Source organism: Lysinibacillus sp. NPDC093190, from assembly GCF_050280425.1.
In the GTDB taxonomy this organism is placed as follows: Bacteria; Bacillota; Bacilli; order Bacillales_A; family Planococcaceae; genus Lysinibacillus.
Map to the genome: position 1 here is coordinate 346,028 of NZ_JBNNVG010000001.1, position 57,671 is coordinate 403,698.

Here is a 57,671-nt window from a genome sequence, read left to right on the forward strand (position 1 = left end):
TTATCTAGCATGCCAGTTTCAATAATTTTTATCGTTTTTGGTACTTATCAAAAGATAGCATCTAGCATTAATATTCTTGCGTATGAATATTTAGAAATATGTTACAATTGAATTCGTTAAGGAGGGATTAGTATGTATCGAACGATTGCACCCCCAACAATGTCTTTACAGTAGAATCTACTGTTTAGGCATTCAATAAAAGCTTGCTAATTCTCAATAGATTCTACTGTATATCGAACACTATATACATGTAGAAAGTAGGAATTAGAAATGAGCGGAAAACTATCTTTTATTTTATCAATGATTATTTTTGGCGCTGTCGGTGTTTTTGCAAAATACATTAAGTTGCCTTCAAGTGAAATTGCCTTTTGGATGAGTCTCATTGGCTCTTGTTTTTTACTGTTGATTTTCCTTTGTAAAAAAGAAAGGTTTACGAGAACAACTATTTTGCAAAATAAAAGGCCCTTAATGCTTTCAAGCTTTGCCTTATGCGGCAATTGGATTTTCCTTTTCCAAGCGTATAAGGAAACAACCATCGCAAATGCAGCGCTAAGTTACTATTTTGCTCCAGTATTAGTGATTTGTTTATCACCTATAGTTTTGAAAGAGAAAATAGTTGTAAGAAAAATTTTTTATGTTTGTGTGGCTCTAGTAGGGCTGTATTTTATCGTTCAAAGTCAAACTACCGAAACGAGCGAACATTATATCGGTATTGTATATGGGCTTATTGCAGCTTGTTTCTATACAATAGTTACATTCACCAATAAGTATATTCATGGATTAAAAGAGCCTGATAATACAATTATTCAACTTACTTTAGCAGCGTTATTCCTTGCTCTGTATCTTATTGGGACAAATGGGTTCCAAGTCATGCAAATCGATATAAAATCAATTAGTTTACTCATAGCACTGGGCATTGTCCATGCTGGAATCGGCTTCTACCTATTCTTTTTCGGAATGCGTCATCTAAAAGGGCAAAGTATAGCTATTTTAAGCTATATTGATCCACTGACATCATTAGTGATTTCGACGATGATTATAGGAGAGAAAATGGCGACCCTACAAATAATAGGAGCTATTCTATTACTCGGCGCAACATGTCTGAGTGAAATAGATAAAACAAAGCGTATATCACAGTAGTAACGAATAAGAAGTTCCTGAAAGCATTTGTGCATAGCAGAAGTTGCACTTTGCCTTTCTACTCTTAATTGACTTCGCTGTGGCAAAAATTGTAGCAGCAACTTAAATCGGAGCTTGTGGAACTGGTATAGTACTACTTTGTACAGCTTGTATTGATGGAGTTTTTATATTAGGTTCATCTAATATTGATAAAAACAAGAAGCCTTCGAATAAAAGGCTTCTTATTTTTTTCTTACTTTTTTAGGGGGCAGTCATGCTATAAAAATAATTTAAGAGACAAGGAACCAAATAAATTAAAATAGTACCTATAGCAAAAACAGATATCACTTTTATCAGTTCTTTTTTAATTTCTTTTTTCAAGATAACACCACCTATAACACTCAATTGTAGTTAACTTAAAAAGTACTTTACATGATATGTTCTACAAATTTATACTAACATCTATTTCTGAATATTCATTCTATTGCGTAAGTGTGAGTGCTTTTTTACTAGTGTAAACGTTATTACTAGTGAATTATTAGCAGTGTGAATTAGCCTTTCATAAGATGAAAAAATATAGTTAATTTGTTTATATTAATCCACTTAATTATATTATTGAAGCTATTAGAAAAACACTTATCTTCAAGACTCAAAATTTTCATACGTATCTGACTGAACTTTCAGTAATAACTGCTATAGCAGTTACTACTTTAGTATTTTGTGTTAAAGTTTTTAAATATGAATAGTTAAGCATATTTAAAAACTTTAAAATTCAACAAAGCTCGAAAATTTTAAATGTTGACACAAAAAACACTTTATCGTACATTTAAAATAATTGCATAAAAGCATTAGGTGCCCATTGCGGGAGAATAGGGAATAAAGTGAAAAGCTTTAGCGGTCCCACCACTGTAAAAGGGAGTTTCATAGAGAATGCCACTAGCATCGCTGGGAAGGTTCTATGAAATGTTGAAATTGAGCCAGGAGACCTGCCTATCTGCTTCGGTTATATAGACGATGGAAAAGTCTGTAGTTTATTTGTTATGGAATAAACTACAGGCTTTTTATTTTTTCTCTAAATCATTCTTCGAGTAACAAGGGCAAAAAAGAAAGGGGAAATTTTCATGCAATTATTACAACAGACGATTCAAAACATTCAAAGTGTTGACCACAAAATGATGGAGCAGGCAAGAGAACGCATAGATGCACTTTGCAAGCCTCCTGGAAGCTTGGGAAGACTAGAGACTCTTGCTGTGCAACTATCCGGAATTACAGGAGAACTATTTCCTGAGATTGATAATAAAGCGATTATTGTCTGTGCCGCAGATCATGGTGTTTGTGATGAAGGGGTGACATCTAATCCACAAAATGTGACGGTCTTTCAAACATTAAATTTTCCTAGAGGAGGGACTGGTGTCTGTGCTATCGCAAAAATCACAGATGCTAAAATTGTCACAGTGGATGTTGGCGTAAAAGAAGATATTCCACATGATGCTGGTGTCATCCTAAAAAAAATTAAATATGGAACGGACAATATGGCAAAAGGTCCTGCTATGTCAAGGGAAGAAGCCATTCAATCTATTGAAGTAGGGATTGAGGTAGCTACGGAAGAAATAAACAAGGGGATAAATGTACTCGGGACAGGTGAAATGGGTAACTAATCTGTTACGATAAATTTAAACAAAACTATACAAATCTGTATAGAAGCATAGATTTATAACAGAATACCCTTCGTATCAAGAGATTGGTGCGAACTCCACGTTAATTGCTTTTAACTCCTAAAGCCTTGTGACCAACGCGGAGCTGGAAACGGCAGACGTAACGGTGCGAAAGCAGAAAAAACAACAAGGATGGCATAAGCTGAAAAAAATTACTCAGTGTCCGTAAAGGATTATCGTGACAACGGAAAACGGTGGCGCTAAGTGCTTTGGCAATGGATGTTTAGCAGCGAACTCCTAAATCTCTAATGAGACAAGGAAGACGTTCAACGACTATCTCCTTGAGGGAGAGTAAAACCGCAAGCGAATGGCGGAAGAAAAATGTGGCTCTTATTTAGAAGATAAGATGAAGATATAGTCTGCGCTTATGTGAAAGCATAAGAGGTCTACTCATGAGAGAAAGACTGCATGAAGGGTTGCGCCTTCGTGTGAACAAGAAAAATATATACAAATATAAAAATGTTAACAACCTCTCTAAATAGGGTAATGTGATTTTACCATAGTGAAAGAGAGGTGGTACGCATGGAATTAATGTCCATTGGGAAATTTGCTAAACGTGTTGGTGTAAATGTTGTAACGCTAAGAAGAATGGAAACAAAGGGCGAGCTTATGCCTGCCCATGTATCTTCTAGTGGTACGAGATATTACTCGAAAACAAAACGCTGAAATCCGTAATTTATATAAGCGACTTAACGACATCCGAACAAATCATTTACATCAGTGTTCTAATGAGATTGTGAAAACCAAGCCATCTCGTATTGTAATGGAACATTTAAATGTAAAAGGTATGATGAAAAATAAACATCTGTCGAAGGCGGTAGCCGGGCAAAAGCTATATGAATTCAAACGGCAAATTCAATACAAATGTGAAAAATACGGAATTGAATTTGTTGAAGCCGACAGATGGTTTCCATCATCAAAAACTTGTTCTTGTTGTGGACAAATCAAATCCGATATGAAACTGAAAGACAGATTATATATCTGCTCCTGTATTAAAGTTGGATAGAGATTTGAACGCAAACATTAACTTAGCAAATTACTCAATCTAAGGAATTTAACTGACACTAAACCTTAGATGTGTACGCAACGATACTGCGGAATTTAAGCCTTTGGAGAGTCATACTAAATGGTAGTAGCTTCGGCGAAACCAGACTCGGGAAATAAGGAAGACACAAATACGAAAGTCGAAAGATATAAGTTGTGTCACAGTAGAGATGTCTACATTTTTTTAAGCAATGTATATGTTTTTCGTATCGGAATTGGTAATACAACACCGAGTGCTGCCATATTATCGGTTCTTCGCGAATGTCATCCGAATGAAGTGACAGGCTTCGGTGCAGGTGTTGGACCAGGGGGAATAGCACATAAAGTAGAAGTCATTCACAATGCTATTGCATTAAACAAACCAAATTGTCATGATGCTATTGATATTCTTGCAAAGGTAGGTGGGTTAGAAATAGGTGCTATGGCTGGAGTGATACTTGCTGCCGCTGCACATCGTAAACCTGTTGTTATTGATGGCTTTATTTCTACTATTGCTGCTCTTATTGCATACAAACTCGAACCAAAGGTAAAAGACTATGTCGTTCCTTCACATGCCTCTGAAGAACCAGGTGCAAAAATTGCCGCTGAAATGCTCGGAGTTGAACCGATGTTGCAGATGAATATGCGATTGGGCGAGGGCTCTGGTGCAGCTTTAGCCTTTCCTATTTTGGACGCAGCTTGCTCTATGATGAAAAACATGGCTACATTAGAGGAATCTATGTTGCTATTGAAAAAATAACTTTATTAATCTTCAGGTGCTTTTTGTCGCTGCCATGGATGCACGGTGTTTGTGATAAATAAGAAATTAAATTGAAAAAATTCAAAACAAGCCCAAATATCAGATTTGGGCTTGTTAAAATGCAGCGGTATAAGGAAACAAGCTATGCTCGATTCAACTTCCGCAACGGTAAACGCCATTTCTTCATATATGAAAGTACTCTAAGTACTATGATCACACCAAATAATACATATAAAAAGAGATCCCCTGAAAATAGTTGAAGTCCGATGATAAGCCCGGCTAGTGCTGCCCAAACACCATAGATTTCATCACGGAGGACTAATGGTTGTCGTCTAGCTAATAAATCGCGAATAATTCCACCACCTGACCCTGTTAAGACAGCAGCTACAATAACGGCACTAATAGGCATGTCGAGCTTCACAGCATAAAGGGCACCTTGAATGGCAAATGCCGATAATCCAATAGCATCAGTGAAATTGCCCCAGCGATGCCAATGCTGAATAAGCCGATGTGGAAATAAGAAAAAAATTGTGATGGCTGCAATGGCAATTTGGAACATCATATCCTGCCCCCACAGTGTAGTTACAGGTAAACCTATAAGTAGATTTCGTATAGCTCCACCACCAAAAGCAGTTACGATACCGAGTATATATACACCGAATAAATCGTATTCTTCCTCCATTGCAATTATTGCCCCGGAAATAGCAAAGGCGATTGTTCCGACGATACTAAAAACCTCCCAAGCCAACCCTTTCACCCCTTATGTGAATAAATCATTTCATGTTGTTGTAGATTACAACCTAGAAAACATTAAAGTTACCTTTTGTATCTAGAAGTTTTTGCCAAGAAAATCATCGACTTACGATTTGGAATTATCAAATATCTTATTATAGCAGAATTAAATAGATTAAGGTCGTCATTAAGTTTAGTGCCTAATGAAAATCAGAAACAAATGCAATTTTTGCAGGCAAGCTCACAAATTGTTAAGATAAGATTTGAACAAATGTGAAATGGAGAAGAACATAATGACTTTTACAATCAATTTATCAGAAGAAACACTAGCATTAGCTGCTAAAATAGAAGAAAAGGTACGCCCTTTTCATGCAAAGGTAGAAGACATGGCGTTCTTCAATCAACAAAAAGTGCTTGCTGCGTTCCGAAAGCATCAAGTAAGTGATTATCATCTGCACCCGTCTAATGGTTATGGTTATGATGATGAGGGGCGTGACAATCTAGAACGTGTTTATGCAGAGGTCTTTGGAGCGGAGGCTGCCATTGTACGTCCGCAAATTATTTCTGGTACACATGCAATCACACTTAGCTTATTCGGCGTGCTACGTCCTGGTGATGAATTACTTTATATTTCAGGTCAGCCGTATGATACATTGCAATCAATAGTCGATAGTGGCGACAAGGATACTGGTTCATTAAAAGATTATAAAATTGGTTATAGCCATGTGGATTTAATCGATAATCAAGAAATCGATTGGGAAGGTGTTGCAGCTGCAATTACACCAAACACAAAAATGATTGCTATCCAACGTTCGAAGGGCTATGCAACACGCCCATCCTTTACTATTTCACAAATTGCTGACATGTGTGCGAAAATCCGTGAATTAGCACCAAATGCAGTTATTTTCGTTGACAATTGCTACGGTGAATTTGTTGAGGCACAGGAACCGACAGAGGTTGGGGCTGATTTAATGGCAGGCTCACTCATTAAAAATCCTGGTGGAGGCTTAGCGAAAATTGGTGGTTATATTGCGGGGCGTGCAGATTTAGTGGAAAAATGTGCTTATCGTATGACATCGCCAGGTATTGGTGCTGAAGCAGGGGCAACATTAAATACGCTCGGTGATTTCTATCAAGGATTTTTCCTTGCACCACATGTTGTATCTCAAGCATTAAAAGGTGCCATTTTCACAGCTGCTATGCTAGGAGAAATTGGCATGAATACATCACCTAGCTATGATGCTAATCGTACAGATTTAATTCAATCGGTTTCTTTCCAAACTGCGGAACAAATGATTGCTTTTTGCCGTGAAATTCAAGCAAACTCACCAATTAATGCGCATTATGCACCAGAGCCGGCCTATATGCCTGGCTATGAGGATGATGTCATCATGGCAGCTGGAACATTCATTCAAGGTTCCAGTATTGAGCTTACAGCAGACGGTCCTATTCGTCCGCCATTTACAGCATTTATTCAAGGTGGGTTAACATACGAGCACGTAAAATTTGCAATTTGTAGTGCTGTTCAAAAAATCTAAAAATAGATAGCTAAAAAACTATTCAAAATTTCCAATTTGAATAGTTTTTTTATGGATGAAAAGTTGAAGATGACATTTGTTTAAATGTAGAAATGTATATAAGTTGATAGGACATCTGACGCCCCCAGGAAAGGGCCAAGTCAGAACGGAAATCAATCCCCGCGATAGGATGAAAATTTTATTTTTCTACAATTTTTCGTCAGTTCAAAAAAATATTTAAATGCATGTTAGGAAACCTTACATGAGTGGTTGACAGTGTGAATTTTTCGTTATATTATTAGCAGGTATTGGAGGGGACTTAAATGAGTCGTGAAATTAGACGAACTATGCCGTTATTATCTATGAATATCGTAATGCAATTGACCGAGCTTTCGGCACGTCAGATTCGTTATTATGAAGAACACCATTTAATAGAGCCGCACCGAACAGAAGGCAACCGTCGAATGTTTTCATTAAATGACGTCGATACACTGCTGGAAATTAAAGATTACTTGGAACATGGCATGAACATGGCAAAAATTAAAAAGCTGTTCGCTAAAAAGAGTGAACCTGTTTCAACAGATGAACCTAATTTAAGTGACTCAGAATTACGTCGCATCATGCGTGAGGAAATGCTTCAAGCGCAGCGCATGCAAAAATCATCCATCCGTCGTGGGGATTTATCTCGATTCTATTAATAAACGGCAACATCATTAATTACTTTATTAATAGGGTAGGGTAATGATAAAAAAGCTAGACAATTTATAGGAGTGTGGAAAACTGTGGGTAAATACACAAAAGAGGACATTAAACGTCTAATCGAGGAAAAAAACGTAAGCTTTATACGTCTACAATTTACGGATATTCTTGGCACAATCAAAAATGTTGAGATTCCTGTAAGCCAACTAGATAAAGCTCTAGAAAACAAAATGATGTTTGATGGCTCATCCATTGAAGGCTTCGTACGTATCGAAGAATCAGATATGTATTTATATCCTGACTTAGATACTTTCGTAGTGTTCCCTTGGACTTCTGAAAAAGGGAAAGTAGCACGTTTCATCTGTGATGTATACACTGCTAAAGGCGAGCCATTTGCTGGTGACCCACGAAATAACTTAAAACGTATCCTTAAAAAAATGGAAGAAATGGGCTTCACAAGCTTCAATTTAGGGCCTGAGCCAGAATTCTTCTTATTTAAGTTAGATGCAAAAGGTGAACCGACATTAGAAGTAAATGACCACGGTGGTTACTTCGACTTAGCACCAACTGATCTTGGCGAAAACTGCCGTCGTGATATCGTATTAGAGCTAGAAGAAATGGGCTTTGAAATTGAAGCATCTCACCATGAGGTAGCTCCTGGACAACACGAAATTGACTTTAAATATGCAGACGCAATCACAGCTTGTGACAATATTCAAACGTTCAAATTAGTTGTTAAAACAATTGCTCGTAAACACGGTCTACATGCTACATTTATGCCAAAACCATTATTCGGTGAAGCTGGCTCTGGTATGCACTTCAACGTGTCGTTATTTAAAGGTAAAGAGAATGCATTCTACGATGAATCTACTGAAATAGGTCTTTCTGACACAGCAATGCAATTCATGGCAGGTGTCCTTGCTCACGTTCAAGGCTTCACAGCTGTGACAAACCCAACAGTTAACTCTTATAAACGTCTTGTACCGGGTTATGAAGCGCCATGTTATGTAGCATGGTCAGCTCAAAATCGTTCACCACTTATCCGTATCCCATCAGCACGTGGTCTGTCAACTCGTGTAGAAGTACGTTCTGTGGATCCATCTGCTAATCCATATTTAGCAATGGCTGTTATTTTAGAAGCTGGTCTTGAAGGTATTCGCCGTAACTTAACACCTCCAGCTGCTATTAACCGTAACATCTACGTGATGTCTGATGAAGAGCGTAAAGCGAATGGTATCGCAAACTTACCACCAGCACTTGACGATGCTTTAGCATTACTTGCTCAAGACGAAGTAGCGCAAGCAGCTTTAGGTGAGCATATCTATGCTAACTTTAAAGAGGCAAAAGAAATAGAGTTTGACATGTATCGTACAACAGTACACCAATGGGAGCGCGACCAATATTTAAAAATGTACTAAAAATATGAACCGAGTACCTAGTAAAGGTGCTCGGTTTTTCTTGTGCAATTAAGCGTTTAATAGTAAATGATAGAAATTAGGCATTTTCATAAGAAAGTGCTTTTAAAATAAAAAATAGTAGCGATGAGGCATTTTTAACCTCATCGCATATTTTTTAATAGCCCATATGATGATGACCCATATGATGATCCATAGGATGGCACATATGATGGCCCATATGATGATGGCCCATGTGATGGTGATGGTGTCCCATATGGTGGTGCGGCATATGGCAAGGCTCAGGTGGCATCTCGCAAAGTGTATGAGTTTCGCAACAATCTTCCACTACACATTCAGTGCAAGGGAAATGATATTGATGATCAATCATATGTTTATTAACTGTTGTTACATGTGTTGGTTGTACATGAGGTACGACCGTATGGATGTAATTAGTGCGTACATATTCCTCAGGTGGACAAAAATGTGGTTGTTCAAATTGAGTTGGGCACATTTGTGGCGGACAACAATGTGGACCTCTTGCATGGTGATGATGATGCATACGTCTATGCATGGTAAAACCTCCTATTTTGATAAGTTGTGGTTCATAATTAACATATGAGATGAAAGACAGTATGGTCTATTTGTATGCCTATTAAGGGTTGGTTAAATCTCTTAGGCAATCAAAATAGGTATGATTAACATTTCAGCCACTGTAAAATGGAGCTTTGTTGAAGGGTAATGATACAAAGAAGAAATGCGAATAATTAGAAGAGAATTATCACAATAACAAATTTTTTTGGATTGAATAAAAATTCATTTTGTTGTAGAATTAACCGATGTATTGTTGGTTTACGATATTTTTATAGCTATGACTTAATGAATAGAAATTTTGCATTGGCGGATGTTAATTATAAAAAAGTATGTTTGGCATTCCTTTATTACTTTTTAGAGGGATGTTTTTTTATTTTATCCGTATTCCATTTTTATCTCGCATTAACGGACCGTAATGAAAAATACTCCCGCCTCGAAATTCAGCGAAAGTAAAAAAGTTAGGTGGGAGATTAACGGCTCGTAAATGCCTAATTGGTAAAGACTTGCATCACGCAGGCCTAAGCACAAAGCCGATTCTGGACGCAATTATGCCGAGCCATAATTGATCAGTCTATAACTAACAAGCTTGATGTATAGAACTTCGAAAACATAGAGAAATGAGGCTTTAAATTGTGAAAAAATATCCTTCTTCTACATACTTTTTCTTCATAATTCCGTCTCTTATTGGTGTCCTATTATTTATGACACCAGTCTTAACGGAAGATGGATGGAAAGTTCCAATAGCTATTTTAGCAAATTTATTAGCAGGCTTAGTTGCTCCTATTATTAGTTATTTTACTATAATCATGTTTGCGATTTCGGCAATTGGATCACTCATTGCCAAATTTATTCCGCGAAATAATACAAAAGAGCCTAGCATATTATATACATTATTTTATGTAAATTGGTTTTGGACAATTATAAGAGTTATCGGCTTAGTATTTGCCTTAATGGTTGTCTTTGATTTTGGACCATCGGCGATTAATAATGAAAATACTGGTGGATTATTAATGAACCCAGACAGTGGTTTAGTAACATTTTTATTTACGATTTTCTTATTTGCAGGTCTACTACTACCATTTTTAACAAATTTCGGTTTGCTTGAATTTTTCGGAACGATGATGGTAAAAATCATGCGTCCACTCTTTAAAAGCCCGGGTCGTTCATCGGTTGATGCACTTACTTCGTGGGTTGGGGATGGAACAATTGGTGTTCTTATGACGAGTAAGCAATATGAAATGGGGAACTACACGAAAAAAGAGTCTGCCATTATTGCAACGAGCTTCTCTGTAGTATCCATCACATTCTGTATCGTAGTATTAGATACAGTGCATTTGTCACGCTATTTTATTCCATATTACTTAACGGTTGTCCTTTGTGGTCTTGTGTTAGCGATAGTAATGCCACGAATTTTCCCGCTTGCTAACAAAGAAGATACTTATATAGACGGTACACCAGCAGATTTATCACGTGAGGAATTACCAGAGGGTTATAATTCTGTGTCACATGGCTTAGAAAATGCTTTAGCCGTTGCGCATGCAAATCGTGACCCACGTCAATTTTTGAAAGATGGATTTAGAAATGTTTTGGATTTATGGGTTGGTGTAGCACCGGTTGTAATGGCATTTGGTACGGTTGCTTTAATGCTTGCTGAATTCACGAATATTTTTGCATTTTTAGGAAAGCCGTTTGAACCTATTTTAACAGTGCTTGGTTTACCAGAAGCAGCTGAGGCAGCACAAACGATGGTTGTTGGCTTTGCTGACATGTTCCTACCTTCAATTTTAGGAGCAGGAATTGAAGCTGACACTACACGATTTGTAATTGCTGTCGTTTCTGTGACACAGCTTATTTATATGTCTGAAGTCGGTGGACTTATTTTGGGTACAAAGATTCCACTAAAATTTTTTGATCTAGTTGTTATTTTCTTAATACGTACGGTTATTTCATTACCAATCGCAGCATTAGTTGCACACATACTCTTTTAGACTAAAAAGGCAATTGTTCGAATTTACTAACGCGAACAATTGCTTTTTTCTTTATCTAAATTGCGTCTTAAAAAGAATAAAGAGAACAGAATACAACTTGACACATAATTTCAATGAGTTGGGAAAAACTACACTTAAAGTGATACTGAGGTGATAAAATGGACAGAATTTTTTCTCTCTGCTTAAGTTCCTATTTGTTATTTTCTCAACCAAGTGATGCCTATATAAATGATTCGCTCAGTCCTTATGAAGAAATTTATCCTGAAATAGGCTATAAAACGGTTGAAGCAGCTGCCTCCGATTTTGAACGGCACTTTTATCAAGGACTAAAGCTACCACTTCGAGTACCGCCTATTAGTTTTACACATCATTTTGGTCGGTTTAATGATCTTGATGGTGACATGAACGATTTTTTTGAAGTTACATTTATTAATAATCAACTTCCTGAGCATCATTATAAAATAACGGTTCGACCTATTCAGTTTAAGTACCCATCTAAAAAGGAAAGTATAGTAAAGACATTCGAATTGAAAAACGGAACGACTTCAATTTATATGGAAATATCAGGTTTCAATGTACTTGCTTTTGAAAGAGAAGATTGGCAATATATGCTATGGATTGACAAGAGGGTTTCAAATAAGGTGACACCTGACGTTTTAGTCGACATTGCCAATTCTATTGACTATACAACGCAAGAGGATGAACATGGATAATAAAAAATGCCAAGACCTTTAATGTGGGCTTGGCATCATTTTCTTTTTGAAAGTATTCCGAATCGCCTCTAGAATTATGCTGCATTGACAGAAGCATTTCGAATCGCCATTGTTATGATAAAGTAGAGTAATGCACTAAAAACTAATAAACTACTTAAAAGAGTAAAGGTAGATATATTTGATAGTAGGTCAAATAAAGAAGAATACCACTTGAAAATGATTGTAACAATTGAAATTAAGACTAGTAACCCTATAAAACTGTAACCACCAAGAGTTCCTAAGCGATAAAAGACAACATTCAGCAAAAGGCCGGCTGTTAGGAAGAAAAGCAGTAAAATAGTATCCAATGCCATCGTTTGTAAAAATGATGGGGAATTATTAAAAAATAAAATAGGATGAATAATGAATATGTTAGAAACGAAAGTAATTATTTTTTGTGTACAACCAATTATGAAGGCACCTACTAAGCTCCAACAGATGAAAAAGAGCCCCACATTGAACATAAATTGCAAGCGACATAAACCAAGCCTTAAAAAATAAGACAAGGTTTTATTTAGTAACTTTGCTGACATGACACTGGAAAAGATGTAAACAGGTATAGAAATCATGATGGAAAAAGAATAAATATGCAGTTCAAAAAAAGTATCTATGAAAAGCGAAAATAGAACAATTGAAAATAAAACACCAAAAAGTTATAATTTGTTTTTTATAGCTTTGAAATAATACATACAAACTACCTTTTACTGTATTCATTTAATAGCCCTCGCTTTCTGCTGTTTACTTAAATACACCAACATATCTTGTAGTGAAACACGTTCAAGCATAATATTCTGTCCTTCAATGGATTGGCCATCAGTGAAGACAATTGCAGTTAGCTCCTGCATAAACGTATGCTTATAAATACTCTTTAGACCATTAATTGCTTGCTCAACTTCAGAAGGACTACCTTTTACTGCAACAATATGCTCATGCCATTCCTCCGCTGTTTTCTGAAGCAGTAATTGTCCTTCGTGTAAAATAAGTATTTCTTCAAATAGCTCACTTGCCTCATCAATTAAATGTGTAGACAAAATAAAAAGTCTTGGATTTTCGGTTTGTTGTTCAATCAATAAATCATAAAAAGTATTTCGGCCGGCTACATCAAGTCCAATATAAGGTTCATCAAAGATCGTAATTTCTGCATGGCTCGCAAAGCCTGTGATAATGCCTAACGCAGACACCATTCCTTTTGATAAACTGCGAACCTTATCTTTTGGATTTAGAGCAAAAACTTCTAGTAGCTCCATTGCAAGATTCTCATCCCATTTAGGATAAAAGAAGCTATTCGCCTTTAACGTTTGTGCAATAGTCATTTCCTCTTGGAAATTCCCACTCTCTGCAACAAAACAAATATCACGTAGAGTTAAAGGTACATTAAATACATTTTCTCCATTGACAGTGATGTTCCCGTTAGTTGTAGCAATAAGCCCTGATAATAAATTTAAGAATGTTGTTTTACCAGCGCCATTATGGCCCAAAAATCCAATAATTTTAGGTCCTTCAATTGTAAAAGTTATATTTTTTAAAGCTTCCTTATGTTTATATGATTTACTAACATTTTTCACTTCAATTTTCATAGGTTAACTCCTTTGAAACATATTTTGTAATTCTTCATCCGAAATACCTAATCTTATTGCTTCTTTTTTCAATGGCTCAATATGTTGCTTGAAAAAATTTTCCTTACGCTCCGCAATTAATATCTCACGAGCGTCAGTACTAACAAACATGCCGACGCCGCGTTTTTTATAAATTACGCCTTTGTCCACTAATTCGTTCACGCCCTTTCCAGCTGTTGCAGGATTAATTTGATATTCCTTTGCAAATTCATTTGTGGATGGAATGCGATCTTCGGGTTGTAGGTGTCCATCTAAAATTCCATCCTCTATTCGTTCGCGAATTTGTTGGAAAATGGGCTTTTCATTGTTTAAAGAGTGAATCACAATCCACCTCCTTGTGTTGATTGGTTAATTACTTATGTAACTAACCATATAACGTGAGGATATTTTTGTCAATGCCATATTATGAAAAAATTAGTTGACGGAATGCATTCATTAAGTTAATATAACTAGCGAATAAGAAAGAGGTTCATAGCGCATACCCTCTATAAAAAACTATGGATGACGTCATTTACGCCATATCCCAAAAATGCGGATATGGCGATTTTTTTATTAGGTTTAATGCGTAATGGACTTCTCACAACTTGAGGAGGCATTATTATGGCAGGAAGAAATGAAGAACAAGGCTTGCAGGATTTAACACTCCTTGGCAACCAAAATACAAAATATTTATTTGAATACTCACCAGAGATACTTGAAGCGGTCGATAATTTACATACGAAAAACGATTTTTTCGTGAAGTTTAATTGCCCGGAATTCACGAGTCTATGTCCAATGACAGGGCAGCCTGACTTTGCGACAATGTATATTTCTTTTATTCCAGATAAAAAGCTAGTAGAGAGTAAATCTTTAAAGCTCTATTTATTTAGCTTCCGTAATCACGGGGACTTTCATGAGGATTGTGTCAACATCATCATGAATGATTTAATTAAGCTGATCGAGCCACGCTATATTGAAGTATGGGGCAAGTTTACACCGCGTGGAGGCTTGTCCATTGATCCTTGGTGTAATTATGGTCGCTCAGGCACGAAATATGAAAAAATGGCAGAGCATCGTTTGATGAACCATGATATGTATCCCGAAAAGGTGGATAATCGCTGATGCTTTACTATTTAAATGGATTGTTTGTTGGCTTTTTAATTTTAGCCAATGTTTTAGCTGTTAAAGTGTTTAGTATAGGTGAATGGATTATACTTCCAGCTGCTGCGATTTTAATTATTTTCACGTATCCTCTTATTGATGTAATTTGTGAGGTATATGGCAAGGAAGCGGGTGGTCGCACGGTAAGAACAGGGCTTATGGCACAAGTGTTTGCAGCATGCTTTATTTCGATTGCCATTGCACTACCACCTGCACAAGCCTTTGTTCATCAGCAGGAGTTTGAGACAATTCTCGGCGGCAGTATGCGTGTCATTATTGCAAGTCTTGTAGCCTATACGGTCAGTGTTAATTTGGATGTAGTGATATTTAATAAATTTAAGGAAAAGCATGGGAGCGGTAAGCTTTGGCTTCGAAACAATGCGTCTACGATGTTAAGCCAACTCATCGATACGGCATTATTTATTACGATAGCCTTTTATGGAATAATGCCAATTAAAGTTTTACTGACATTATTTATAACACAGTATTTGTTTAAATTTTTTGCGTCCATTATAGCAACACCACTTGTTTATGGGCTAGTTTTCGTTGCGCGAAAATTTGATAAACGTAAAGGTTTTGAACCATCTCATTACTGAGATGATTCAAAGTAATGAAAATCAGTGAAATAAAGTATGGCTCTTCGGCAAAACGAGAGGGTAATTTCCGCTCCGGCTGGGCGCTTTGTTGCTGTCGCTTCGCTTTCGCACAGATAAACCATTTGTTGCTGACGCTTCGCTTTCGCGCAGAGCAAAGCTTCCTGGGAGCGTCCGATGAGCCGCTTCGTTGTTGCTGACGCTTCGCTTTCGCACAGATAAACTATTTGTTGCTGACGCTTCGCTGCAGGATCTCATCTGTGACGCTGATCCCCAAGGAGTCGCCCAGTCTCACTCCAATCAACCACTTCGCATAGCATGTATTTTCTAACATGTCGCTCTAATTTATAGTGATAAATTGACACTACAGCACCAAATGTTTTTATGTGCGAAAATGGAGTGTTAATGTTAACGAAGCAATAACAATAACAATGTGGAGTAAGCACTCGACACTCCCTCACAGGACAGCAGGGAGTCTGAAACGGAAATTCCTCGCATTTAATACTTCGAGCCATCTCATTACTGAGATGGCTTTTTGATGTGTGCCTTGCCAATCAGATAAGCACTATAAGGCAAAAACGAAATGATTTTTATAATGAATATACAGACAATCAAGCTCGATAGAAATAGCGTAAGGACTTGAAGAAAGGTTGAAGGTATTTGTGCTGTATATGGGACTAGATATTCTTGAACAAGCCAATGAATCAAAAATATCCCGAATGAATATTGACTTACTAAATTAATGATTTTTAGCTGCGGCACAATTTGACCAAATGCTAAAATGCATAAAGTTATTGAAATGATCAGCAACATCATATCTAATCGTTTAGATGTGATTTCGGTGGCTCCTAAATAATAATTAATAGCTAATATGGAAGCCGAAAGAATAACGAAAACAAGCGTTGCGAATTTGTACTTAATAATATTTGAGGCAACCCATTGATAATACGTACCAATTAAATAAGCAATTACAAAGTAAGGAAGCCAGCCGACGAATAGTAAACGAACTAGATTAGCGTTCTCTATAATAAAATCAACATTCAGATTTACGAGAGTCCTATATAAAATACCGAGTGTAAACAACATGGGGGTTAGCCACACACTTGATAGCTGATATTTTTTTATGATAAAGAACAGGATGTATAACTGAAAGATTGTCACGACAAACCACCCTGAAAAATCTCCTAAGATAATATGACGATACAGCGCATCCCAAAAGCTTTCATCATAATGAAGTGTTGCGTTTGTCGTATACAAAATACCTGCTACTACAAATGGAATATAAACAAATTGAAAACGACGCCATAAAAATTTAGGAGGCAGCTCAGCTTGATAGCGTTTTGCTAAAATTATAATAGACAATAAAATAAAAGTTGGCGTCGCGAAACATAAAAGTAATCTGAAAAATTGATAGTACGGATTTTCAATGTAACCATTCATAGTTTCCGTATTCGTTGTAGCGTGTAATAACACAATCGATAAGCAGGCAATCGCCCTCAAAACATTCCACTCATACACCATTTCAATCACCCACATTTACGCAAGATTGAAGGCATCCATCAACAAGATGCACCCTAACTATTTATATGAGTAAAGCATTCTTAGTAAAACACATGGATATATAGATTTAAAAATTATTAATAACTCGATGGAAGAGATGTCACATAATTTTTTTGCGGAAGTTGATGGAACTCTCCAACGCGAATATAAGAATCCCTCTTATTCCACGTTTATAGCTCCATTTTTGCATATGTGCCATGTTACGGCGGAGCATATACTGTGGATAAGAAGGGGGGAGGTGAGTATTTATGAAAATTAACTGGATGATCCGTTTTCAGCATAAACCATTTTTATTTGCGCTATTTTCGTTGATTTTGTTACTGGCACAGCAAGTAGCAACTATTTTTGGCTATGATTTAACGAGTGCAATGAGTGAGCAGGCAACGCACATCTTAAATACCGTATTATCAATTTTCGTTTTAATGGGGGTTGTAGTAGATCCAACTACACGGGGAACCAGTGATAGTCAACGTGCTTTAATGTATCGAAGACCTAGATAAAGTTTAGGTAAAAATAAATTAAAAGTGTAATTTTACAATTAGGATAAATATGTTATACTGTTAAAAAATTGATAAAGTGGGGAGGATGATTGAATGTCGCTTGAAATGGAGCGGAGGGTTGCCAAGCTCGAACAGGATATGATGGATTTACGCCAGGAATTAGAGGGCTTAAAGCGTCAGGAATCTGTTGAAAAAACAAGTACATCGAGCCCTAGAAAATCTATTATTGAACAATCTACGCCAAAACCAGCGCAAAACCTAAAGCCAAATTCAAACTTGAAACCAAAGCCAAAAACAATGCTAGCTCCAGAAAAAAAGATGGAGCAACAGCGAACGTTGGAAGAGCGTATTATGTGGGTACTTCCAAAATTATTTATGGTAATTTTAGTGATGGGGGTACTTTGGGGTCTTAAGCTCGTGAGTGATTATGGCTATTTATCGAATGAGGTTAAAATCATCCTCGCCTACGGATTATCGCTTGCCTTAGCTGCAATAGCTTATGTGTTGGAGCATAAAAAAATAGGATCATCAGCCATCACAATTTCTTTATACGGTGGGGCATTTATTGTTGGAATATTAACAACAGCTGCTAGTGCGATATTGTATGAAATAATAGGTTTAACGATGGCACTTGTTATTGCCATTGTTTATATCGGCTACGGTATTGCTATTAGCTATTTAAAGAAAAACGAAGTACTAACAGTATTTGTGGCGTTTACCTCATTATTACTACCTTATTTACTAGAATATATGGATTTTAGTCCTATAATTATTTTAATCTATGTGGTTGTCCTATTTACGATGCTACAATTTGTCATTCATCAACACAAGCAGAAATTGGCTCTCTATATAGCAACCTTTTTCTCGGAGCTAGCTGTCAGCATTATAGCGTTTATGAACGATGACAATCGAGTTGTTTTTGCAATAGGTTTCCTAGTTGTTTTAACTATTTTTTACACGAGTTGGTGCCGTTTATATAATGCAGAGTCTAAACTGAAATATATTCATGTCGGACTCCAATTTAGCCTAGGAGCCTTTAGTTTATTGCTCTTGAACTTCATCATTAGTCCAATTGAATATAGCGAAGCACTACTACTCATATTAGTTTGCTTGTTTGCAGCTTTAGCGGGTTATGGCTATAAGCAAAAATGGCAGGAGGCATTTGATAGTGCCGTAACACTCGCATTTATTACACTATGTAATACGCTACTAGTTATGAATTTCCTGGAGAAAGTGGATCATTTGCTCATCCCGTTCATTATCTTTGCGGGCGTAATGATGAGTTTACGATTACGAGTTAGTATGATGAAAGTTGTCAGCTCATTTTCATTTATGATTACACTCGCTTTAAGCTTTATAATTCATGAGCCAACACCATTCTTCAGCATAGACCATGTTAGCTTGATTATGCCGGGAATATATCTCCTAATTATTTATCTGTATGCAAGACGTCCAAAAGAGACACAGACTGCATTTGAAAAGGTAATGAAGGAACTATATGTGATTGATTTTTTAGCAGTAATAACGACTGGTTATTTCTTAGCTTATATCGGAAAGCTGGATGGAACGTACTTTGCAGGTGCTGGTAATATTCCACATCTAATGTATATGATCCTCGCTTTACTTTTCGTGGGATCACTTTTAGTACCAACAAAATACAAAGGGCGCGCATTAACGCCAGTCCTTAGTGTATTTTTCATTCTCTTCACAATAATGCTTGAAATAATTCCGTACAATATGCAAGGTGTTGAGTGGTTAAATATAGTAACAAGAATCGTATATATTGCTGTTATCGTAGCAATGATGGTCGATTTACTGATGAAGGGACGCGTTTATCAAAGCTATCAAGAGCAAATAGAGAAACTTCTTGATCCAATTGTAAGTGCAGGTGTGGTGCTTACGATGATATCTGTTTGGGGTCTCATATCCCAGCTTTCCTACAACAGTTTGCTTGATTGGAAGCTAAGCATTGCCTTCTCAACGATTACATTATTCTTGACAGCAAGTATCTCGCTTTGGCTTAGCAACGTGCGCAACTTACGAACATTACGCATAACAGGTTTTATCATCTTAGTTATTGCGTTTATTAAGCTTATATTCTTTGATTTGTCCGCACTAGATTTATTAATACGAGCTGTCCTGTTTATTACAATTGGTGGGATTGGGTTGCTGTTGTCAGGTAGGTTGTTGAGGAAATGAAAAATTATTTAGACACTAAGTATGTTTTCACAAAAAACGTTTACCTTAATTTGAGGTAAACGTTTTTTTACATCGTATTGCTTTTTATTGTAATTTAAACGTAGTTCACTTTACATATTATTAGGGATGGAAAATTTTGAAAAATATATATTCATATGAAGAAGTGGTCTTGTAAATATTGTTTATATATGGAATAGTGTAATTATCATAAAATAGTATTTAATTAAATAACTAGGAAACTTTAGTTACTATAAGCACTGTTATTATAGTGTTTAAGACTAATAGACTTTTATTGATATCTTATATCAATAAAAGTCTTATCGGCAGAAGGAGGGCGGAAATGAAGCGTAAAAATAGAGAATTATTTAACAGTCAAGGGGGATTCTCTTTAATTGAGGTTATTGCTTCTTTAGTTATAATAACTATCATCTTATTATCCTTTTTTGGCTTACTCATTCAATCGAATAAAACAGGAAAAAGCTCTGAACAAATTATTGATGCAACCTATTTAGCGCAAAAGGAAATGGAGAAAATGTATAACTACTTCAAATCCACCAAAATCGAAACTTGGGAATCTGATTTTCCATACGAAAAGGATGAAGAGAAATCGAGCGGTAATACCACTCAGTATAAAGTGACACCCGTTAATGCTAAAAATAAGGAAATCATAATGAAAGCTGAAGATATGTCGCCTGATAAAACAGTTAGGATTACTATCGAAGTCTATGATTCAAGAGGGAAGATATTAAAAGCAAAAGTGCAAAATATCTTTAACTTATAAGGAAAGAGGTGGTGCGTATGTCTAAATTTCATAATGAGAGAGGCGTTACCTTACTAGAAGTTTTGGCTGTTACCATAATAGTTACGCTCGTTTCTATTGTTCTAATGTCGATCTTAACGAATGGCATGAATACTAGCGATAAACAAATGAAATCGAGTGTACAATTATCTGATGCAACCTATATTTTGAAAGTTGTCACTAAAGATACTCGTAAATCTACAGAAATTATTACGAAAGACTTTGATGATTGTACAGAATATATATTAATAAATAATCAAAATAATCAAAAATATAACTACGTATTTCATCGGAATAATCAGACAATTGAAAAGGATGATGAAATAATTGCAGTGAATGTACTTGATTTTAAAATTAAAGATAAACGGAGTCATATAATTATTGATATTACAACGCCAAATAATAAGCCCTTTTCATCAACTATATATTTCAGAGGAGGTAGCTAGATGTTTAAATATCTAAAACAAGAAAATGGGTATTCGTTACTTTTAGTAATTTTGGCAATGGCTTTACTATCAGTTCTTGGAATTATGCTTTTAACACTTACTGCAAATTCATTAAAGATTTCTACTAGTGAGCGAGATGACCAATCTGTATTTTACATTGCAGAAGGCGGGTTAAACAGTACAAAAAGCAAAGTAGAACAATTAGCTAAAAATACATACGATCAAAATAGAAAGGATTTCAATAAGCTACCTCTTGATAAAAGAAAGCCGGAAAAATTTAAGTTAGATTTTATTGATGCATTTGAAGGTAGCTTAAAAAAAATCTTTGAAGAGAATACTAAATCAACATATACTGCTACAGTCACTTTTGATGAACAATTTAAAGAAAAACCTATTGCGAATGTAACAATTGTTCAAGAAAATACAGAACCTTTGCAATATAAAATAACATCTGTTGGTTATATTGGAAAGAAAACAAGAACCGTAGTGCAAACAATTACATTTAATTTAGGAAGTGGAACGAAAACTGGCCCTACTTTTTCAAATGCCGCTGCTATCCACGCTATTGAAAACATCGAACTTGGGGGCGGAAAGTTTAATGGGGATGTTGTATCTGGAAGTGGAAATATTGATATTACACAAGATGAAACAAAAATTAATGGAAAAATTGGAACAACTTCAGATAAGTTTTCAAAACCAGACTGGATGAATATTACAAATGAGATTATAGGGAATGTTGCATTTCCTGAAGATATATTACCAGCTTTCCCAGATAATCAATTTAATAATTTAAGCACAAGACCCTATACGAATTCAATACAAGTTACAATCGGTGGGGAGCAAAAACAACTCTCATTAGATAATAATTCAATTAAGATTGGTGGGGATAGAAAGATAAATGGTACCCCGAATTTCAGTGGTATTCTTCCGATTTCTCAGAATATGTACATAAAGACGCTTATGGTTGCTTCGAATAATACATTAACGATTGATGTTGGTAATTCAGACAAAAATTTATTTATAGATAACTTTAACTTCTCTCAAGGACATTTAAATATTATAGGAAGTGGTAAATTAACTTTGTATATAAAGAATGCTTTTGATTTAAAGGGGGATTCAAGTATGAATAATACAGGGGACATAGACCGATTAAGTGTATATTATGCAGGCACTTCGTCGATGAATTTTACTGGTGATACAAGAACAAAAGCCTCTATTTATGCTAAATCAGCCAATATAAAAATTGATGGTTCTGGTAGCGTACAAGGGAATATTTATACGGGTGGACCAAATATCACTATTGAAGGAGGGTCTTATAATCACAACTTATATATATATGCCCCAAACGCAAGAGTCATATTGGGGGGATCAGGAACAGTTATAGGAGGAATAATGGCTCATACAGTAAAGACTAGTGGAGATCCAGCTGTTACTTACAAACCGAAAACGATTGAAGATACAATATCAAATGGTGGCTTAATTTTTGAAGAAAATAACAATTTAACAATTTCTAATGGTATGCTTGAAGTAGACTAAATATCACGTATAAATAAACGCGCATTAAGCCTAACTGATTTTATCATCTTAATTATAGCTTTTAAAAAACTTATATTCTTCGATTTGTCGGGATGGTTCTTGAGGAAATAATAGAAAAGGGTTGTTTAAAATGATTGTGTGAAATCAGACTTTCTAAACAACCCTTATTTTAATAACGATTAATTGTCTCGGGTTTGTTCAATTCAGTAATAAATTCTTCTTCTTCATCACGTTTAAAGGATGTGTATTGAGATATTAAATTTTCGTCATAGGTTATTTTCAATCTGGAATTTCTTTTAGGTACTTCAACACCATTTGTAATAACGGTTTCTTTTTGGTTTTTAGAGCTTTCATAAGTATAGTTTTGACTATTACCACGTACTGCAGTTAGAATTGTTCGTCTTGCAGAAATTCCTCCATACAAGTTAATATTCGAGCCAACGCCATACATAATCATATTTTGTTTTGAATAGAAAAAGCCTTTAAGCATACTAGGTGTAGCACTATCAACAGAAATATTACTAATTGAAATGTCCCCTGTTGCGAAAATAAAGAGGGTGCTATTTGAATTTATTCCATTTAAAGTACTATCCTTAATATCAACGTTACCATTTACATATAGCATGGCATCGCTACGTAAATTAGTATTGTTTACAATGAAATCTCCATTAATAAAATAGGTGCCCGACAAATTTAAGGTTTTTCCACTTCCATTAATATTAAAATTTCCTCTATCGAGGGTTTTCTTGCATCCAAATACACCCCAAGTATTACATTCTTCTTTTTCTCCATGTATGAAAATTATATTGTCTCTATTAAATTTAGATGTTTCGTGATTTGTGTTCGAGACACTTAAGCCAGTAGGATAGTTTTTATTATAATTTTTATTTGTATACAAAGGTATAACTTTCTCTGTTATTTCAAGATTATCTCCAGGTAGGCTTTTTGTTACAAGTGATACATTTTTTGTTAAAAACAAACGATTCTGTAATTCGCTTTTTGTAGCAGGATTTGAAGGGGTGAATTTTATATATTTAGAACCGTTTAAATAGTTTGTATTGCCAGATATGTGTGTGGGATAATCAACAGTATTATTTACATAATATATATTTTTTTCTGATTCTCTCATAATTATTTTTGGGGTAACACTTTTAGAGTCTGGAATTATTCTAGGAAAAACGCTATCTGGCCATTGTGCAATATTATTTTTTAGCCAATGGGCTTTTTCAGAGATAATTAAATGACCATCTGTTTTAATATCTCCCTGAATTTCAACACCACCATGTAAATAAAGATTCCCCTCGTCATTCGTTGAAACAGCATAGCGTAATTGATCTGGAATTGCATCTGTACCGATAATAATCTGTGAATATGTAATATGCTCTTTACTATTTACTTTTCCAGTACTTTTAAATGTTACTAGGCGTTTATAACGATCCTTCTCTTCATTTGAAATTAGTTCTACTTTCTCGATGCAGATGTGTGTTTTATTATTATTCTCTGCAGGAATGTTAATCCCTTGCGAGCAACTTAATATTGGAGCGGTCAATGTGTTGACGAGGAAGGATTCAAATGCAGCCTTTCCCATTGGTCTGTCTTTAATCTCTTTTTCAAGAAGAGCTTGAATATCTTTAACGGCATAGTCGATTCCTTTATCTGATAAATCTTGTGCTTGTACTAGTTCTTCTCGGGTGTTGTTTTTTGTAATACCGCTTGACGTCAAAGTGATAAGACTCAAACCGAGTATAGTGAAAATGATGATGACTGCAAAAGTTACTAACAATGAATAGCCATTTTCATTTTGCCGGAAAATTTTCATATTACCATCTCCTTTATTTAAATTATTTTGAGCTTACAATAGGTTGAATCCGATTTTTAAATTCCATAGTTTTTGGCTGGTCAATACCTGAACGTTTTTTGATAACCTTAAGATTTAAATTGATTTCGTAAATTGAATCTGCTTTTACAGGATTACCTATAATTTCCGAATTATCCAAAATTTCTATGCCGCTGTTTTGAACTGCGTATTTCTCCTTTTTGAAATAAATGTATGTAGTGTTACCTTCAGTTTTAAATCCTATCGGTTCTAACGTATTTTGGCATTCGCTAGTAATTTTCCATACTCCATCATCGTCTTTTTGACATTTGGTAATATCATTGGTCACTTCAATATATTTATTGCTGATATTTCTTACAATATGACTTTGATTTGTGGTATAGAGAGTTTTAATAAATTTACTGACAATAATATCTGCTTCATCTCTAAGTATCGTTTCTTGTTGGACGTTTCGATTCGTTTCAAGCGTTTTCATAAGAATTGAAAAGATAAGCGTGGAGACGATTGCTAGAATAACAAGCGTTGCAAGTAATTCAATTAGTGTCAATCCATTGTGATTCTTAATGTATTTATTCAATTGAAACATATCCTTCCGAAGAGCCTTTTGTTTTTCCATTTGGAGAAGTTACTGTTACAACTACTTTTATAAGATTTAAATCTTTTTCAGTGAAGTTAGAATTTGCATATTTAGTAGAGTTTTGACTGGGGGTATATGTAATCGTGTATGTTTTGTCGTTTAATCCCATTGATTTGCTTTTGCCTATAAAATATTGATTTAAGTCGCTTGTGGCTATTTTGGGAAGTGGTTCGGATTTCAGTTTAGCTAATACAGCATCGGCTAAATTTACAGTGACTAATTTTTCGGTATTTACTGTGGCTGTTTTATTCGTAGATATAAATATTTGGGCAAAGGATAAGAGAATAATGGATATTAATACAAGTGATGCAACTACTTCGATTAAAGAAAATCCTCTCTGTGATTTTATCAACATAAAAAACTCACCTGCGATCTAATAGTTTTTTTTATCTAGAAAAGTTGATTTAATAAGCTTGATTCGGAAATGTATAGGTAAATATAACCTCATTATATAGGTTGTTTACCTTATTGACAATGCATTATTAATGATTTTAATTACATATTAATAATTTTTAGTTCATAAAATTTTAACTTTTTTTAGTTAAAAAGACTCATTAAATAATATCTAGTATGCTGTATGGTAAAAATATGAATAAAAAGTAATGGATAGATATGAGTAATTAGACATTTTATTTTTGGATATATTTGTAAAGGCGGTGAGGCTATGAAATTACATTTGAAGATAGGATCAATAGTAGCTGTTCTAATCATTTTATTAACAGTCTGGGTACCGAATTTAATTATTGAAAGAGCATTAGCTAAAGGTGATGAATCTACAATCGGTGGAATATCAGTAAAGGACTTAGAAGATGATGCTATTGAAAATGCTTTACGAGAGGCCATAAATACTTGGCAAGAGGCTCCTATCGATGTAGAAGGTGCTAAGGTTACGATTTCACTCGACCCTAAACTGTTTGTATTTGATGTAGAGAGTACGATGGCTGAATATCATAATTTAACGGACAAGTCTTGGCTTGCTTTCTGGAAGCAAAGACAAGTAGTACATATACCCTTACATGTGGTAGTTGACGAGCAAGTGAAGAAGCAGCTTGAAGCTACTGGTGTATGGGAAGTTGAAAAGACTTTACAGACGATTATTACCGAAGCTTCCAATTTAAAAAGTCACGAAGTCGCTGCAACAGTTGCAGATACTAATGTAATAGAATCGGAGCGTTTAGCTCTATCAATTGGGGAAATCCCTACAAATGCAATGGGTGTTGATAAATTAGCAAATACATTAAATGATGCTATTGTTTTACCGAATGAACCGTTTTCTTTTTTTAGAATGATAGAAGAAAAATATGAAGAATCAGATAGTGAAGCGATTAATTTCGTCGCCTCTATGCTTTATCATGTTGCTCTTCAAACCGAATATGAGATTTCAGAGAGACATTCCCAAGGAGAGAAGCCAAATTATTTACAACAAGGTTTGGATGCGAGGGTGAATCGTGCGTTAGATAAGGATTTGCAATTTATAAACCGTTCAGATCAACCGAATAAATTAAAATTCACGGTAGAAGGCGATTCTTTAAAAGTGGAATTACTAGCTCAAAAGAAAGAAAAAGAAATCTCAGTTCGCGTTAGTAAAGATAAAATAATTCAACCTAGAGTGATTACTCGTTATTCTAAAGATTTACCAATAGGTAGAGAAGAAGTTATTCAAAAAGGTCAAGAAGGTGTACGAGTCGAAGTGTATCGCTCGATTTCAGAAAATGGTAGTACTACGGATGAACTTGTTAGCCGTGACTATTATCCACCAGTTAATAAAATTATTGTGAAATCTTCAAGACAGCCCGTTGTTACTGAAAATAGTAGCGGAAACTCAGACTCGAGTGATCCCGACTTACAAATGGATTTAGATGGAGATGGATTACCAGATAAACAATCTGAAAATAAAAAATCTAGCAATGACACTAAAAAAACGAATAAAGATACATCTGCAAATACGAACACTTCAAAAGACCCAAATGACCCTGAACTTGTATACGGTTACTACGATAAAGGTGGGAATTTTATACAAACAAGCCCGTAAAGAGAGGAGCAAACGCGAATGGTCGTAAAAACTGGACGAAAGCGCTTAGGTGATTTACTTGTCGAATCTGGTGTTATTACAAATGTGCAATTAGAATTTGCTCTTACAAACAAAACAAAAGATGAGAAATTAGGCGATTTTCTTATAAAAGAAAATATTCTAACCGAGCAGCAGTTAATCGAAGTACTAGAGTTTCAGCTAGGAATCCCACACATTCATTTGAATCAATATTCTATCAGCCCGGATTTACTTCAGCTTGTTCCGGCTGAACTCGCTAAACGAACAAATATTATTCCAATCCGTCGTGAAAAAAATAAACTGTTTATCGCGATGGCTGACCCGATGGATTATTTTGCAATTGAAGAAGTACGTATGGCGACGGGCTGCCAAATCGAAACGAGTATTGCGGCTAAGGATGATTTATATCGTACGCTAACGAAATACTATGATTTGCAAGAATCTATGGAAGCTGCATTGCTCGATATAGGTGCCACAGTTGCTGAAACACAGGAGGAAATTGAACGAGAGGATTCTCCAATTGTTCGCCTAGTTAATCAGATCATTGCTAACGGAGTTGCCCAACGTGCGAGCGATATCCACTTTGACCCGCAGGAGACGGAGTTAAGGGTTCGTTATCGAGTGGATGGCGTTTTGAGAACAGAGCGTTCGTTACCGAAACATATGCAAAATATAGTATTAGCCCGTATTAAAATTATGGGGAATTTAAATATTACGGAAAATCGAATTCCTCAAGATGGACGCATTAAAACGAATGTTAATTTCAGGCCAGTAGATATTCGTCTTTCTACACTTCCAACTGTTTATGGAGAAAAAGTTGTAATGCGTATTTTAGACTTAAGTAGTGTTGCCAATTCCATTGACAAGCTTGGTTTTACAGAGCAAAACGAGGCCCTTTTCCGAAACATGATTGCCAATCCGAATGGGATTCTACTCATTACCGGCCCTACAGGATCAGGGAAATCATCAACATTATATGCTGCCTTAACTAACTTGAATGAAGAGGGTGTCAACATCATTACAGTTGAAGATCCAGTTGAATATCAACTCGATGGAATAAACCAAATTCAAGTGAAAGAAGAAGTAGGTTTAACATTTGCAACTGGATTACGTTCAATTTTGCGTCAAGACCCTGATATTGTGATGATAGGTGAAATTAGGGATTTTGAAACAGCTCAAATAGCAGTGCGAGCTTCATTAACAGGGCATTTAGTTTTAAGTACTTTACATACAAATAGTGCAGTTGAGTCGATTTCTCGACTACAGGATATGGGAATAGAACCGTTTTTATTATCCTCCTCACTAGTAGGAATTATGGCACAGCGCTTAGTACGACGAATTTGTCGAGATTGTGGAGAAGACTATACTTTTACCAACCATGAATTAGAAATAATGCGTAATAATGGCATTGAAGGTATTACACGTGGTAGACGCGGAAGAGGCTGCCCTTCGTGTAATCAAACAGGGTATCGCGGACGGATGGCTATTCATGAAATTTTACCAATCGACCGCAATATTAAAGAAATGATTTTAAGTCGAAGTAGCGATAGTGTGATCCGCGATTATATGAAACAAGAAGGCTATTACACATTACTAGTAGATGGGTTGTTAAAAGTAGTAGAAGGACTAACAACTACTTCAGAAGTATTGCGTGTAGCAAATGTAGATTAGGATGTGAATCGTTCATGACAACATGTAGAAATATTGATGAGCTATTAACGCGTGCATTTGAAGAAAAAGCGTCTGACCTTCATTTAACAAAGGGAATCCCGCCTGTTTATCGTATCCATGGACAACTAGAACATTATGGGAGTGAATTACTAACTTCCGAAGAATTACAGACTATGGTGAAAACTATTTTACCTGAGCATAAATTACAAGAATTTCACGATAAAGGGGAAACTGATTTCAACTATTCATTGCCCGGGAAATGTCGTTTTCGTGTAAATGCATATCATCAACGCAATGAAGTGACAATAGCTGCCCGTTTAATTGAAGCAAAAATTCCTTCCATTGAATCGTTAAATATGCCACAGGTACTGTATCAATTAGCAGAAAGACCACAGGGACTTATTTTAGTGACTGGTCCAACAGGTTCGGGTAAATCTACAACACTTGCTGCAATGATTGATCATATTAATGAAACTAAATCAAAGCATATTATCACGCTTGAGGACCCGATTGAATATTTACATGGACACAAAAAGTCAATTATCAATCAACGTGAAGTAGGGGTTGATACTCAGAGCTTTTCCAATGGTTTGCGTGCTGCTCTTCGTCAGGACCCCGACATTATTTTAGTAGGTGAGATGCGGGACTATGAAACGATTTCAACAGCCATTACAGCGGCTGAAACTGGCCATTTAGTGATGGCGACATTACATACAAGTAGTGCTCCGACTACGATTGATCGTATTATAGATGTTTTTCCACCACATCAGCAAGGACAAATTCGTGTACAACTAGCAAATGTTTTAGTAGGCATTATTTCACAGCGTTTATTTGTACGGAAGGATGCCAAGGGACGTATTGCTGCAACTGAAATATTAGTACAAGCACCATCTATTTCAAATTTAATTCGAAATGAAAAAGTTCACCAAATTCCTACTGTTATGCAGACGGGTAAAGCTTTAGGTATGCATACTTTGGAATCCTCTATGCAGCAGCTAATAGCAATGGGGAAAATCTCTTTGGAAGAAGCAAGGCCATATATGAATGCGGGGGATTATAATTGACCGTTTTTCGATATAGTGGACGCACAAAAACTGGTGCACACAAAAAAGGAATCATTGACGCGACTAACAAAAAAGTAGCACTTGAAAAATTAAGAGCACAAGGCATTAATGCCCGTGAGCTGGAAGAGTCTAAAAGCATTTTGCACAAAGACTTAAATATTGGCGGTAAAGTAAAGCACCAGGATTTCGTTATTTACTGTCGTCAATATGCAACACTAATCCGTGCTGGAGTTTCAATTGTAGAGGCAACTCATATTTTAAGTGGTCAAACGAAAAGTAAAGCATTGAAAAAAGCATTAGAACATGTGGAAGAGGATATACGCGGGGGGACAGCGTTTTCGGACGCAGCGGCCAAGCACCCAAAGGTTTTTCCTGTCATGTTTGTTAATATGATGCGCTCAGGTGAGGCAACAGGGAATATCGATGAGACTTTAGAGCGTTTAGCAGGGACACTGGAAAAACAATTCAAAATTAAGAAGAAAGTACAATCGGCATTGGCATATCCGGCTATTTTATCGGTATTGACAATCGCTGTAGGTATGTTTCTAATGATATTTATCGTTCCAACGTTTATGGCTACTTTTAAAGAAATGGACATAGAAATGCCAATCTTGACTGTCGTTGTTGTCAGTATTTCGGATTGGTTAATAGCATACTGGTATTTTGCAATTGGGATTCTCTTATTATCCATTTTTCTATTTAGATTTTTCTATAAAAATAATAAGCAATTTCATTACAATGTAAATTATGCATTATTGAGAATGCCTGTATTTGGTATTTTAATGCAAAAAAATGTAATTGCTCGTATGACTAGAACCTTATCTTCTCTGTTCAGTAGTTCAGTGCCAATTCTACAGGCACTAACAATTGTCGAAAAGGTTGTAGGGAATCCAGTTGTAGGAAAGGTTGTACTGGAGGCAAGAGATAACTTAGAAAAAGGCGGTACATTATCTGAGCCATTAGAAAAAAGTTGGCTATTCCCACCTTTAGTAACCCAAATGACTTCTATCGGGGAAAAAACAGGTTCTCTTGATTATATGCTTGAGAAGATAGCCGATTTCTATGAGGATGAGGTGGATCGCTCCGTTGATACATTAAAATCCCTCGTTGAACCATTGATGATATTAATTTTAGCAGGGGTTGTAGGTGTGATTGTCGCAGCAATTTTCCTACCAATGTTCGCATTATACGAAAATATGTAAGTTTGCTAACTTTAAAGGGGGTGGTATAGGGAAAAGTTGTCGTAACAATAGGTGTACTTGTGTTTTCGGACTAATCATAACAATTTTTAAGGAGGAACAGCGATGTTCAAAAAAATCTTAAACAAAAAACTATTAAAAAATCAAAAAGGTTTAACGCTGATTGAGCTATTAGCAGTAATCGTAATTCTAGCAATTATTGCGGCTATTGCAATTCCAGCGATTGGGAATATAATCGAAAATAGCCGTGTAAAAGGTGCTAAATCAGATGCGGCAAACTTAATAAGTGCAGCGAATATTTATTATACAGATAATACTGATCCTTCTTTAACCTTCACAGATAAGACATCTGATTTAGTGGACTATGTAAAAGATTTAGGTACTGTTCAAGAATTCACGGTAACTCGCGAAGGGAAGATTACAGTAACTTTAGGTAAAGCAGGCAACAAAGATTATAAAATTGATGCAACAACATTAAAAGAATTAGAAGTTGATAAACCTTATATTGAAAAAGGTAAGTTTCAATGGATTAAATAAACCCTCCCAACCCACTCAGAGGCGTAGTTTATCTGCGCTTCTGGTTGGGAAATGGATGGTTAATTATTAAAGCTTAAGTTCAGAAGGAGGCATCTTTTCACATGTTTACAAAAAAGAAAAAATCGCATGTGTCGATTGAAATAAAAGATTATATATTGCGTGCGATTGTGGCAAAAGGTGCTGATCCGTCGCAATGGAAAGGCTATGAAATGCCATTAGCACAGGGAATTGTTGAAGGATCTGTTATTCATGATGAAATGGAATTGTTTGATGTAATGAAAAATGATGTGGCAAAATGGGCTGGTAAAAAGCAAAATGCGCGTATTTTTGTACCGGATACTTCCGTTTTGTTGAAGAGCTTTGAGCATCCTGATGATATAGAGTGGAATGAATTAAAAGGTTATGTAGAGATGGAACTTGGTCATTCCATTCATCTTCCATTTCAAGAGCCTCTTATTGATGTGTATGACCCAAATCCTAGTGATGGACAGGCCATGCTATTTGCAGCACCTTCAGAAGAAGTGTCTAAAATGATTGGACTTTTACTCGATGCTACATTAGAACCACAAGCAGCTGATATTCGAGCATTGTGTAATATTCGTCTGTTAGAGTATTTGCAGTTAATAAAGGACAATCGAACTTATTTAATAGCGGATTGGTCCATCAATGAATTGTCGATAAGTATTTTTTCATTTGGTCAACTGGAGTTTTTACGATACCAATCATTTGATACGGATTTATCGGAATGGAAGCATGAAGAGATTGAAGAGTATCGTTTTTCTTATCATTCAGAAGTCGAAGATGATTATCGTATGATTCTTACCGATCAAATGCTTGAAATCGATCGTATTATGAATTTTTTTAAGTTTTCCTTACATAAAGGTGAGAAAAGTGTAGATGAGATTATCATTTTAGGAGATAATCCACTACTTCCTACCATTAAAGAGTTTTTAGAAAATAATTTTTCGACACCAATTATTATGTTAAATGATTCAGTTATTCAAAAATCATTCCCTCAATTTTCGGAGAAATTTGCAAGCTTAATTGGACTTGCATTAAAGGAGGTTAACTGATGGTACCAGAAATTAACCTCTTGCCGAATTTGGAAAAGAAGCATTCAACACCTACTTTTATATATGTAGTATTTATTATTCTTATTGGTATGATAGTGGGATATATGATTTTCTTGTTTTTCCAAGCAAAAAGTGATCTTACAAAATTAAGCGCGCAGGAAGTGGAGCTTTCATCGCAACGCGAACAACTTCAAATGGAGTTAGATGGTAAGCGAAATGCGAACCAAGGCTCATTGGAGCAATCCGTACAATTTGTGGAAAATGTATCCTATCCTGTGACACCTTTAATGGATGAAACACAAGTATTGTTACCAGAGCAAACATATTTAAGGAACTATGTATTTGGTGAGAAAAATGTTGAAATTACAGCTGATTTTGAAACGATGTCAGCTATATCATCTTATTTAGAAAAGCTAACTGCAAGCCCCTATTTCAATGATATACAGGTTGATACTATTTCTAATTTTGATGTTTCTATTGGAAACCAAGAGGAAAAAAGTGCAAAAAACAAGTTTAAGGAAGTACCACGTTATTCGGCAACTATTACATTAGGAATTGATTTTAAATTTCTTGCTGGAGGTAGAGAATCATGACAAGTAGTAAAAATTCAACGATTCTTATCTTAACAGCATTAATTGCAGCCATTTTATTTGCGCTATATTACTATATATTAACACCTCAATTAGAAGAAGTGGATGCGAAAGAAAGCTCGAATAACGCCCTTCAACAAGAAATATCTACTATTCAGGAGCAGATTGCTTTACTTGAAAAGAATGGCAAATCAAATAGTACAAGTAATTTAACATTGCGTAAAAAAGTACCTCAAACTCGAGCTATGGATGAAGTAATTCGAAATATTGAAGAGATTGAAGCGATGACGGGGACACGGGTAGAAGCTATGGACTTTAATAATTATGATTCCCTCGTAGCGGATTCTACTATTATAGATCCCAACTCGACAAATTCTGATGAACAAGTCGATACGCAGCAATCCGCAACTGAAGCGGATGAACAAACTGTTGCTAAGAATGATGAAACTCCTGAAGTGAAAGATAAAATACCAACTGCTACTTTTACTAAAGATTCCTTACCAAAGGAATTAAAACTAGTAACATTTGATATTGATGTTGTCGCAATGGATAATAAAGCAATGGTTGAGTTTATAAAAGAGATTGAAAAAATTGATCGTGTGATGAAAATTGATGCTATCGATTTCACATTAACGGGTGAAGAAGCGAAATTCAAGGAGGACGCTGATACAACCTTAAAAGCAACCATACAAGTAACGACGTTCTATTATGAAGGACAACAATAATCTAAATGGCGCGCATACTTAAATGTATGGGCGTCTATTAGTATAGGAGGACATAAAAATGGAAATTGCTTATACAATTACAGTTTTAATAGTTGGGCTCGTTCTAGGCTCATTTTTTAATGTAGTTGGCTTACGTGTGCCTTTGAAAGAGTCCATTGTGCGTCCACCCTCGCATTGCACTTCTTGTAAGAGACAGTTGACAGCTCTTGATTTGGTGCCTGTTTTGTCTTATGTATTTTTAGGTGGAAAATGTCGTGGCTGTGGGCAAAAAATTTCTTGGATTTATCCACTGATGGAACTTATAACAGGCGTATTATTTGCTTTTGCTTATTGGAAATTAGGCTTTAGTGCAGAATTTTTTGTAGCGCTATTATTAATTTCATTATTAGTGATTATTGTTGTATCGGATTTTGCGTATATGCTTATTCCAGATAAAGTGCTATTATTCTTTTTACCATTGGTAGTTTTTGGACGCGTGATATCTCCTTTGTCTCCGTGGTGGGACAGTATAGTGGGTGCTGTCGTAGGCTTTGGCATATTATATTGTATAGCTGTTCTATCAAGGGGTGGAATGGGTGGAGGCGATATTAAATTATTCTTTTTACTTGGTCTCGTACTCGGCACAATTTATGCAATTCTGACGCTATTTGTAGCAGCCGTGATTGGCATGATTGTTGGGATAGTTGTGTTAAAGGTACGCGGGCAGGGAAGAAAAACACCTATACCATTCGGACCGTCTATTGCTCTAGCAGCTATTATTATCTATTTCTATGGGAATGCGTTGATGGATTGGTACCTCGGGTTTTGGTAATTAATCAGTGGAGGGATCCTTCAATGATTAATAGTCTTCACCAAGCAGGCTTTTACAAGTAGTTAATGAGAGAATCTGGTAGATCATGGAGGGGATAAGATGAAACCAATTATCGGAATAACGGCTTTTGCGGAGGATGATTTGTCCTCAAGATTAAATGCCGCTTATAGTAAAAGTATAATTGAAGCTGGTGGTATTCCGCTTATAATTCCGCTCGGAGTGGAAAAGGATGTTGCGCAAATTTTATCGCTGACGGATGGATTATTACTATCGGGTGGCTATGATGTACATCCATTCCTCTTTGATGCAGAACCTACACCAAAATTAGGGAAGGTTCATCCTGAAAGAGATACAGTAGAGCTTGCATTAATTAACGCGGCCTATATTCGACAAATGCCGATTCTCGGAATTTGTCGAGGGCTTCAAATACTAAATGTTGCGTTTGGAGGCACAGTCTATCAGGATATTGAAAGCGAGTACCATAGTCGAAAATTAATAAAGCATGTGCAACAAGCGGCACGAGGCGTTACTACACATTATGTTAATCTAACACCTGATACATTATTAAAAACGATTATTGAGGAAGAAAAAATTGCTGTGAATTCATTTCACCATCAGGCAATAAATGTAGTAGCGGAAAAATTGGAAGTGGTAGCAAAATCAAGTGATGGTATCGTTGAAGCGGTAGTACACGAAGATTTACCATTTTGTCTAGCGGTACAGTGGCATCCTGAGGAGCTAGCTATTGCAGGAGATGAAGTATCAAAGAAACTATTTACTGCATTTGTAAAGGCAAGTTTGAAATTTAAGGTAGAGGCATAAAACTTTATTAGCATAGATTAAGGGTAAATGCTAAGTGTAAGAATCCATTTTAAAGTGGGTTCTTTTTTAGTGTATAAAATGGAACTCAAAAGATAAGAAAAAGAGGTATATGCTCCTCTGTGAACATAAAATCCTCTTTTTATATTTTAATATTGAGATACTTTTAATGTACACGACGATAAAGACCTACAACTTGCCCCAAAATAGAAACTTGGTCTACGATAATTGGCTCCATTGTTGAGTTTTCAGGTTGTAAACGGAAATGATTTTTTTCCTTGAAGAAACGCTTTACAGTTGCTTCATCCTCTTCAGTCATTGCTACGACAATATCACCATTATCAGCTGTTGCTTTTTGTTTAACAATAACTAAATCTCCGTCTAAAATACCAGCTTCAATCATTGATTCACCCATAATTTCTAGCATAAATAATTGATCTTCACTAGTACCATAAGTATCTGGTAGTGGGAAATATTCATCGATATTTTCAATAGCAGTTATAGGAGAACCTGCAGTAACCTTCCCAACAAGTGGGACATGTATAACATGTTGCTTTTGAATAGAATCCTCTGGCTCTAGTATTTCAATGGCACGTGGTTTAGTTGGATCGCGTCGAATCAAGCCTTTTTGCTCTAAACGAGACAAATGTCCATGAACTGTTGAGCTTGAAGCAAGTCCAACTGCTTCACCAATCTCACGTACAGAAGGTGGATACCCCTTTGCGCGCACTTCTTCTTTAATGAACTCTAATATGGCCTCTTGTCTTTTCGAAACTTTTTTCATGATTGCTCACCTCTTTTTTTCTAATCATTCTACTTATTAGTAGTATAACAGAATGCGAACACTTAAGCAAACATAGGTTCGAAAAGTGTTTGACAAAAACGTTTGTTCGTACTAATATGAGAACATATATTCCGAACAAACATTCTCGAAAAGGAGTTTTAAACATGAACTGGTTAAAGAAAAATCCACATATTACAACTTTATTAGGAGCTTGTCTACTTTTTGCAGCATACCTTTTTATAACAGACCCAGGCGATGTAACGTACACAGAAATTGAAATCGCACATGGTGATAGCTTATGGTCGTTAGCCGATCAATACCGTGGTAAAATGAAAACGGATGAATGGATTAAGCTTGTGAAAACAGAAAATGAATTATCGAACGTACAAATTATTGCAGGAAAATCTCTAGTGATTCCAGTAGTGGGTGACCAATCCAATCCTATAAATTCAATTGAAATTGCGAGAAATGTAAAATGATAACTAAACAACAATCGGCTGTTGTCTATTGCCGTGTGAGTACAGAAAAAGAGACACAAAGCTCCTCGTTAGAACGTCAGGAGGAGGAGTTAGTACGCTATGCTAAAGAACAGGGCTACGAAGTGAAGCGTGTTTTTAAGGATAAGCATAGCGGCTATGATGTGGAACGAGAAGGTTTACTAGAAATGCTCGATTTCATTAAAGAAAAAGAAATAGAAGCATTATTTGTGCAGGATGAAACACGCTTAGGACGGGGAAATGCTCGAATGGCAGTGTTGCATTTATTGCAGAAAACTGAAACCGATGTTTTTTCTATGCGAGACGAGGGACCTTTACAATTAAATGAAATGGATACGATGCTCCTAGAAATTTTAGCAATCGTTGAGGAGTACCAGCGCAGAATCCATAATGCTAAAATACGTCGTGGCATGCGTCGTGCCGTGGAAAACGGCTATCGCCCTGAAAACAATTTATCTAATCGAGGGAATCCAAACGGTCAAGAACGAAAAGATGTCCCTGTAGAAGAAATCGTCAAGCTCCGCAATCGAGGCTTCACCTTTGAGGAAATCGCTATGACTCTTAGAGGGCTAGGCTTTGATGTAAGCAAAGCTACTGTCCATAGGAGATATCGGGAACATCAAGAGGGAAACGAAATAAAATGATGTTTTAATCAGTGGGAGTTTGATTATCCCACTGATTTTTTTATTTTTATAGGCTCTAGATGAAGGTGAAGGACCGAGTAGTGACGGTAGAATGGCGAAAGTGATGGATAGAATAAATCCATCCATCCAATGTTGGATTGTGAATATAAAATAAGAGAAGTAGCAATATAATTTCTACCTCTCTTTCTCAATAATTCACTATAACGTTGGAAAAGATTTATCTCATCTATTACTGTTACATGCTTTCATATCAATTAGAGCTATTTCGTTATTCTCTGTACCATTTCATCAAAAGAGAGATGTAGGGCTTTAGCTTTACCCACAGTAATACCAAATTGTATAAAACCCCTACCTCTTGCAGTTATTATGTTACCATCTTGTACAACTAGATCTTCAGAGAAATAATTAAGATCGAAAAAGTCTAATTTTCTTATACCTTCTTGCGGCAATCCAACAGTATACTTTTTGGTTTTTAATACTCCAGCTTTCGCTAAAAGAGATGGAGAGCTTGAAATACTTGCAATAATTGCTCCTTGGCATTCGCAATACCAATAAAATCAATTAATTCTTGCTCATTTAATAGTAAAGCTATATCCATACTCCCTGGTAGCAACAAGCTATCGATTTCGTCAAGATTAACTTCACTTATTTGTGTATCGGCTATACAAGATAACCCTGATTCCCCTTTAATTTTTTCATTGTTTAACCCAACAGTAATAGTTGGCTTATCACCTTGCGTTAATATAGATAATGCTAACTCAATTCATATTCACTAAATTGGGGATACAATAATATAGCGGTCTTTTTCATATAATTCTCCCATCTATTTAACAACGAAGATTTAGAACTCGACATAGAGTATAGTGAAAGTATCTTATACCCATTCCTCTTCTAAGACTGCATAATAGTATTCATCCCACCAATCATCATTGTGTGGTATACATTTTTTAAAATAACCCTCACGTCTCATGCCGATTTTCTCCATCACTTTATAGGATGGGATATTTTCTGGCTGGCATGTAGCAATAATTCTATGCAGTTTCATTTCTTTAAATCCATAGTCCAGTACAGCTTTTGCTGCTTCTGAGGCGTAACCGTTATTGAAATAGTTCGGATTCAATACCCAGCCAATTTCGTACGTATGATCACCAAAATATTGATGGAAAACGATATGACCAATAACCATATTTTCGCTTAGTAAAATAATAGGGAAGTATTTTGCTTTTTCCCCGCTATTTTCTGAAACAAACTTTTTTGCTTGCTCCTCATTAAAAACGCCCTCCGGTATATACTTCATCACATTTGGATTTGAAGTATATTCATAGACAGCTTGCCAATCTTGAACCTCAAATTCTCTTATTAATAGTCTGTTCGTTTTGATAAACAATTTGCATTCCTCCAAGCATAAATTGATTGTTGTTTTGGAACCCTATAATTAGTTATACACTTGTAATTTCTCAAAGTCATGCAATTTGTGGTATTTATTTCAAAAATGTAAGGATACTAGAAAGGTTGGTATAACTGCATTTTAAGGGAATTCATGCTATACTTTGCATACCATATTCATTAAGATATGTACTGAAAGGTGTGTAATTATGTTATCAAAAGAAAAAATTAACCGAATCAATGAACTATCTGCTAAGTCTAAAAATGGTACTTTAACAGAGGCAGAAGCTAAAGAACGAACAGCGCTTCGTAAGGAATATCTAGATACATTTAGAGCAACGATGCGTGATACAATTGAAAACGTAAAAGTGGTAGATGCTGAAGGAAATGATGTAACACCAGAAAAAGTTAAACAAGCGAAAAAAAATAAATTTCTCAATTAATATGACACATTTCTATAAAGTATGTTATAAAACGTTAATAGTATAACAAAACCATTGTTTTCTGAAGCAATGTTGACTAAACTGTAAAAGAACAATATATAGGACGAGAAAGGATGTCACAAAATAATGACTCAACATGCGGATCAACTAGCGATTAATGCTATCCGAACTTTGTCAATCGATGCAATTGAAAAAGCAAACTCAGGTCACCCAGGTTTACCGATGGGGGCAGCGCCAATGGCTTATACGCTTTGGACAAAACAACTTCGCCATAATCCGGCGAATCCAAAATGGTTTAACCGCGATCGTTTTGTACTTTCTGCAGGTCACGGCTCTATGCTTTTATACAGCCTACTTCATCTTGGTGGCTACGGCTTACCAATGGAAGAAATTCAAAACTTCCGTCAATGGGATTCATTAACTCCAGGACATCCTGAATATGGTCATACTGTTGGGGTAGAGGCAACAACAGGTCCTCTAGGTCAAGGTATTGCTATGACAGTTGGTATGGCAATGGCTGAACGCCATTTAGCAGCTACTTACAATAAACCTGGACATGACATCGTTGATCACTATACATTTGCACTTTGTGGCGATGGCGATTTAATGGAAGGTGTCGCAGCTGAAGCTATCTCTTTAGCAGGTCACTTAAAACTTGAAAAGTTAATCGTTTTATACGATTCAAACGATATTTCTTTAGATGGTGATTTAGAAAAATCATTCTCAGAAAATGTCCAAAAGCGTTTTGAATCTTATGGCTGGAACTATTTAAAAGTTGCTGATGGTACTGATGTTGAAGCCATTAACGCAGCTATTGAAGAAGCTAAAAAATCAACTGGCAAGCCTACACTTATTGAAGTGAAAACTGTTATCGGTTTTGGTTCACCAAATAAATCAGGTAAAGCTGCTTCTCACGGTGCACCACTTGGTCAAGATGAGGTCGTTTTAACTAAAGCAGCTTATGAATGGGCGCACGAGCCATTCCAAATTCCTGCTGAAGCATATGATACATTCGCAGCAGCTGCTAAAGTTCAAGGGGCACAACCTGAAGAAGCTTGGAATGCTAAGTTTGAAGCATATAAGCAAGAGTTCCCAGAATTAGCAGCACAATTTGAAAACGCAATGAATGGTCAATTACCAGAGGATTTCGCTTCAGAATTACCAGTTTATGAAGCAGGTAAATCAGTAGCAACTCGTTCTTCTTCTGGAGATGCAATCAATGCCATTGCGAAGAAAACTCCATCATTCTTCGGTGGTTCAGCTGACCTTGCTGGCTCAAATAAAACAACGATGAAAGACGCTGGAGATTTCTCTGCAGACGATTATGCTGGCCGTAATATTTGGTTCGGCGTACGTGAGTTTGCAATGGGTGCTGCTATGAACGGTATGGCACTTCACGGTGGTGTTAACGTATTCGGTGGTACATTCTTCGTATTCTCTGACTATGTTCGTCCAGCTGTACGTCTTTCTGCATTAATGGGTCTTCCTGTTACTTATGTATTTACACATGACTCAATTGCTGTAGGGGAAGATGGTCCGACACATGAACCAATCGAACACCTTGCATCTTTACGTGCAATGCCAAATTTATCTGTTGTTCGCCCAGCTGATGCAAATGAATCAGCAGTTGCATGGGAGCTAGCAGTAGCATCTGAAAAAACACCAACTGTTTTAGTATTATCTCGTCAAAACTTACCTGTTCTTGACGCATCTATTGAAACAGTACGTGAAGGTGTTGCTAAAGGTGCTTATACAGTATCTCCTGCTACAAAAGAAGTGGCAGATGCCATTTTAATTGCAACAGGCTCTGAGGTTTCACTTGCAGTTGAAGCACAAAAAGCATTAAAAGCTGATGGCGTGGATGTGGCAGTTGTTTCAATGCCATCTATGGATCGCTTCGAAAAACAAGATGCAGCTTACAAAGAATCTGTTCTTCCAAAAGTTGTAACAAAACGTCTTGCAATCGAAATGGGCGCATCATTCGGCTGGCATAAATACACTGGTTTTGAAGGGGACGTTCTTGCAATTGACAAGTTCGGCGCTTCTGCACCAGGTGAATTAGTAATGGAAAAATACGGATTCACAGTAGAAAATGTTGTAGCGAAGGTAAAAGCGCTATAATTTATTAAATACCGCAATACTCAGTAGGTTAAATCTCCTCTGAGTACTGCGGTATTTTTTCATGTTTAGAGGACTTTACTAAAGAAATCCAAATAGCTGCACAATGAATTAGAAGCATAATGACAAAACAGTAAAAGCCCTTGGTACTTCCTCCAATATTTAGCTCATCAGCTATAATGCCACTAAACCAAAGCAGCTGACCTGTGACAATTACTGAGAGGCTTGCAAAAAGTAAACAAACCCAAATAGATACTTTTTTTATAATCACAATAATGAGTAGTAAAACAGCAAAAAGTAGGGTAGCTTCAAAAATCGGATCAAGAAGTGAAAACGTATTTTCATTTACGAAATGCTTATAAGTAAATCGAGTATTCACACAACCCCTCCTTAAAAATAATGACGTTTTTGGTAATAAAAGGTTCTTTGGATTGAAAAACTTATCCAGTATTAATTTCCATTTGATATACAATGATAAGTGTAGGAATCGAACTAGAAATGTTGAGGGGTATTTATATGAAATCACAAGCTATACTCACACAAGTAAAGAAAACTTTCTCACAATTAGATTGTACAGGTGGCGGAGTTATTATTAATAAGCATGGTCAAACCGTACTAGAAGAATATTTTGGTGTGCAAGGACAACAACAAGACGCCAAAAGAGTAGGACCACATACTCTTTTTCATCTTGCTTCAGTTCGTAAAACATATGTAGGATTTGCTGTAGCATATGCGATATTTCATAACTATATTGCCTCAATAGATGATACACTAAGTGATTATTTAGAGAATGAAAAAGTTTTTGCCGATGTATCAATTAGACATCTACTAACACATACTCACGGTTTACGTCGCCAAAATGAAAAAGTGATGCAGGAATTCAAAGCAGGCTATAACTGGGCATACCGAGATATCAATGTAGAACTACTTGCACAAGTCATTTTTAAAGCTACTGGAAAAAATATTGCGGAAATTGTGGATGAGCAAGTATTTCAAACATTATCTTTTACTGAAACAAATTGGTTCAGTGAAAAAAACGAACAGCATATAGAAGTAATACATAATGATAGTCCATTTTGGTATGAAAGCGAAATATGTGATGGCAGTAAAATGAATATGTATAGCTCATTAAGAGAGCTAGCTCAGTGGGGACAATTGCATCTTGATAAAGGGAAAATACACGGAAAGCAAATTATACCTGAAGAAATCATACAGTTATTAACGACAATTCAATCCCCAAATACTAAACCAAAGAATTTGCCCACTAATGGCTTTTTCTGGTTTGTTCAGCCTCAATATAGAGAAGGGATTACAGAGTTAAGCCCAATATTACCAAAAGGAAGCTTGCAATTGCTTGGTTATACAAGTGTTGCATTATTGGTAATTCCAAAAGAAAATATTGTGGCAGTTCGTGGATTTAATAGCTTTGGTTCACCTGGAGAGTTTGATTATATCAAGGATATTCATGATTTCGGTTCAACAGTATATCAATCAATTCTTTAACAATAAAAGGAGAGCTAGTAATGAAAAAGTATAGCGTTGTTTTATTTGATTTAGACGGTACAATATCTGATCCTAAAATAGGGATAACGAAATCTGTTCAATATGCTTTACAAAAAATTGGTATTGTTGAAGAAGATTTAGATCAGCTTGAAACATTTATTGGGCCACCATTACAAGTATCATTTCGAGAAATATATGGATTGGATGATGTTCAAATACAGCAAGCGATTGCTTATTACCGTGAACGTTTTATCCAAACAGGCATGTATGAGAATAAATTGTATCAAAATATATCCCCATTATTAGAATATTTACAGAAGGAAGGATATCAGTTAGCGATAGCTACATCGAAGCCAACTGTATTTGCAGAACAAATTATACAATATTTCAACCTTGAACATTTTTTTGACCTTGTCGCAGGTAGCAATTTGGATGGTACACGGTCAGCTAAAGGGGAAGTTATCGCATTTGTACGCGAACATTTTTATGAAGTGAATATCGATCAATTGATTATGATTGGAGATCGTAAATACGATATTGTTGGGGCACATGAAAATCAAATTGATTCTATCGGTGTTACTTATGGCTATGGCTCACGCGAAGAATTAACGGATGCACAAGCAACATACATAGTTAACAGTGTAAACGAGCTGCAAGAACTTTTTAATAGATTAAGTTAAAATATCGAAACTGCATTGGTAGAAATGCAGTTTCATATTTTTTTGGGGAAAACAGATGCAATCGCTGATAAAAAGGTCAGAATCGCTGATAACCCGGGTAGAATCGCTGATAAAAGGACGAAAATCGCTGATAACCCGGGTAGAATCGCTGATAAAAGAGCGGAAATCGCTGATAACCCCAGCAAAATCACTGATAAATCAAACGGCCCAAGAAAAACTTACTTCGCTAGCCCGTTTTGAAAAGCGTAGACAACTGCTTGTGTGCGATCTTGAACTTCGAGCTTCGCTAGAATATTACTGACATGTGTTTTTACGGTTTTTAATGCAATGTATAAGACATCGGCGATTTCCTGATTGGCTTTGCCTTGAGCCATGAGCAATAATACTTCCATTTCACGCTCGGTAAGCTGCTCATACAGTGGGGTACTATTGCCGTGGCGCATGCGATGCATCATTTTTGATGTTACTTCTGGCTCTAAAACAGTTTCGCCGCCCATTGTTTTACGAATGGCCTCAGCGATTTGCTTTGCATTTGACGTTTTTAAAATATAGCTGACTGCACCAGCTTCTAATGCAGGGTAGACTTTATCATCATCTAAAAAACTTGTTACCATCATAATTTTTGCTTCTGGCCATGCTGCTAAAATTTCAGCTGTCGCTTCAGCTCCTGTCATAACTGGCATCACATTGTCCATTAAAATAATGTCTGGACGCAGCTCAAGAGCACGATCCACTGCCTCTTTACCATTTTCAGCTTCACCTACAACAATGATATCTGGTTGTGCCGACAAATAGGCAGAAACGCCGATACGCACCATCTCATGGTCATCCACTATTAACACTTGAATCATTCACTTCAACCTCCTTCTGTAGTGGAATTTTAACCTCTACAATTGTACCTTCTCCAGGCACTGACACAATTTTGTACATACAACCTATTTCTACAGCGCGTTCGGCAATATTTTGCAAGCCATAAGAAGTAGATTTATCGGCTTCGACATCAAAGCCGAGGCCATTGTCCTGAATACGTAAAATGGCTAAATCATCGCGGGCAACGAGCAGTAATTCAACTTCGCTCGCTTTAGCATGGCGTAGCGTATTCGATAACGCCTCCTGTGCAATACGGAATAAATGATCCTCCTCCGCTTTGGATAACGCCATTTCCTCAAGCTCATATTCAATATGAAAAAATACTTTTTGCTGTAGCTCAATAATTAGCTCTTCAAGACCTTGTGCAAGTGTTTTATTATGCAGAGCTACCGGACGTAAATGTAATAATAATGCGCGCATTTCAAGCTGTGCCTGCTGCACAATTTTTTCAACTTGCTTTAAGCTTGTAGCATTTTCATCGGTTTCAGTTAATGCCGAAAGTAACATTGAAGCGGCGAATAATTGCTGTGATACAGAATCATGGAGCTCACGAGCAAGTCGTTGACGTTCAGCAATAATTCGCTCTTGAATAATTTTATCATTAGCTTCTGCACGTTCATTGGATAAGCGCTGTAAGCTTTTTCGTTGAGTATCAATTAGCTCACTTGTTTGAACTAAAGCTTTTTTCAAAGGCTTTGGTAAAGGCTGTTTTTTAGGTAATATAAAATCAGGTTCAACTAACTGTTTCACGATGCGGGTTGCCTGAGCTTCTCTTGCACGGGCAGTCATACTAATCCAGCTTGCAATCAGTAAACTAATTGCAAAAAGAGTGACGACAATAAAACCACCGAGTGGGATATTATTATAATTCTGCTGCCATAAGGGCTCCCATGTTTTCTCGTTTGGCTCGCCCCAAACAGCTACAAGGAGACCGAATGTAGCACTCATCAAAATAAAAAGTATAGTAAATATTCTTGAGATAAAGGCAATCATTTACGTAGCACCTCCAAGTCCCCAAGCCATGTTGCAACATGTATGACAAGTGTACGCTTTGCATCCTCGGGGTTTCCATCTGAGAAACTTACACTTTCATTGAGTAAGCGTTGAGGTCCGAGATGTAGGCATTTTAATTCACCAAACAATGTCGTATAGTGTAAGCGGAATGGAATTTCATATGGGATATAAATTTGTACCTTACCAATGCCTTGTCGAATCGTAATGATGCTTGTGCCAGCAGGTAAAATTGTTTGTGTTGTGTCAATCGTAATGTCGCCTGCAAGTCGCTGTATTTGGACATCTTGCCATTTATAGGCTTCCACTGGTGCAGGCAATGTACCGAATAATTCGTTTTTCGTAGCGGGAAGCTTTTCGAAAAGCTCCAAACCAACAACTTTTGCTGAGTTTTCTCTTTGTAAGTATTGATAGAGCATATAAAAGAGAATGATGACGATAAATAAGCGTAAACTCCACATCGTAAAGAGTGCAATCGAGATAAAGAAAATTCCTGTCCATTTAAAGAAACGATTTTTTTTCGAGAAGCTTAAATAAAGAAGTCCTACCCCAATCAATAGAGTAAAGGCGCCACCGTTATTAAAAATTGTGAGCTCCACAAAAACGAGTAAAAAGAAGCATAGTACCCAAAATGTGAGCTTATTAGTTGTGAAATTTTGCAAGAGGGTCACCCTTCTTTCTACAAATTGATGAGAGAAGACGAGCTTCTCTTAAAATTTAATTATTTTTAAGTATTTTTTTGATTGTATCATTCATCAATGTTGAATCAAGTGTATTTGGATAATGAGCAGAGTGATAAACTCCTTACCATTTGGTGCATCTAATAGCTCATAGTATTGCTTTGCTAATTCATAGTTCGTCTGTTTATCATATTTACCTTGTATAAAATAAACGGGTATATCTATACTTTTTACAGAATCAAAAAATTAATAAGGATGATTTCTTTTTTTAGCTCTTGGCTTTTTATAAGGCTAAATTGTGGCCCTGAAATAAATGCTTTATACAAATCCTGTAAAGAGTAATCAGGGGAAGTGAAAGCCCCTTTTATCAAGTCAAAGAGATTACTTTCTTTATCGTATCATCAAAATAATTCATGCCTTTATATTGATTGATAAGATCGCTAAATTGATCCTCATCTTTTGCGAAATAAGGACCTTTTCCTATATCTTCTAAAATTCGGAGTATTTTTTATCTTCATTAGCTATAGCTTCACTCTGTAACCAATTGTATCCAAGTTCTTGGCCTTTACTAATATTTGTTAATTGAGAAATTCCTAAGTAGGCATGAAATTTCTCAGGATAATTAGACACTAATTGAGTTCCAATTACTGTACCGAAGGACTGACCAATGACAAATATTTTTTCCTGTTGATAATGTTCTCTAATATAATCAACTATTATAGTAGCATCTTTTGTAAATTGAGAAAGGTTCATTGTATTATTCGTTAATTTCTTGTTGAAACTTTTACCAGAACCTCTTTGATCATAATAAACTACTACGCAATTCTCGGTTATTTCAGGATACAATGTTCGAGCACTCACGCCATAGGGGAATGGCGTGAGTGGCCCACCATGTAGGAATAAACAAAATGGTTTCTCCTTATCTTTTCCTTCCACTAATATATATTGTTTATCTCCATTTACATTGATTTCCTTTAACTCACTAATACCACCTTGTACAATGAAGCGATAACCTAATAACATGAATATAAGTAATATAAGTAATATAAGTATAAAAAATCAAAAAGACATATTTTAATCATAGGACTATCACTTTCTGTTTACACTTTTTTTCATTAAGATTATTTTCTCTATCTCTTTTTGGTCACCTTCAAAAGTTTTTTCTTCAAAGAAATGGGATGCTTCAATAATTGAGGCATCCCTTATTTCTTTTATTATAACATGTTATTTGTTTTCAATTAGCAGTTGTGCGTTATCTTCTGTGACATTTTTTTCTAGCTGTGCAAGACGAGACTCGAAAGATGTTACTTCATGATCTTTGTCGATTTGGTAAGCAAGCTTATCGATATATGATTCTAAATCTTCAAAGTTGGTTTTATTGTTTTTAGCAATCATACCGTCCATTTGATGGTGAGCGCGTGTTACGTTTTCTTTACCCATAAGCTGTAATTGACGCACTTTCATATCTTTTATTTTGTGTTTCATCGTTTCAAATTTGCGTTCAAGCTCGAAATATTCACGTGTACTAGCTTCAATACTAGCTTGTAATGTATTGTTACGTGCTGAGTAAGCAGTAACTTCATCCGAAGCAAAATCGATTAAATCTTGTTCGCCGCTAGTAGTAGCTAATTTTAGTTGAGCCTCACGTTTAGCTAGCAATTCTGCATTTTGTTTAAATTCCTGCTCTAATTTTTCTTTTAACTGACCTTGACGCTCTAATAATTTTCCAGTATGCTCTGTTTGTTTTTCTGCTTCACGAATGTATTGGTTTAACATCGCAATTGGATTTTTTTGCTCCTTCTTATCAAATAACTGATGTAAATCTGCCTCTATTGTATATTTAAAACGTTGAAATAAGTTCATGTAAATTCGCTCCTTTTATTTTGTTAAGTTAGACCATTCTTTTTCAAAGTTTGTAAATGGATCTTCTTCTTTAGCTTCAATCGTTGGGATTTTTACATCTTCGCCATGCCATTTTTTATAGATAACATAGATGACAGCGATTGCTGCTAAACCAACCATTGCAGGGATATTAGATATTGCTGATAGCACACCAATCAGACCCACTGTAAACCATAAGATTTTGCCGAATGTCGATTTACTTGAAGTGTAGAAGTGCATACCGAGTGCTACAAACAATCCAGAAAATAGTAGACCTGCAAGCGGTCCAGTTAAAGCAAGTGCAACACATCCTGCGATAAAGCCTCCTATTAGTAGAAAAAATTTTCTCATATGTTTTAGCTCCTTTCGTTGATACCTTTATATTACCTATTAGAAAGCTTTGCTAAAACGGACTGGAAATTGATTTTACTCTAGGTCTTGAGGCTGAGAATATTCTAAGTACTATAGAAGAAGCTTAAAATTGTAAAAAACTTAATTAGCCATAAAGCATTTGATAGAACGGAAAGTAGAAAGTTTTCGACAAAAATAGAAGATGAATGCCTCCTTCGTTTGACAAATTAAAAAGTTTGGATGAGCTATACTTATGAAAAAGAAATGAGCGAAGGAGGATTTCTAGTGAGAACCTATTCCATATATAAAATAAAAGAAGAGCATTTAACGTTTATTTTCGGCAGAGAGCGTAAGTTATTAGAAATGATGCAAGGCTGTGAAGACGCTAACGAGAAATCCTTAAAAGAGCTTGCATATATATGTGAAACCGTACGCTTCGATGAGATTGCTACGATGTTGGAGGCGCAACTAGATTCCAAGTATGCACATTTAGAGAGAGCTCGTAATGCTTTATTTTTAGAACATCCTATAAAAGGGAAGATGGCTATTTATTTGGTGGAACGCAAAATTTGTGTCTATTGTGAGGGATCACGTATGCTTGATTTGGATCTATTCCAAATGCTTGCGAAGATGAGCGAGCGTTTTATTGCATTTAATAAACAAGATAATGAGTGTGGGTGGCTAAAGCCAATGAAGTATACAATGCACTAGGAAATTTCACTACAATATATAGTAACACGCTAATATTTGGTGTATAATGGAGCGTGGAGAGTTTTTTTCTCGGTATATATTGTAGTGGAGGAGGTTGGTTGTATGCCTACATGGAGCTGGATTATTATTGTAATTATCGCATTAGCAGCGGGCGCAGCACTTGGTTTCTTTTTAGCTCGTCAAGCTATGATGAAATATTTAAAAGAAAACCCACCAATTAACGAACAAATGATTCGTATGATGATGGCGCAAATGGGTCGTACTCCGTCTGAAAAGCAAGTACGTCAAATGATGTCACAAATGAATAAATTCCAAAAATAATTGGAGTTTTTAAAGAGCAACTAGTCCAAGCCAAGGCTAGTTGCTTTTTTACCTTCTTATAGCAATTTTTTACTGTGCGAAAGCGAAGCGACAGCAATAACAATTACGCTAAGGTAAAATTGAATTTTATAAATTATTTGAATAATTCACGAAAAGCATATAAATCTATCGGAAAACTCGTTATAATGAAAATATTCTATATAAAGGAGTTGTTTGTATTGCAGAAAGAAAAAACAAATGTTGAAAGTTTTGATTTAGATCATACGAAAGTAAAAGCGCCATATGTACGTTTAGCAGGTGTTAAAACAGGAAAAAATGGCGATGAAGTATACAAATATGATATTCGTTTTAAACAGCCAAATAAAGAGCATATGGAAATGCCTGCATTACATTCCCTAGAGCATTTATCGGCAGACATTATCCGCAATTACTCCGACCACATTGTTGATTTTAGTCCAATGGGGTGCCAAACTGGCTTCTATGTATCGCTAATAAATCACAATGATTATGAAGATTTATTAAATATTTTAGAAAAAACATTTACGGATGTAACAAAGGCCACTGCAGTTCCTGCGTGCAATGAAGTGCAATGCGGGTGGGCAGCTAGCCATAGTCTAGAAGGTGCACAAGCGTTAGCCAAAAAATTTTTAGCCAAACGTAATGAATGGCATATTGTTTTTGCTGAATAAAAATTTAAAAAACCTTGCGTGAATGAACTGCGCCTCCAATTGTTAGACACCATCTAACAATGGAGTGCAGTTTAGTATTGCAAGGTTTTTCATGGTGTCTATGAGAGTCACTGCCACTTTGCTTTTCCACAAATCATTTTGAGGAAGAGCCATACTTTATTTAATATGCCACTTTTATTTCATTGAAAAATAAAATGGTTAAGGAAATTTTTATGAATGTTATGGATCTTTAAATGAGGGTGATTTCCATTCCAGGCTACTCGCTTTCCGTCTTTTACTTATGATGCCGCTGACATGTCAGGAGGTACACGCTATGTGAATTGGTTGATTGGAGAGAGGACTGGACGACTCCTTGGGAATTAGCTTCACAGATGATACCCTGGAGCAAGGGGAACGAAGGCTAAAACTATTACGTCCTGTGATAACGCCTTCGTGACCAACATCCTGCTGTTGCCGCTGCCGCTTCGCTTTCGCGCAAAAAACATCTGTTGCCCCAGGTGGGCTCATCTGACGCCCTCAGGAAGCTTTGCTCTGTGCGAAAGCGAAGCGACAGCAACAAAGCGCCCAGTCGGAACGGAAATCAACCCCTCGTTTTGCAGAAGATCCTTTTACTAAAAATGAAATGGAATGACATTGGACGAAGAAGAATCACGATTAATTTTTTGATAGATGAAATTTTCTAAAAAATCATGGATTAAATCCTCATATTCAGCCATATTTTCATTAAAGGACTGTGCATGAGCACCTTTATCAAATAGCTTCAGCTTCTTAGGACCAGTTTTTTTATTGTATAAATCCAGTGACATAGAAGCTGGGATAAATGTGTCAGGAATACTATGGATAAAGAGCACTGGCTTTTCAATATTTGTTACAGCCTCAGAAGGTGTCACACTTTTAAAGGAATAACCGTCACGCAAGCGGACAAAGAAATCTGCAAAACGAATTGGAATAATCGAGCCGTATTTAAATTCTGTCTTCGCAATTTGTTTCAGCAGCATTGAAAAATCAGAAAATGCACAATCAGAAATATAGAAATCTGCACCATCCTCTACAGTTCCTGCATATAGTAGCATTGTTGCGGCTCCCATCGATTCACCATGTATACCAAGAATGGCGTCTTCACCGATCATTGCCTTTACGGTTTTGATAACTGCGTCAAGGTCATTTTTTTCATAATAGCCGTAGCTAGTCGTTTTCCCACCTGTCTCCCCATGTCTACGATGGTCAAAAATAACGGAATTGTAGCCAAGGCGTTCAAAAAGTCGAGCATATTTGACGGAGTTGATTTTATTTTCTGTTACGCCATGGCAAATAATGATGGTATTATTTGTTTCCAATGGCTGAAACATAATGCCGCGAATCGTATAGCCATTTGGAGAGTCAATATTTAATTCACATTTTAAATTTTTATTGTACCAAGCTTCATCAAAACGTTTAGCAGTGGTTTCACGTTCACGAACAAATTCAGGATCCTTTTGCTTAATGTACATCAATTTATTGGAGAGCGCGAAGCCGAACAGACCAGTTGCTGCTGCGGCAATCGTCGTCGTTATACCTGAAAATAAAAGCATTTTCTTTTTCATTATTAGCACCTCCACGTCCTGTTTCTTTTGTTGTCTTGGCATACAAGCGACATCATTCGTATGTATGCACTTTTCTTAATTGTAATGTTCCCAACTGTGATTGTTTAAAACAAGTCAACATTTTACATTATCTTTGGCAAAACTGCGATTATTTCTGTTATCGAAAATCGTCAAAATATTTGTTAAAATAGATATATCTGCTAGTAGCATATGCATGCAGTGTTCATTTTTGAACGGGGAAAAGGGGAGAATGTTTATGACGAAAGAGGTAGTAATAGTAAGTGCTGTACGTACAGCTATTGGTTCATTCCAAGGAACATTAAAGGACGTACCAGCGACAAAATTAGGGAGTATTGTTATTAAAGAAGCATTAGCACGTGCTGGTGTAGCAGGTGAACAAGTTGACGAGGTCATTATGGGGAATGTCTTATCGGCTGGACTTGGGCAAAATCCAGCTCGTCAAGTAGCGATTGCAGCAGGCTTGCCACATGAAGTATCTGCATTAACGATTAATAAAGTTTGTGGCTCAGGACTAAAAGCTGTTCATTTAGCGACACAAGCCATTTTAGCAGGGGATGCGGATATTGTCGTTGCAGGTGGCTTTGAAAGTATGAGCCAGGCACCATATGTCTTAAAAAATGCGCGTGAAGGCTTCCGCATGGGGGATCAAAAAGTAGTTGATACGATGATTCATGACGGATTATGGTGTGCCTTTAATGACTATCATATGGGCGTTACAGCTGAAAATTTATGTGATGTCTATGAGATTTCTCGAGAGGAACAAGATGCCTTTGCAGCACGTTCACAACAGCGTGCAGAAGCGGCAATGGCAGCAGGGAAGTTTAACGATGAAATCGTAGCGGTGGAAATTCCTCAGCGCAAGGGCGATCCTATTATTTTTGATAAAGATGAATTCCCGCGTCAAGGTGTTACAGCTGAGTCGCTATCAAAACTACGTCCTGCCTTTAAAAAGGATGGCTCCGTAACAGCAGCAAACGCATCAGGCATTAACGATGGTGCAGCGGCTGTCGTTGTCATGTCGAAAGAAAAAGCGGAAGAGTTAGGCATTCGACCAATGGCACTAATTACAGCGAATGCAAGCGCGGGTGTTGACCCAGCTATTATGGGGACTGGTCCTGTAACGGCAGTAAAGAAGGCATTGGCAAAGGCTGATGTGACGTTAGATAATATAGATTTAATTGAAGCAAATGAAGCTTTTGCAGCTCAATCTATCGCTGTAGATCGCGAACTAGGCTTTAATCATGATAAACTAAATGTGAACGGGGGCGCAATTGCTCTAGGCCACCCCATTGGTGCAAGCGGAGCACGTATTTTAGTAACGCTTTTACATGAGATGGAAAAGCGTGATGCAAAAACAGGTCTCGCAACACTATGTATCGGTGGTGGGCAAGGCGTGGCAACAGTTGTCAAGCGTCCTTGAAGTGAATAAGAAGGTGAATTGCAATGGGAAAGAAAAGAAAACAGCAGCAACGCATGGATAGTAGCGTAACAGCTAGTCTACCAAAGCAGGAGGCAGTTACATTAGCCGATCAGCTAGGCGGTGACGTGCTTGCCAAATTAAAAGCTGCCAAGCAAGATTTAACAGCGAAAGAGCAGGCCGCAGAAGAAGAGCGCCAAGCAAAGCTAGCCTTTGAGCGCAAACAACGCGAAAAAAACAAATCGTTTGAAGAACTACTAAACGAATACGGCGATAAAGGCTCAAAATTCTAAAGAGAAACAGTGAATCCAAATCCGGATTCACTGTTTTTATGTTTTATCGGAAAGATTTCGAGATTTATCGGAACAATTTTATGTTTTATCAGAAAGATTTCGAGATTTATCGGAACAATTTTATGTTTTATCGGAAAGAATTCGAGATTTATCGGAACAATTTTTGTTTTTATCGGAACATTTAGTCGTGAAGATGAAATTATTTACATTATATTTCTTGGATGATAAAACAAGCGCAAAGAATTTCAAGATTTACGGAGCAAGTGAGGAAAGGTTTAAAGACAGCGTTGTAGAACCAAGCATTGGAGGATACGAGAAAGTTGAAAATTTTATATCTCTCTAGAGTTTTTTTAGGATATTACAATCATTAATTAATCTGCTCTCTTTCACTAACGAGGTGCAAGAGTTTTAAAATCAAGCTACCGAATTCAAAGGTAGCGTTTCTTATTGAGCTAACAAGGCAGAATAGTTGAAGAAAAGAATAAAATTATAGTTAAATTGATTCTTTAACAAATAGGAGGTAGTTTCCAAAGCTTCTGATCAATTTACTTTGCCAGACAGTCAATACACGGAGGCTATCTATTATGGAGAATTTGACCTTGACAAAGTAACGAAGAAAAAAGTAAACATGGGAAGAGCTTCTACAACAAATGACGTTGATTTGGGAGAGATAAAGAGGAACTGATTTGTATCAAATATGGCAAGAAAATCAGAAAGAATATGTCACAGTTAGTTTAGTAGGAGATAATCTTTTTAAAGGGATTGCTTTATAATAAATACCAAAAAGAGAAATTGCGCTGTGCAATTTCTCCTCTTGCTTGAACTGAAATTAATTATAACTCATCCTCGGTAACTTCATTATTATTTTTATTCCCATTGCCATTCCCGTTGCCATTGCCATTCCCGTTGCCATTGCCGTTGCCATTGCCATTCCCGTTGCCATTGCCATTGCCGTTGCCGTTGCCATTGCCGTTGCCATTGCCATTGCCGTTGCCGTTGCCGTTGCCGTTGCCATTGCCATTGCCATTGCCATTGCCGTTGCCATTGCCATTGCCATTGCCATTGCCGTTACCGTTACCGTTACCGTTGCCGTTGCCGTTGCCGTTACCATTACCATTGCCATTGCCATTGCCATTGCCGTTACCGTTGCCGTTGCCGTTACCGTTACCATTGTCATTCCCTGGCTTTACAACCAACACATCAAATGTTAGTGTGTGCTTACCATACGTTACCGTAATCGTTGTATTACCTTGACCTTTTCCTTTTACAGCCCCTGCTTTTACAGTAGCTATTTTATCATTCGCTACTTCGTAGGTTGCAAGCTTTGTAACATCTTTTTCTGTTGTTTTACCATCAAAAGTAGTTACTTCAGTAATCTTAACTGTAACTTCTTTACCTATTCTAGTTTCAACCGAAGCTTGGTCAATTTCTAGTGTTACTATTGGTTCTTCTACAACAGGTGCTTTAACTGTAACATTTATAGTAACTTCATTATCACCGTATGAAATAGTAATTGTAGTCGTGCCCACACCAACTGCAGTTACTAATCCATTTACTATTGTTGCAACATTTTCATCTCCAACAACATAAGTAGCTTTTGAAGTTACGTCTTCCTCTGTTGCATCACCTTCTGCAGGCGTTGCCGTTTCTGTTACCGTAAGTTGTGCAGTTTCTCCAGCTGTTAGATCTAGTTTAGTTGGATTTACAGAAAGTGCTACTATTGGTTCTACTACTTCTTTTTCATATATCGTTGCTTCACCAACATTCCCGGCAGCGTCATTAATTATTACTGATACAGCATTAGTTTCTGCTGTTACTGGGAATGTGAAACTACCGTCTTGATTTAATTCAAAAGCAACTGGCGCTTGTACTTTGCCATTTACGGTCGAAATATAGGAGGCTTTTAATTTATCATTTAAATTGTAATTTAAACCGTATAAATATAACTCTTCATTGTAGTCGATGTACTTATCTGTTACCTGTCCTGTAGCAACACCTTCAGCTACTGAACCAGTAATTTCTGGTTTAGTCGTTTTCACGACAATTGGTCCAACATAATCGGAAACTACTCCAGATGCTGCAAGACCGGTGAAGTCAATTGTATACAGACCATCTGGAATCGTTGTGGCAGGTTTTGATCCCCATGGTTTGTACTGCCCACCAACATTCAGTGTATAAGAGCCTTTTGCTAGCGCAGTACCTGCATGTAGATAACCAATGTAGCCGTCTCCGTATTCTCCACCTTCAGGATTCATAATATCCCAAAGTTCGATATAGTTAGTTGTTACATCTCCAGTTAATGTGAATGAAAGTACAGCTGAGTCTTTCACTCCATCTCCGTTAAAGGATAGGTCGGTTTCTGTAATCTTAAAATCTTTAATTTCAGTTACTGCCGCGCCGCCAAAGTCAGCTGCGAATGGCAATGAAATTTCTGTATCTCCACCGCTGATGTAAATATACCCTAGTATTTCAGAGCCTTTTGGTGCCGTAGCTTGTGAAGCAGTTAATGTAATATTTAAAACTTGCTCACCAACTAGATTAAATGTCGGCTGATCTACTGTAACAGTTGCATCACCAAATGTTTTTGTCACATCAATTGATACGTTATAATTGCCACCGTTCCCTTTAATATCTTTTACTAAAACTTGTTTCGTTACAGAAATATCCCGGTCTTTAAGTGATTGTGGACCGAAAGTAATTGTACCTTTCAAGTTTTCTGTAACTGCACCAGTTCCATCTAAAATTGCGCTATCAAGTGCATAGGCAAGAATTTCCGGATGAGCTGCTGCATAAGCATTTACTCGCCCTGCACCCTGAGAAAACACATCGTATTTTGTTTTATCTACAACCTTTGCTGTATTAGAAAGCGCCACTTTTACATCGAACGCGTTCCAATCAGGATTTGCTTGTTTAACTAATGCAGCAATACCTGCAATATGCGGTGTTGCCATAGAAGTTCCTGTTTTACGACCATATGCTTCCCCATAATCTGCATCAGGGAAATCTTTTTTATACATTGGAATCGTTGACATAATGTTTGTTCCAGGTGCACTTACATCTGGTTTAATATCAAAGTTTGGTGTAGATGGTCCACGTGAACTTGAAGAGTTTACATCATCCCCTAGTGTCTTTGTGGAAGCAAATTTACTAAAGCTTACTTTTCCGGTTCCGCCTGCTAATGCAGCGCGAATTGCATCGCCATCCGTTTGGGACATATCAAATGTTGGCAGAAATTCAAATGAATCACCAAGGAATGTGCCTGAAATGTTCGGTGCATTCGTTCCACCGGCAAAGTTATGAATAATTGTTGCGACTGCGCCATTTGCCTTTGCATTCGCAATTTTATCAACGAATGCGATACTGCCACGAGAAATCAATGCTACTTTACCTTCTACATTAATTCCTTCAAAGTCTTTTACTTCCCCGTTTCCAGGAACAGCAACTAGGTCAAATTCTCCTTGAAGCTGTGTTGCCAAATCTTTACCAAAGGTAGTCCCCATTAATGGAAGCTGTTTTGTTAAGTTGTAGTTGCCAACTGTAACATGCACTTCACCGTTATACATTGTTTCAGGATTTGTTGTGTTACCAACAGCAATACCTAAACGAGCAGTTGCAGGCGTGCCCATTGTTCCGCGATTTGGACCCTCGTTCCCTGTTGCAATTACTCCGATTGTTCCAGCCATCATTGCATTATTAATAGCAAATGAACCAGCATCCGTTTCAGAGTTAGCTCCCCCGCCAAGTGAAAGGTTAATAATGTCCATTTTTTCTTTTACAGCAGTTTCAATTGCTTTAACAATACCAGATGTAGCTCCACTTCCGTATGCCCCAAGAACACGGTAAGCATAAAGGTCTACTTTTGGAGCAATTCCTTTAATACCGAATTCGTTAGCTCCGATTGCTGCAATTGTTCCAGCAACATGTGTACCGTGAGAAGTATAGAACGAGCTTCCTTTTTCATTAAATTCAGGTGTCCCGACTGGACGCTCCGAAGGCAATGTTTCCGATGCATCGTCATCTGCCCGAGGCTTTGTGTAAGTTGCTGAATTTGGAATGAAGTTTTTTCCACCTTTGAAAACCCCAGCAAACTCAG

55 protein-coding genes, 5 pseudogenes and 1 riboswitch (1 of these 61 cut by a window edge) are annotated in these 57,671 nt (G+C 36.6%); of the genes and pseudogenes, 38 read left to right on the plus strand and 22 right to left on the minus strand.

Annotated features, from left to right (window positions below):
* Positions 1 to 270 precede the first annotated feature (270 nt).
* The 5 genes and pseudogenes from ACQKOF_RS01630 to ACQKOF_RS01650 all read left to right on the plus strand — a co-directional run.
* Positions 271 to 1,140 (plus strand): DMT family transporter, encoded by an 870-nt coding sequence (locus tag ACQKOF_RS01630; RefSeq protein WP_427553027.1) that lies wholly within the window; start codon positions 271 to 273, stop codon positions 1,138 to 1,140.
* Positions 1,141 to 1,952: 812 nt separating this feature from the next.
* A riboswitch (cobalamin riboswitch) is annotated at positions 1,953 to 2,127 on the plus strand.
* Positions 2,128 to 2,240: 113 nt separating this feature from the next.
* Positions 2,241 to 2,771 (plus strand): annotated as a pseudogene (locus ACQKOF_RS01635) (nicotinate-nucleotide--dimethylbenzimidazole phosphoribosyltransferase); the annotation flags it as partial.
* Between the two features lie 585 nt (positions 2,772 to 3,356).
* Positions 3,357 to 3,485, plus strand: a pseudogene (locus ACQKOF_RS01640) (MerR family DNA-binding transcriptional regulator); the annotation flags it as partial.
* 13 nt (positions 3,486 to 3,498) lie between these two features.
* A pseudogene (locus ACQKOF_RS01645) lies at positions 3,499 to 3,883 on the plus strand (RNA-guided endonuclease InsQ/TnpB family protein); the annotation flags it as partial.
* A 203-nt stretch (positions 3,884 to 4,086) separates the two neighbouring features.
* Positions 4,087 to 4,617: pseudogene (locus ACQKOF_RS01650) on the plus strand (nicotinate-nucleotide--dimethylbenzimidazole phosphoribosyltransferase); the annotation flags it as partial.
* A 142-nt stretch (positions 4,618 to 4,759) separates the two neighbouring features.
* Here ACQKOF_RS01650 and ACQKOF_RS01655 read toward each other — a convergent pair.
* On the minus strand, positions 4,760 to 5,365 hold the full coding sequence (locus ACQKOF_RS01655; RefSeq protein WP_427553029.1) for a trimeric intracellular cation channel family protein: 606 nt from the start codon (positions 5,363 to 5,365) through the stop codon (positions 4,760 to 4,762).
* A 277-nt stretch (positions 5,366 to 5,642) separates the two neighbouring features.
* Between ACQKOF_RS01655 and ACQKOF_RS01660 the strand changes: the two genes are divergently transcribed.
* The 3 genes from ACQKOF_RS01660 (at position 5,643) to glnA (ending at position 8,983) form a co-directional block, all read left to right on the plus strand.
* Positions 5,643 to 6,887 carry an aminotransferase class I/II-fold pyridoxal phosphate-dependent enzyme gene (locus ACQKOF_RS01660; protein ID WP_427553032.1) on the plus strand — a complete coding sequence of 415 codons (1,245 nt, stop codon included), beginning with the start codon at positions 5,643 to 5,645 and terminating at the stop codon, positions 6,885 to 6,887.
* Between the two features lie 302 nt (positions 6,888 to 7,189).
* Positions 7,190 to 7,564: a MerR family transcriptional regulator gene (locus ACQKOF_RS01665; protein ID WP_427553034.1), complete on the plus strand. Its 375-nt coding sequence runs from the start codon at positions 7,190 to 7,192 to the stop codon at positions 7,562 to 7,564.
* A gap of 84 nt (positions 7,565 to 7,648) precedes the next feature.
* Positions 7,649 to 8,983 carry a type I glutamate--ammonia ligase gene (gene glnA, locus ACQKOF_RS01670; RefSeq protein ID WP_427553036.1) on the plus strand — a complete coding sequence of 445 codons (1,335 nt, stop codon included), beginning with the start codon at positions 7,649 to 7,651 and terminating at the stop codon, positions 8,981 to 8,983.
* A 154-nt stretch (positions 8,984 to 9,137) separates the two neighbouring features.
* Here glnA and ACQKOF_RS01675 read toward each other — a convergent pair whose 3' ends face one another.
* Entirely contained in the window at positions 9,138 to 9,533 is a 396-nt protein-coding gene (locus tag ACQKOF_RS01675; RefSeq protein WP_427553039.1) for a CotD family spore coat protein, read from the minus strand.
* Between the two features lie 652 nt (positions 9,534 to 10,185).
* Between ACQKOF_RS01675 and ACQKOF_RS01680 the strand changes: the two genes are divergently transcribed.
* Both ACQKOF_RS01680 and ACQKOF_RS01685 read left to right on the plus strand, forming a co-directional pair.
* Complete coding sequence (locus ACQKOF_RS01680; protein WP_427553041.1) at positions 10,186 to 11,541, plus strand: YjiH family protein; 1,356 nt, start codon at positions 10,186 to 10,188, stop codon at positions 11,539 to 11,541.
* Positions 11,542 to 11,699: 158 nt separating this feature from the next.
* The gene (locus ACQKOF_RS01685; RefSeq protein ID WP_427553043.1) at positions 11,700 to 12,254 is read left to right on the plus strand and encodes a hypothetical protein; all 555 of its coding nucleotides are present in this window, start codon (positions 11,700 to 11,702) and stop codon (positions 12,252 to 12,254) included.
* Between the two features lie 74 nt (positions 12,255 to 12,328).
* On the opposite strand, the gene ACQKOF_RS01690 is transcribed toward ACQKOF_RS01685, so the two are convergent.
* From ACQKOF_RS01690 to ACQKOF_RS01700, 3 genes are all read right to left on the minus strand, one after another.
* A complete protein-coding gene (locus ACQKOF_RS01690) occupies positions 12,329 to 12,766 on the minus strand; it encodes a hypothetical protein (RefSeq protein ID WP_427553045.1) in 438 nt (145 codons plus the stop codon).
* Between the two features lie 237 nt (positions 12,767 to 13,003).
* Positions 13,004 to 13,870, minus strand: a complete 867-nt coding sequence (locus ACQKOF_RS01695) for an ABC transporter ATP-binding protein (protein ID WP_427553047.1) — start codon at positions 13,868 to 13,870, stop codon at positions 13,004 to 13,006.
* A gap of 3 nt (positions 13,871 to 13,873) precedes the next feature.
* Positions 13,874 to 14,233, minus strand: a complete 360-nt coding sequence (locus tag ACQKOF_RS01700; RefSeq protein ID WP_370042715.1) for a GntR family transcriptional regulator — start codon at positions 14,231 to 14,233, stop codon at positions 13,874 to 13,876.
* 276 nt (positions 14,234 to 14,509) lie between these two features.
* Here ACQKOF_RS01700 and queF point away from each other — a divergent pair, with 276 nt between their 5' ends.
* Entirely contained in the window at positions 14,510 to 15,010 is a 501-nt protein-coding gene (gene queF / locus ACQKOF_RS01705) for a preQ(1) synthase (RefSeq protein WP_427553049.1), read from the plus strand.
* On the plus strand, positions 15,010 to 15,645 hold the full coding sequence (locus tag ACQKOF_RS01710) for a queuosine precursor transporter (protein ID WP_427553051.1): 636 nt from the start codon (positions 15,010 to 15,012) through the stop codon (positions 15,643 to 15,645). The genes queF and ACQKOF_RS01710 overlap by 1 nt, the downstream gene beginning before the upstream one ends.
* 516 nt (positions 15,646 to 16,161) lie before the next feature.
* Here ACQKOF_RS01710 and ACQKOF_RS01715 read toward each other — a convergent pair.
* Positions 16,162 to 17,163, minus strand: coding sequence for an acyltransferase family protein (locus ACQKOF_RS01715; RefSeq protein ID WP_427553053.1), 1,002 nt, complete (start codon positions 17,161 to 17,163; stop codon positions 16,162 to 16,164).
* A 287-nt stretch (positions 17,164 to 17,450) separates the two neighbouring features.
* Between ACQKOF_RS01715 and ACQKOF_RS01720 the strand changes: the two genes are divergently transcribed.
* The 5 genes from ACQKOF_RS01720 (at position 17,451) to ACQKOF_RS01740 (ending at position 22,682) form a co-directional block, all read left to right on the plus strand.
* Positions 17,451 to 17,702 (plus strand): phage holin, encoded by a 252-nt coding sequence (locus ACQKOF_RS01720; protein WP_427553055.1) that lies wholly within the window; start codon positions 17,451 to 17,453, stop codon positions 17,700 to 17,702.
* Between the two features lie 93 nt (positions 17,703 to 17,795).
* Positions 17,796 to 19,901 carry a DUF2339 domain-containing protein gene (locus ACQKOF_RS01725; protein ID WP_427553057.1) on the plus strand — a complete coding sequence of 702 codons (2,106 nt, stop codon included), beginning with the start codon at positions 17,796 to 17,798 and terminating at the stop codon, positions 19,899 to 19,901.
* A gap of 340 nt (positions 19,902 to 20,241) precedes the next feature.
* Positions 20,242 to 20,682, plus strand: coding sequence for a type IV pilus modification PilV family protein (locus ACQKOF_RS01730; RefSeq protein ID WP_427553059.1), 441 nt, complete (start codon positions 20,242 to 20,244; stop codon positions 20,680 to 20,682).
* A 17-nt stretch (positions 20,683 to 20,699) separates the two neighbouring features.
* Positions 20,700 to 21,146 carry a type II secretion system protein gene (locus tag ACQKOF_RS01735; RefSeq protein WP_427553061.1) on the plus strand — a complete coding sequence of 149 codons (447 nt, stop codon included), beginning with the start codon at positions 20,700 to 20,702 and terminating at the stop codon, positions 21,144 to 21,146.
* Entirely contained in the window at positions 21,147 to 22,682 is a 1,536-nt protein-coding gene (locus ACQKOF_RS01740) for a DUF7305 domain-containing protein (protein WP_427553063.1), read from the plus strand.
* 169 nt (positions 22,683 to 22,851) lie between these two features.
* Here the strand turns inward: ACQKOF_RS01740 and ACQKOF_RS01745 are convergent, their stop codons facing one another.
* The 3 genes from ACQKOF_RS01745 to ACQKOF_RS01755 are packed head-to-tail and all read right to left on the minus strand — an operon-like array spanning position 22,852 to position 25,511.
* Entirely contained in the window at positions 22,852 to 24,501 is a 1,650-nt protein-coding gene (locus tag ACQKOF_RS01745) for a hypothetical protein (RefSeq protein ID WP_427553066.1), read from the minus strand.
* Positions 24,502 to 24,523: 22 nt separating this feature from the next.
* A complete protein-coding gene (locus tag ACQKOF_RS01750) occupies positions 24,524 to 25,096 on the minus strand; it encodes a pilus assembly FimT family protein (RefSeq protein WP_427553068.1) in 573 nt (190 codons plus the stop codon).
* Entirely contained in the window at positions 25,089 to 25,511 is a 423-nt protein-coding gene (locus ACQKOF_RS01755; protein WP_427553070.1) for a type IV pilus modification PilV family protein, read from the minus strand. The genes ACQKOF_RS01750 and ACQKOF_RS01755 overlap by 8 nt, the downstream gene beginning before the upstream one ends.
* 309 nt (positions 25,512 to 25,820) lie before the next feature.
* Here ACQKOF_RS01755 and ACQKOF_RS01760 point away from each other — a divergent pair, with 309 nt between their 5' ends.
* The 10 genes from ACQKOF_RS01760 to ACQKOF_RS01805 all read left to right on the plus strand — a co-directional run bounded on the left by ACQKOF_RS01760 (position 25,821) and on the right by ACQKOF_RS01805 (position 35,698).
* Positions 25,821 to 27,188 (plus strand): VanW family protein, encoded by a 1,368-nt coding sequence (locus ACQKOF_RS01760; protein WP_427553073.1) that lies wholly within the window; start codon positions 25,821 to 25,823, stop codon positions 27,186 to 27,188.
* 18 nt (positions 27,189 to 27,206) lie between these two features.
* Entirely contained in the window at positions 27,207 to 28,877 is a 1,671-nt protein-coding gene (locus ACQKOF_RS01765) for a GspE/PulE family protein (RefSeq protein WP_427553075.1), read from the plus strand.
* Between the two features lie 14 nt (positions 28,878 to 28,891).
* A complete protein-coding gene (locus tag ACQKOF_RS01770) occupies positions 28,892 to 29,941 on the plus strand; it encodes a type IV pilus twitching motility protein PilT (RefSeq protein ID WP_427553078.1) in 1,050 nt (349 codons plus the stop codon).
* Entirely contained in the window at positions 29,938 to 31,143 is a 1,206-nt protein-coding gene (locus ACQKOF_RS01775; RefSeq protein WP_427553080.1) for a type II secretion system F family protein, read from the plus strand. Before ACQKOF_RS01770 ends, ACQKOF_RS01775 begins: the two co-directional genes overlap by 4 nt.
* 102 nt (positions 31,144 to 31,245) lie before the next feature.
* Positions 31,246 to 31,677, plus strand: a complete 432-nt coding sequence (locus tag ACQKOF_RS01780) for a prepilin-type N-terminal cleavage/methylation domain-containing protein (RefSeq protein WP_427553082.1) — start codon at positions 31,246 to 31,248, stop codon at positions 31,675 to 31,677.
* Between the two features lie 101 nt (positions 31,678 to 31,778).
* Positions 31,779 to 32,750: a type IV pilus biogenesis protein PilM gene (gene pilM / locus ACQKOF_RS01785; RefSeq protein ID WP_427553084.1), complete on the plus strand. Its 972-nt coding sequence runs from the start codon at positions 31,779 to 31,781 to the stop codon at positions 32,748 to 32,750.
* Complete coding sequence (locus tag ACQKOF_RS01790) at positions 32,750 to 33,343, plus strand: PilN domain-containing protein (RefSeq protein WP_427553086.1); 594 nt, start codon at positions 32,750 to 32,752, stop codon at positions 33,341 to 33,343. The genes pilM and ACQKOF_RS01790 overlap by 1 nt, the downstream gene beginning before the upstream one ends.
* Entirely contained in the window at positions 33,340 to 34,065 is a 726-nt protein-coding gene (locus ACQKOF_RS01795) for a potassium transporter (protein ID WP_427553088.1), read from the plus strand. The genes ACQKOF_RS01790 and ACQKOF_RS01795 overlap by 4 nt, the downstream gene beginning before the upstream one ends.
* A gap of 58 nt (positions 34,066 to 34,123) precedes the next feature.
* Entirely contained in the window at positions 34,124 to 34,876 is a 753-nt protein-coding gene (locus tag ACQKOF_RS01800) for a prepilin peptidase (RefSeq protein ID WP_427553090.1), read from the plus strand.
* 99 nt (positions 34,877 to 34,975) lie between these two features.
* Positions 34,976 to 35,698 carry a gamma-glutamyl-gamma-aminobutyrate hydrolase family protein gene (locus tag ACQKOF_RS01805; RefSeq protein WP_427553092.1) on the plus strand — a complete coding sequence of 241 codons (723 nt, stop codon included), beginning with the start codon at positions 34,976 to 34,978 and terminating at the stop codon, positions 35,696 to 35,698.
* Between the two features lie 163 nt (positions 35,699 to 35,861).
* Here the strand turns inward: ACQKOF_RS01805 and lexA are convergent, their stop codons facing one another.
* The gene (gene lexA, locus ACQKOF_RS01810; protein ID WP_053483178.1) at positions 35,862 to 36,479 is read right to left on the minus strand and encodes a transcriptional repressor LexA; all 618 of its coding nucleotides are present in this window, start codon (positions 36,477 to 36,479) and stop codon (positions 35,862 to 35,864) included.
* A 164-nt stretch (positions 36,480 to 36,643) separates the two neighbouring features.
* Between lexA and yneA the strand changes: the two genes are divergently transcribed.
* Entirely contained in the window at positions 36,644 to 36,958 is a 315-nt protein-coding gene (yneA, locus tag ACQKOF_RS01815; RefSeq protein ID WP_427553095.1) for a cell division suppressor protein YneA, read from the plus strand.
* Complete coding sequence (locus ACQKOF_RS01820) at positions 36,955 to 37,620, plus strand: YneB family resolvase-like protein (RefSeq protein WP_427553097.1); 666 nt, start codon at positions 36,955 to 36,957, stop codon at positions 37,618 to 37,620. Before yneA ends, ACQKOF_RS01820 begins: the two co-directional genes overlap by 4 nt.
* Positions 37,621 to 37,880: 260 nt before the next feature.
* Here the strand turns inward: ACQKOF_RS01820 and ACQKOF_RS01825 are convergent, their stop codons facing one another.
* The 3 genes and pseudogenes from ACQKOF_RS01825 to ACQKOF_RS01835 all read right to left on the minus strand — a co-directional run bounded on the left by ACQKOF_RS01825 (position 37,881) and on the right by ACQKOF_RS01835 (position 39,007).
* A complete protein-coding gene (locus tag ACQKOF_RS01825) occupies positions 37,881 to 38,147 on the minus strand; it encodes a DJ-1/PfpI family protein (protein ID WP_427553160.1) in 267 nt (88 codons plus the stop codon).
* An 89-nt stretch (positions 38,148 to 38,236) separates the two neighbouring features.
* Positions 38,237 to 38,383 (minus strand): annotated as a pseudogene (locus ACQKOF_RS01830) (DJ-1/PfpI family protein); the annotation flags it as partial.
* 111 nt (positions 38,384 to 38,494) lie between these two features.
* Positions 38,495 to 39,007 carry a GNAT family N-acetyltransferase gene (locus ACQKOF_RS01835; RefSeq protein WP_427553099.1) on the minus strand — a complete coding sequence of 171 codons (513 nt, stop codon included), beginning with the start codon at positions 39,005 to 39,007 and terminating at the stop codon, positions 38,495 to 38,497.
* A gap of 208 nt (positions 39,008 to 39,215) precedes the next feature.
* On the opposite strand from ACQKOF_RS01835, the gene ACQKOF_RS01840 reads away from it, so the two are divergent.
* Positions 39,216 to 39,449, plus strand: a complete 234-nt coding sequence (locus ACQKOF_RS01840; protein WP_079560654.1) for a DUF896 domain-containing protein — start codon at positions 39,216 to 39,218, stop codon at positions 39,447 to 39,449.
* A 126-nt stretch (positions 39,450 to 39,575) separates the two neighbouring features.
* Positions 39,576 to 41,570 (plus strand): transketolase, encoded by a 1,995-nt coding sequence (tkt, locus tag ACQKOF_RS01845; protein WP_427553101.1) that lies wholly within the window; start codon positions 39,576 to 39,578, stop codon positions 41,568 to 41,570.
* A 28-nt stretch (positions 41,571 to 41,598) separates the two neighbouring features.
* Here the strand turns inward: tkt and ACQKOF_RS01850 are convergent, their stop codons facing one another.
* Positions 41,599 to 41,946 carry a hypothetical protein gene (locus tag ACQKOF_RS01850; protein WP_427553103.1) on the minus strand — a complete coding sequence of 116 codons (348 nt, stop codon included), beginning with the start codon at positions 41,944 to 41,946 and terminating at the stop codon, positions 41,599 to 41,601.
* Positions 41,947 to 42,083: 137 nt separating this feature from the next.
* Here ACQKOF_RS01850 and ACQKOF_RS01855 point away from each other — a divergent pair, with 137 nt between their 5' ends.
* A complete protein-coding gene (locus ACQKOF_RS01855; protein ID WP_427553105.1) occupies positions 42,084 to 43,070 on the plus strand; it encodes a serine hydrolase domain-containing protein in 987 nt (328 codons plus the stop codon).
* A gap of 20 nt (positions 43,071 to 43,090) precedes the next feature.
* A complete protein-coding gene (locus tag ACQKOF_RS01860; RefSeq protein WP_427553107.1) occupies positions 43,091 to 43,750 on the plus strand; it encodes an HAD family hydrolase in 660 nt (219 codons plus the stop codon).
* Positions 43,751 to 43,968: 218 nt separating this feature from the next.
* Here the strand turns inward: ACQKOF_RS01860 and ACQKOF_RS01865 are convergent, their stop codons facing one another.
* The 6 genes from ACQKOF_RS01865 to ACQKOF_RS01890 all read right to left on the minus strand — a co-directional run bounded on the left by ACQKOF_RS01865 (position 43,969) and on the right by ACQKOF_RS01890 (position 48,543).
* On the minus strand, positions 43,969 to 44,601 hold the full coding sequence (locus ACQKOF_RS01865) for a response regulator (protein WP_427553109.1): 633 nt from the start codon (positions 44,599 to 44,601) through the stop codon (positions 43,969 to 43,971).
* A complete protein-coding gene (locus ACQKOF_RS01870) occupies positions 44,576 to 45,613 on the minus strand; it encodes a sensor histidine kinase (RefSeq protein WP_427553111.1) in 1,038 nt (345 codons plus the stop codon). The genes ACQKOF_RS01865 and ACQKOF_RS01870 overlap by 26 nt, the downstream gene beginning before the upstream one ends.
* Positions 45,610 to 46,293 carry a cell wall-active antibiotics response protein LiaF gene (gene liaF, locus ACQKOF_RS01875; protein WP_427553113.1) on the minus strand — a complete coding sequence of 228 codons (684 nt, stop codon included), beginning with the start codon at positions 46,291 to 46,293 and terminating at the stop codon, positions 45,610 to 45,612. Before liaF ends, ACQKOF_RS01870 begins: the two co-directional genes overlap by 4 nt.
* Before the next feature lie 507 nt (positions 46,294 to 46,800).
* On the minus strand, positions 46,801 to 47,334 hold the full coding sequence (locus ACQKOF_RS01880; RefSeq protein WP_427553115.1) for an alpha/beta fold hydrolase: 534 nt from the start codon (positions 47,332 to 47,334) through the stop codon (positions 46,801 to 46,803).
* A 201-nt stretch (positions 47,335 to 47,535) separates the two neighbouring features.
* The gene (locus ACQKOF_RS01885; protein WP_427553117.1) at positions 47,536 to 48,174 is read right to left on the minus strand and encodes a PspA/IM30 family protein; all 639 of its coding nucleotides are present in this window, start codon (positions 48,172 to 48,174) and stop codon (positions 47,536 to 47,538) included.
* A gap of 15 nt (positions 48,175 to 48,189) precedes the next feature.
* Positions 48,190 to 48,543 carry an ABC transporter permease gene (locus tag ACQKOF_RS01890; protein ID WP_427553119.1) on the minus strand — a complete coding sequence of 118 codons (354 nt, stop codon included), beginning with the start codon at positions 48,541 to 48,543 and terminating at the stop codon, positions 48,190 to 48,192.
* A 285-nt stretch (positions 48,544 to 48,828) separates the two neighbouring features.
* Here ACQKOF_RS01890 and sirA point away from each other — a divergent pair, with 285 nt between their 5' ends.
* The 3 genes from sirA (at position 48,829) to ACQKOF_RS01905 (ending at position 50,264) form a co-directional block, all read left to right on the plus strand.
* Positions 48,829 to 49,254, plus strand: coding sequence for a sporulation inhibitor of replication protein SirA (gene sirA, locus ACQKOF_RS01895; protein ID WP_053483154.1), 426 nt, complete (start codon positions 48,829 to 48,831; stop codon positions 49,252 to 49,254).
* A gap of 102 nt (positions 49,255 to 49,356) precedes the next feature.
* Positions 49,357 to 49,575, plus strand: a complete 219-nt coding sequence (locus tag ACQKOF_RS01900) for a YneF family protein (RefSeq protein ID WP_427553121.1) — start codon at positions 49,357 to 49,359, stop codon at positions 49,573 to 49,575.
* Between the two features lie 185 nt (positions 49,576 to 49,760).
* The gene (locus tag ACQKOF_RS01905) at positions 49,761 to 50,264 is read left to right on the plus strand and encodes an S-ribosylhomocysteine lyase (RefSeq protein WP_427553123.1); all 504 of its coding nucleotides are present in this window, start codon (positions 49,761 to 49,763) and stop codon (positions 50,262 to 50,264) included.
* Between the two features lie 611 nt (positions 50,265 to 50,875).
* On the opposite strand, the gene ACQKOF_RS01910 is transcribed toward ACQKOF_RS01905, so the two are convergent.
* Positions 50,876 to 51,847 (minus strand): alpha/beta hydrolase, encoded by a 972-nt coding sequence (locus ACQKOF_RS01910; RefSeq protein WP_427553125.1) that lies wholly within the window; start codon positions 51,845 to 51,847, stop codon positions 50,876 to 50,878.
* 256 nt (positions 51,848 to 52,103) lie between these two features.
* On the opposite strand from ACQKOF_RS01910, the gene ACQKOF_RS01915 reads away from it, so the two are divergent.
* Positions 52,104 to 53,288, plus strand: coding sequence for an acetyl-CoA C-acetyltransferase (locus ACQKOF_RS01915; protein WP_427553127.1), 1,185 nt, complete (start codon positions 52,104 to 52,106; stop codon positions 53,286 to 53,288).
* A gap of 23 nt (positions 53,289 to 53,311) precedes the next feature.
* Complete coding sequence (locus tag ACQKOF_RS01920; RefSeq protein WP_427553129.1) at positions 53,312 to 53,578, plus strand: YqkE family protein; 267 nt, start codon at positions 53,312 to 53,314, stop codon at positions 53,576 to 53,578.
* An 833-nt stretch (positions 53,579 to 54,411) separates the two neighbouring features.
* Here the strand turns inward: ACQKOF_RS01920 and ACQKOF_RS01925 are convergent.
* Positions 54,412 to 57,671: the 3' portion of a S8 family serine peptidase gene (locus tag ACQKOF_RS01925; protein ID WP_427553131.1), read on the minus strand. The gene runs 697 nt beyond the window's last position; 3,260 of the gene's 3,957 nt are visible here — the last part of the coding sequence; the start codon falls outside the window, past its right edge; the stop codon is at positions 54,412 to 54,414.

Coding starts and splice junctions, on each gene's coding strand:
- ACQKOF_RS01695 (WP_427553047.1), bottom strand. CDS start 13,870: ATGAAAATTGAAGTGAAAAATGTTAGTAAATCATATAAACATAAGGAA.
- yneA (WP_427553095.1), top strand. CDS start 36,644: ATGAACTGGTTAAAGAAAAATCCACATATTACAACTTTATTAGGAGCT.
- ACQKOF_RS01780 (WP_427553082.1), top strand. CDS start 31,246: ATGTTCAAAAAAATCTTAAACAAAAAACTATTAAAAAATCAAAAAGGT.
- ACQKOF_RS01740 (WP_427553063.1), top strand. CDS start 21,147: ATGTTTAAATATCTAAAACAAGAAAATGGGTATTCGTTACTTTTAGTA.
- ACQKOF_RS01630 (WP_427553027.1), top strand. CDS start 271: ATGAGCGGAAAACTATCTTTTATTTTATCAATGATTATTTTTGGCGCT.
- ACQKOF_RS01730 (WP_427553059.1), top strand. CDS start 20,242: ATGAAGCGTAAAAATAGAGAATTATTTAACAGTCAAGGGGGATTCTCT.
- ACQKOF_RS01765 (WP_427553075.1), top strand. CDS start 27,207: ATGGTCGTAAAAACTGGACGAAAGCGCTTAGGTGATTTACTTGTCGAA.
- ACQKOF_RS01870 (WP_427553111.1), bottom strand. CDS start 45,613: ATGATTGCCTTTATCTCAAGAATATTTACTATACTTTTTATTTTGATG.
- ACQKOF_RS01685 (WP_427553043.1), top strand. CDS start 11,700: ATGGACAGAATTTTTTCTCTCTGCTTAAGTTCCTATTTGTTATTTTCT.
- ACQKOF_RS01800 (WP_427553090.1), top strand. CDS start 34,124: ATGGAAATTGCTTATACAATTACAGTTTTAATAGTTGGGCTCGTTCTA.
- ACQKOF_RS01910 (WP_427553125.1), bottom strand. CDS start 51,847: ATGAAAAAGAAAATGCTTTTATTTTCAGGTATAACGACGACGATTGCC.
- ACQKOF_RS01770 (WP_427553078.1), top strand. CDS start 28,892: ATGACAACATGTAGAAATATTGATGAGCTATTAACGCGTGCATTTGAA.
- ACQKOF_RS01885 (WP_427553117.1), bottom strand. CDS start 48,174: ATGAACTTATTTCAACGTTTTAAATATACAATAGAGGCAGATTTACAT.
- ACQKOF_RS01890 (WP_427553119.1), bottom strand. CDS start 48,543: ATGAGAAAATTTTTTCTACTAATAGGAGGCTTTATCGCAGGATGTGTT.
- ACQKOF_RS01900 (WP_427553121.1), top strand. CDS start 49,357: ATGCCTACATGGAGCTGGATTATTATTGTAATTATCGCATTAGCAGCG.
- ACQKOF_RS01755 (WP_427553070.1), bottom strand. CDS start 25,511: ATGTTGATAAAATCACAGAGAGGATTTTCTTTAATCGAAGTAGTTGCA.
- tkt (WP_427553101.1), top strand. CDS start 39,576: ATGACTCAACATGCGGATCAACTAGCGATTAATGCTATCCGAACTTTG.
- queF (WP_427553049.1), top strand. CDS start 14,510: ATGGCAGGAAGAAATGAAGAACAAGGCTTGCAGGATTTAACACTCCTT.
- ACQKOF_RS01760 (WP_427553073.1), top strand. CDS start 25,821: ATGAAATTACATTTGAAGATAGGATCAATAGTAGCTGTTCTAATCATT.
- ACQKOF_RS01915 (WP_427553127.1), top strand. CDS start 52,104: ATGACGAAAGAGGTAGTAATAGTAAGTGCTGTACGTACAGCTATTGGT.
- ACQKOF_RS01865 (WP_427553109.1), bottom strand. CDS start 44,601: ATGATTCAAGTGTTAATAGTGGATGACCATGAGATGGTGCGTATCGGC.
- lexA (WP_053483178.1), bottom strand. CDS start 36,479: ATGAAAAAAGTTTCGAAAAGACAAGAGGCCATATTAGAGTTCATTAAA.
- ACQKOF_RS01675 (WP_427553039.1), bottom strand. CDS start 9,533: ATGCATAGACGTATGCATCATCATCACCATGCAAGAGGTCCACATTGT.
- ACQKOF_RS01720 (WP_427553055.1), top strand. CDS start 17,451: ATGAAAATTAACTGGATGATCCGTTTTCAGCATAAACCATTTTTATTT.
- ACQKOF_RS01745 (WP_427553066.1), bottom strand. CDS start 24,501: ATGAAAATTTTCCGGCAAAATGAAAATGGCTATTCATTGTTAGTAACT.
- ACQKOF_RS01660 (WP_427553032.1), top strand. CDS start 5,643: ATGACTTTTACAATCAATTTATCAGAAGAAACACTAGCATTAGCTGCT.
- ACQKOF_RS01665 (WP_427553034.1), top strand. CDS start 7,190: ATGAGTCGTGAAATTAGACGAACTATGCCGTTATTATCTATGAATATC.
- ACQKOF_RS01735 (WP_427553061.1), top strand. CDS start 20,700: ATGTCTAAATTTCATAATGAGAGAGGCGTTACCTTACTAGAAGTTTTG.
- ACQKOF_RS01880 (WP_427553115.1), bottom strand. CDS start 47,334: ATGTTATTAGGTTATCGCTTCATTGTACAAGGTGGTATTAGTGAGTTA.
- ACQKOF_RS01715 (WP_427553053.1), bottom strand. CDS start 17,163: ATGGTGTATGAGTGGAATGTTTTGAGGGCGATTGCCTGCTTATCGATT.
- ACQKOF_RS01860 (WP_427553107.1), top strand. CDS start 43,091: ATGAAAAAGTATAGCGTTGTTTTATTTGATTTAGACGGTACAATATCT.
- ACQKOF_RS01840 (WP_079560654.1), top strand. CDS start 39,216: ATGTTATCAAAAGAAAAAATTAACCGAATCAATGAACTATCTGCTAAG.
- ACQKOF_RS01905 (WP_427553123.1), top strand. CDS start 49,761: ATGAAAATATTCTATATAAAGGAGTTGTTTGTATTGCAGAAAGAAAAA.
- ACQKOF_RS01855 (WP_427553105.1), top strand. CDS start 42,084: ATGAAATCACAAGCTATACTCACACAAGTAAAGAAAACTTTCTCACAA.
- ACQKOF_RS01795 (WP_427553088.1), top strand. CDS start 33,340: ATGACAAGTAGTAAAAATTCAACGATTCTTATCTTAACAGCATTAATT.
- ACQKOF_RS01820 (WP_427553097.1), top strand. CDS start 36,955: ATGATAACTAAACAACAATCGGCTGTTGTCTATTGCCGTGTGAGTACA.
- ACQKOF_RS01920 (WP_427553129.1), top strand. CDS start 53,312: ATGGGAAAGAAAAGAAAACAGCAGCAACGCATGGATAGTAGCGTAACA.
- pilM (WP_427553084.1), top strand. CDS start 31,779: ATGTTTACAAAAAAGAAAAAATCGCATGTGTCGATTGAAATAAAAGAT.
- ACQKOF_RS01710 (WP_427553051.1), top strand. CDS start 15,010: ATGCTTTACTATTTAAATGGATTGTTTGTTGGCTTTTTAATTTTAGCC.
- ACQKOF_RS01805 (WP_427553092.1), top strand. CDS start 34,976: ATGAAACCAATTATCGGAATAACGGCTTTTGCGGAGGATGATTTGTCC.
- ACQKOF_RS01725 (WP_427553057.1), top strand. CDS start 17,796: ATGTCGCTTGAAATGGAGCGGAGGGTTGCCAAGCTCGAACAGGATATG.
- ACQKOF_RS01790 (WP_427553086.1), top strand. CDS start 32,750: ATGGTACCAGAAATTAACCTCTTGCCGAATTTGGAAAAGAAGCATTCA.